This window comes from Pleomorphochaeta sp. (genome assembly GCF_050031695.1).
Taxonomy (GTDB): domain Bacteria; phylum Spirochaetota; class Spirochaetia; order Sphaerochaetales; family Sphaerochaetaceae; genus Pleomorphochaeta.
On sequence record NZ_JBNAIC010000020.1, the window covers coordinates 57,672 to 104,913 of the forward strand.

Genomic DNA, 47,242 nt, shown 5'->3' on the forward strand with positions numbered 1-47,242 from the left:
AATTTATACATCTATCAATAATAATTGGATTCTTTTTAATTGTTAAAAATACAAACTTTATTTTTGTAAGTGAGAGATGGATAATGAATAATTCTCTTGTTTACTTAAATGTTTTGGTAGCACTTCTTTTGATATTTAAACCTGCAAATATATTGATTAAGAGTCTTATTTCTTCTCCAACTTATAAAAACGTAGAAGAGAGTGGAGAGAAGAGGCCACTTAGGCTCGGAAAAATTATTGGTAATTTAGAAAGACTTTTAATTGTATTATTGTTGTGTGCCAATCAATTTGTTGTAATAGGTTATATTTTTACAGCAAAATCAATAGCTAGGTGGAAAAAATTAACCGAGGATAAAGATTTTGCTGAATATTATCTAGTAGGAACTTTATTAAGTGTTATTATTAGTATAATTGTTTATTATATTTTTTTGAAAGATATTAAAATAATTTAATATTATTTAAGCTAGTTCTTCTTTGATTTTTGCTTTTACATTTTCAAGAGTTTCATTATATTGTTCATCTAATTTTTTTAGATTATCATCAAGCAATTTCATAAATTCTTGGTCTTGATCTGCAGTATAAGTAAAATCTGGACCATATTGTTGTTTCAATTGAGCTTCTTTTTGTTTTATTACAGGTTCAAATTGTTCTTTCATTTGATTTACTAAATCACTTTGATGATTTAAATATTGATTAAAAAACTCTTTAATTTGATTAAGTGTATCAACTAATTGCTCATTATCCTCTTTTAAGATCTTTATGATATCAATCATTTTTTCAAAAGTGTTTTCAAAAGATTGGTCATTAGGTAGTGTAATATTTAATAATAAATTACTTACAATTCCTTCTTTTACTGCTGTTTTATCTTCTGCTTTATTAAATTCTTCCATGAATTTTTCACGAGTGAAATCAATGTCGTTTATGTATAATCCACATATTTTTCTACCCACTTTAACAGCTTTTTCTCTATTTATTTTATCTAAATCAATATTTAAATTTTCAGTTTTCTCTAATGCGATTTCCCATGCAGATTTGATTCTTGCCATAATCATACCTCAATTTTTATTTTTTAATTAAATTCTTTATAAAGATAAGATAATATCAAAATTACTAATTAACAAGTCCCTAAATATTATGTTAAATTCTATTTATGAGAAGTTCAGTTGAATTAATATATATGTTTGATATTTTTGGCACTATTATCTTTGCATTAACAGGAGCTTTAAAAGCCGTTGAAAAAGATTTAGATTTCTTGGGTGTTATTGTTTTTGCAACTACTGTTGGTTGTGGTGGTGGGATGCTTAGAGATTCTTTAATTGGAGCAACACCTGTTGCAGCCTTAACTAATTATATTTATTTATTGGTATGTGTAATTGTTGGAATTTTAGTGTTTTTCTTTGGAGCCTTAATACATAGCGAAAAAAAAGTTATAAAATATTTAGATGCGATAGGGCTTGGGGTATTTACTGCGCTAGGATGTGCTAAAGGTGCTTTATATGATTGTTCTTTAATCGGTCAAGTGTTATGTGGAATTGTAACTGCGACCGGTGGTGGAGTAATAAGAGATATTATGAGTAAAAATATTCCAACTATATTAACAAATGATTTTTATGCAACTGCCTCTTTGCTTGGAGGTCTTTTATATTTATATTTAGAAGGTACGACGCTTTCTATAGGATATCTATTTTTAATATGTTCTATCTTTGTATTTATTATAAGGGTGTTTGCTATACAATTTTCTATTGAACTGCCAAAAAGTAGCTCAGTGTGGAAAAGACAAGGGAAAAAATAATGAGTGAAGAATTAAAACAGTATTATATTAATCCTTATCAAAAGGAATTAATTACTAAAATAACTAAAATTAATGATAATAAGGTTTATCTTGAAAAAACTATCTTTTATCCAGAAGGTGGTGGCCAACCTGGTGACATTGGTTTTATAAATAATATAAAGGTAATTGATACTCAAAAAGATTCTTCAAATATAGCACATATTGTTGAAAATTCAGATTCATTTACTGTTGGTGATGTGGTTAGTATAAAACTAAATTGGGATCATAGATATGAGTATATGAAAATGCATACTGCTCAACATTTAATCAGTGGGATATTATATTCTAAATTCGATGTAAATACAGTTTCTGTTCATCAAGGTAATCCTAATTTAACAATTGAAATTGATAGAGCTAATTTTAGTGAAGAAGATTGTTACTTATTAGAAGATTTATCTAATGAGGCTATTGTTAATGGTAATAATATTTCTTATTTAGAAATGAATAAAGCTGAAGCAGAAAAGTTAGGTATGAGAAGAAGTATTAAAGTTGATGGCTTAATTAGAATAGTAGATGTTAAATCAATTGATAAGATAGCTTGTGGTGGTTTACATGTAAATAATACAAGAGAAATTGGTAAAATAATGTTTATTGGTTTTGAAAAAATAAGGAAACATTATAGATTAATTTTTAGGGTATCTAATAGAGTAAGCGAGACTTATAGAGAATTAGATAAAGTTGTTAAAACCTTGTGTACAATGCATAGTGCAACAATTTCTACTTTAGTAGATTGTGATAAAGCTTTGTTAGAAAAAAAACTTGATTTGGAAAAAGAAGTTAGAGCTTTAAAGAAAAAAAATACTAATTATTATATTAATTCTATTTTAAAAGATAATACTAATATTATTATCCAAGATATAAGTAAAGAAGATATTGATTTTAAGGATATTGAAATTAGTGAAGATAAAGTAGTTTTTCTTTATAAAATAGAAAATGAAATGCTTAAATGGTTTATTTATCTTGGAGATAGTTATAAAGAATATAATATTAATGATATTAGAAAAGACGTTTTAATTAAAATTAATGGAAAAGGTGGGGGAAAATTCCCAAATTTTCAAGGTAAGGGTGAAATTACAAATATTGATGAATGTATCGTAGCTTTTAAGGATTATTTTAATGAATAATGATAAAGAAAAGCATACTTTTTTAAGGGAAGATGGTTCAATTGCTTGGGGAAAATTAGTATTTAGAACTTTTATAGCTTTATTATTTATTTTTGTTATTTTTATTATTTATGATAAAGTAATAAGATCTAGCGTTCAAACAAGTACTTTAGCTCAAGATTTATATAATAAGCTTGGTCATTTTGGTGTTTCTCTTTTTGTATATCTTTGTGATACTTTTATAGTTCCTTTGACTCCAGATATTATGTTTCCATTAGTTTCTTCTAATTGGAATATTCTTGAGATAACTCTGTTTATGGGTAGTGCTTCTTTTTTAGGTGGTATTAGTGCATATTGGTTAGGTCATTTGCTATCTAAGATAAAAATAGTTGATAAATATGCTAATAAAATTATGGGAAGTCATAAAGTGTTTATACATAATAAAGGAGCCTGGGGCGTTGCACTTGCCGGCCTGACTCCAATTCCTTATTCTACTATCTGTTGGACAGCAGGAATATTAAAGGTTGAATTTAAAAAAGTAATATTTGCCTGCTTAGTAAGATTTCCACGTATGATTTTATACTATTATCTATTTATCGCAGGCGCTCAGATTACTAATTTTCTATAATATTTTAGATGCTTCATCTATAACCATTTGGGTTCTAAGTGAAGCATCACCTATATATTCATCTGCATTTAATAATTCAATAGCTTTATCTCTGCTAACATATTTTAATATTACTTTATCATTAATTAAGTCATGCATAAGAGTATTTTCTTTTCCCTCTTGAACTTCTTTCCAAGCTTTTAGGCTATGTTCTCGAATAACTTCATGCATTTCTTGTCTATTAGCACCATTTCTACCAAGTTCCATTAATAGTCTTTCACTTGCAGCAAAAATGCCATATGTTTTCATATTTCTCTCTATTGCTGTAGTGTGAATATTCATATTTTTAACAACCTTGATTGCTGTAATTAAAATTTCATCAGTAGCTAAAAAAGAATTTGGTAAAACAACTCTTCTATTTGCACTGTCATCAAGAGTTCTTTCAAGTAATGTGTGTGCACTATTTTGCCATAATGTATTAGGACTTGAACTAACAAATCTACAAAGACTATCAATTTTTTCACTGTTTATTGGATTTCTTTTAAATGGCATAGCAGATGAGCCTACTTGGTTTTTACCAAATGGTTCTGACCATTCTCCAATTGGAGGAGATTGTAATAATCTAAAATCTATAAAGAATTTATATAGAGTACAAGCTAAGGAAGATAGAGCATTTCCAACTCTTAAATCTTGTTTTCTTGTGTAAACTTGAGTTGCTGCACTAAAGGCTTTTAATTCAAGTTTTTTCATAACTATATCTTCCATTTCTTTTGCATTTAATTTTGTGCCTTTTAATAATTCAGTGTAGCTAGCTGCTGTTCCAACAGCCCCTTTCATTCCTTTTCCTCTAATATTATCTCTAACTGTTTCTAACTCTTTTATATCTTCAATTAAGTCTTGAGCAGTTTGAGCAATTCTGTATCCTACCGAGGTAGGCTCAGCAGGTTGAATATGTGTAAATGCCATACATGGTAAATCTTTATATTCTTCCATTTTATTTACATAAAGAGAAAGTAATTCTTTAGATTTATCAATAACAATATTTAGAGCTTCTTTAAGTCGAATTGCATCCATATTATCTAAAATATCCATGCTTGTAGCACCTAAGTGAATTATTGCACCAGCTTTTGGACATTGTTCAGCATAAGTTTTAATTTCTGCCATTAAATCATGATGAATAATATTTTCAATTTCAGTAGCTCTATCAACATCGATATCTGTTTTATGAGCTAATAATTCTTCTAACTGTTGTTGAGTAACAAGGCCAGCTTCCATTTGAGCTGAAGCTAATGCAATCCAAATTCTTCTGAGAAGTATTCTTTTATGCTTTTCACTGTATATTTCTCTCATCTTTGAGTTTGAGTATCTCCAAGTGAAAGGTGATATATATGTATCATGTGTAAATGATGTCATAGTATTACTCCAATAATATTTTTTTAAATAAAAAAAGGTTAAGCATTAAGCTTAACCCTTATGTTGTGAATTATAAAATTATAATTTGATCTCTTTCAGGGCCAACTGAAATAAATTTAATTCTAGCCCCTACTAACTTACCAATCTCAGTACAATAATCTTGTGCTTCTTTTGGTAAATCTTCCCATTTTCTAGCATTAGAAGTATCACATTTCCAACCTTTATATTCTTTATAAATTGGTTTTGCTACTTCTTGTAAAGCTGTTTCAGGTAAGTAGTTAATGATTTCACCATTTACTTCATAAGCTGTACAAACTTTAATAGTATCGAAATGGTCTAAGATATCAAGTTTAGTGATTGCAATATCAGTAAATCCATTTATCCAACAAGAATAATCAGCAGCAACTGCATCGAACCAACCACAACGACGAGGACGACCTGTTGTTGCACCGTATTCATGTCCGATATCTCTTAATTTTTCACCATCAGCATCGAATAATTCAGTCATAAATGGACCACCACCGACTGAAGTTGAGTAAGCTTTTACTACACCAATTATTTCATCAATTCTATTTGGAGCTATACCAGCACCACTACAAGTACCACCAGCTGTTGGGTTGCTACTTGTTGTATAAGGATAAATACCCCAGTCTAAATCTCTCATGATACCAAGTTGTCCTTCTAATAAAATATTTTTATTAGATTCATAAGCATCTCTAATTACTGGAACTGAGTCAATAATTTTATCACCATAAACTGCTTTCCATTTTCTACAAACTTCAAGCATTTCTTCTAGGGTAACTTCTGGTAAACCAAAATAAGCTAATTCTCTATTTTTTCTAGGTAATAGCATGTTTAATCTTTTAGTTAATCTTTCTTCATCTAAAATATCAACAGCTCTGATACCACTTCTAGCAGCTTTATCACTATATGTTGGTCCGATACCTTTTTTTGTAGTACCAATTTTCCAGTTTTTAGCTTTACTTGCTTCTTCTGCACCGTCTAAAGTACAGTGAAATGGCATAATTAAGTGTGCTCTTTTGTCAATGAAAAGATTGTTTCCATCAACGCCAGCTTTTCTAATAGAATCTAGCTCAATTGTCATAGTATCAAAATTTACTACTGTTCCAGCTCCAACAATATTTGTTGTTTCTGGATTAAAGATACCAGATGGAATAATATGAAGTGCAAATTTACCTTTATCATTGATAACTGTGTGACCTGCATTATCTCCACCTTGGAAACGGATACATAAATCAGCTTTTGTTGCTAAATAATCAACAACACGGCCTTTTCCTTCATCTCCCCATTGGGCTCCTACAATAGCACTTATACTCATGTTTTCTCCTTAGGCGTTTTTCTCTAACATAGCCTTTTCATTTTCTGTATGTTCTTCGATATCCACGGCATCCCACGGATATTTTATCCATAAATCGTCAATCTCTAAAGCAGGGAAATATCTCTTTATTTCCTCTGGGAAATCGGCATCTTTTTCTTTTTTCTTGTTATGAAGTACTAAAACTGCGATTTCTTCAGGATTATATTTTAATAACTCTCTAACGCAATAACCTAAAGTAGCTCTTGTATCATCAACTTCGTCTATTAATAATACTTTTTTACCTTTTAGTTGTTCTTGAACTTCGTCAATCCATTGAATTTTGGTTGGTAAGGTTCTGTGCTTATTATCTACCCCATAATAAGATATGCCAACAGCATAAATAGGGCGATTGATAAAAGTTTTGATTATTCTAGCAGGTATAAAACCTCCTGAACCGATTGCAACAATAACATCAGGATCAAAATCACTATCCTTTATTTGTGTTGCAAGTCCTTTTACAAGCTTATGTACTGTGTTGTAACTTACATAAAATTTTTCGTTTTTCATTAATGAAGTTTCCAATTTTATTAATATATTTTAATTTTTATAAATTAATTCTTATTCTTGAGGGTACATTTCTGCAATATAAGGCAGAGTTCTGTATCTTTCATTATAATCTAAACCATATCCTACTACCCAAACATCAGGAATAGTAAATCCCATATAATTAATTTCTACAGGAACTGTATGTCTATCAGGTTTATCTAATAAAACTAAAGTTTTGACACTTGCTGGTTTTCTAGCTTTGAAGTTTCTAATTAAGTAATCAAGAGTATATCCTGAATCAAGAATATCTTCGATAATTAAAACATGTTTAGCTTCCATGTTTTCTCTTGTATCCATTAACAATCTTACATTACCACTTGTTCTATCTCCTTGGTAAGAAGATAAAGCAATGAAGTCAACAACATGAGGTATTGTTAATTTTCTACATAAGTCTGCGGTCAAAATAAAAGAGCCCTTTAATACCCCAACGAGTATAAGGCGCCCTTCAATGTTTGCATATGCGTCATTGATCTGATGTGCTAATTCATCAACTCTACGTGAAATAGAGTCAGCATCTATTAAAACTCTAGCTAAGTCTTTAGTTAAAGCAGGTATTGCTAGTGAAGATCCCATAAACCCTCCAATTTAGATTATACCTATTTGTACAAGAAATAAAAATAATAGTCAATTAAAACTAAGGTGTATAAAACCTTATAATTAATTTATTTTAATAATTAATTATTCTTTATTTTTCTTAAAATAATTAACTTTTTTCAATTTTATTCACCTTATTTTGTTTTATTTTTTTTATATTTTTGGTATACTATTTATATAGTAATTCTTTATTAAATAAATAATTATTTATATAAAGGTTGCATATTATTATTTATAAAATAAATATCATTAATTTTTGTTTTTGGAGGATTTATGAAAGCATTTAAAGCCTATGATATAAGAGGGGTCTTCTCAAGTGATTTAACTCTTGATTTGGCTTACAAAGTTGGTTATTTTTTGCCTAAATTATTAGATGCAAATAATATTTTAGTTGGTAGAGATATGAGAGTCTCTTCACCGGATATGTTTGACTCTTTGACAAAAGGGATAGTAGATTCAGGTTGTGATGTTATTGATATTTCTTTATCTTCAACTCCAATGGTTTATTTTGCAACAGTATATTTTGAAGTGGATGGTTCTGTTCAAATTACAGCATCTCATAATCCAGCTAAATATAATGGATTAAAAATTAGTAGAAAAATGGCAGTTCCTGTAGGTGGTGAAACTGGGCTTAATAGACTTAAAGAAATGTGTGAAAATGAAGAAGTTGTTGTAAGTCAAGAAAAAGGGAAAATTAAATCTGTAGATGCTAAAACTCCATATATTGAATTTTTGAGAAAATATAAAGAAAATTTTTCTTCTCTAAAAATAGCTGTAGATTGTTCTAATGGAATGGCAAGTTTATTAGTAAAAGATATTTTAGGTGATGATGTTATTTATATAAATGATACATTAGATGGAACATTTCCTAATCATGAACCAAATCCATTAGATCCAAGTAATTGTAAACAATTGCAAGATGTTGTTGTTAATAATAAATGTGATTTAGGAATTATTTTTGATGGTGATGCAGATAGAGTAATGTTTATAGATGAAAAAGGTGGCTATATTCCAGCAGATCATTTAATGGGTATTTTAGGTGAAAAAATGCTTGAAATGGATGGAGAGAAAATAGCTGTTGTTGATATTAGAACTTCAAAATCAACAACTGAATATTTAGAAAGAATTGGATATCAAGTAATAATGTGGAAAGTTGGGCATGTTCATGCAAAAGCAAAACTTAGAGAAACTGGTGCTGTTTTTGGTGGTGAATTAGCAGGTCATTATTATTTTAAAGAATTTAATAATTGTGATAGTGGTTTATTTGCTATGATTATGGTTTTAAATCATGTAAAAGCTAAAAAAGAAGAAGGTCTATCTTTATCTGCACTTATTGATAATATTGTAAAATATCAATCAAGTGGAGAAATTAATTTTAAAGTTGAAAACAAAGATGAAGTAATTGATATATTGAAAAATAAATATTCAAAAGATGCAACAAAAGTATTAGATACTGATGGATATCGAATCGAATTTCCTTCTTGGTGGTTTGGTGTTAGAAAAAGTAATACAGAACCTTATTTAAGATTGGTTGCAGAAGCTAGTACTAGTGATGAGTTAGATGATAGAGTAAAAGAAATTACAAATATTATTAAAGAAAATTCAAAATAGTTAAGTTATATTTTATTCATTCTCCAGTTTTATAACTGGAGATTTTTTTACATAATAAAAGCATTCAAAATTTGGTGGGGTTTAAATTTTGAATGCTAATATATTTAGGAGTATTAATTATACCACTATTAATCCAATCTAGATTATTGCAGTTAATCAATCAATAATAATGTATTTATGCTTTTTTAATTAGACTTTTTAACCACATGATAAATAATTATTTATAACTTTATCTTTGGTTTTATAGTTTGAAAAAGCACTAAATTTATTTTTTCTAAGTAGATTAATGTAATAAATTTTAGATAAGTGGGAAAAGTTTAATTCTAAATTATCTGACCTTTTATTAGCTACTTTAAAAATAATATTTGAGATAAATCTCTTTAATAGAGTGTTTCTTACTTTATTTAATAAAATGGAAACTAAATATTTATTTATAAATTTAGAAAAAATATTTTTAGATGAAGTTTGATTTAAATTTATAGATATAGTTTTTTTCTCAGTTATATTTAATGTGCAAAAATATACTGATAAAATATTTATGATAGTAAATAATATTATAGTCTTTATTTCCATTTTTTAAATCTTCCAAATTTATTTTACGTAAAGTATTGCATGAGAATATATACTTGTCAATTAAAAGTTAACTATTTTAGTAAATACTATTATAGTTAACTTTAATTAAATAGATAGGAACAAATTTTTTAGTTAAAGAAGTAAATTAGTTATTTTATTTATATTTAAATAGTTTATAATTTGATTTATAATATATTTGTATATAAGGAGCCAATTTATGAGTGATCAAGTAGTAAGTAACAATTCAGCTAGTATAGAAATAGTAAAAAAATTGAAAAATAAAATATTTTCAGGCGAATTAAAAAATAATGACAGATTAGTTGAAACTGCTATTGCTCAAGAAAACAATGTAAATAAAATACATGTTCATAAAGCTCTTCAACAATTATCTGCAGAAGGATTATTAGAATATAAACCAAGAAGAGGCTTTTTTGTTTTAGGTGTTGATGAATCTGATTTTTTAGAGTTAGTTAAAATAAGAGAAGTTATGGAAAATGCTATTATGGAAAAGTTTATAACTGTAGCTGATAAAAAAATCATTGATAGTTGTATAAGAATTATTAAAAGAAAGTTAGCTTTTTTAAATAGTGGATTAATTGATGATGCAGATCTAGAAACGATAAAATTTTTTAAAGAAGTAAATAAGTGTGTTAATTATAAGCATATCCCCCGTCTACTTAAACAACATCAAAGCTATTTGATGAATATTGTTCACTCTGATTTTAAAGTTAGAGAAGATTTAAAAATTACTATTGAAACTACTAAGGTTTTATTAGATGCTTTAGAAAATGTAGATATAAATAAGGCTAGTTTATGGGTGAGTATGAGACATGATAATTTAGTTAAGTCCTGTCATACTAATGCGAATCATCTCCCTAAAAATATAGGTCCAAAAATTAATAATGAATACGATTTTTGAATAAAAAAAAAGAATTCTTACTCAAAATAAAGTATTTTGGTATTTTTTTATAATATTTTTGATTTGTATATTTACTTCACACTATTTTTCATTTAGTATTTAAATAACAAAAAGTTTGAGTCGTCTGAAAAACTTCTCATTAATAAACTGTGTATACGGTTTAATAGTAGGTTATGAACTTTACATTTATAATCAAATAAGGGGAACTTATGCAGTTAAATAAGAAGAAGGCTCTTAAAGCATTAGAGATAATGCTTAATTCAAGGTACTTTGAAAATTACATATCATCTTTATTTCAAAAAAAAATAATGCACGGCACTACACATTTAAATATAGGTCAAGAAGCATGTCAGGCTGGCCTTGCTTTAAATCTAGAACAAGGTGATTGGATTGTTCCAACCCATAGATGTCATGGTTACACTATTGCAAGTGGCAGTTCTATATATAAAATGTTTAGTGAGATGTTTGGTTCTTCCCATGGTTTAAGTAAAGGACTTGGTGGAAGTATGCATATGAGTGATTTAAAAAATCATAATCCAGGATCTTCTGCAATTGTAGCAAGTTCTGTAGCTCTAGCTTCAGGCATAGCTTTTTCAATTAAAAAAAATAAAAAAAATAATATGGCTGTTGCAATATTAGGAGATGGTGCAACATCTCGTGGTGTAGTTCATGAAATAATGAATTTATCCTCTATTTGGGATTTACCTCTTTTATTCTATTTGGAAAATAATGGCTATGGAATGAGTTCTAGCGTAAAAGATATGGTTGCTGGAAATGAAATCACAGATAGAGCAAAAGCTTTAAATATTAAAGCTATTAGTATTGATGGTAATGATGTTGAGGCCGTATACAAAGCTGTAGAGACTGCAAGAAAATATATAATCGAAGAAAAACGTCCATATTTTATAGAATTAAAAACTTATAGATTTAATGGTCATTCGAAGTCCGATTCATGTGTTTATAGAACTCGTGAGGAAGAGTGCCTTTGGTTAAAAAAATGTCCTATTAAAAATTTTGAAGAAAAACTTATTAATAATAAAATTGCTACAGAAGATGAAATTAAATATTTAAATAAAGCTTGTGAATCTTATGTTCAAAAAGAATTAGAAAAGGCAGAAGATGTAAAAGATGACTATTTAAATATAGAAGACTTATATGATTATGTTTATGATGATACAGAAATTGAAGAAGTTATTTCGCAAAATACTCATAGAGCAACAGGTAGAGAGGCTATAAGAGAAGCCTTATTTGAAGAATGTGTTCGTGATGAAAATGTAGTTCTTATTGGTGAAGATATTGGCATTTATGGTGGTTGTTTTAAAGTTACAGGTGATTTATATAAAGACGTTAAAGATCAAATGTTTGAAACCCCAGTTAGTGAAGAAGGTTTTGCTAATTTAGCTGTTGGTGCTGCTTTCTTAGGTACTAGAAGTGTTGTTGAAATAATGTATGGAGATTTCTCTTCATTAATCAGTGATGCTTTAATTAATCATGCAAGTAAAACTAGGTTCATGAGTGGGGGGCAATTTAATTGTCCTGTTGTCTTTAGATTACCTATGGGCTGTGGTACAGGCCATGGTGCTCAACATTCACAATCATTAGAAAGTATGTTCACTAATATTCCGGGCTTGAAAGTAGTTGCACCTTCTTCTCCTAGAAGTGCCAAAGCTTTATTAAAAGCATCAATAAGGGATAATAATCCAGTTGCTTTTATTGAACATAAATTATTGTATAACAATGAAAGTGAAGTTGGTGATGATTCTGAAATATATGCACTTGGAAAAGCTTCAATATTAAAAGAAGGAAATTCAGTTACTTTGATTTCTTATGGATATAGTACTAATATTTGTTTAAAAGCTGTAGAATTATTTGAAGAGCATACAAAGGAAAAAAATCTTGTTGAAGTGATTGATTTAAATACTTTAATTCCTTTAGATGTTACTACTATTTTAAATTCTGTTAAAAAAACACATAGAGTTATAATTGTACACGAAGCTCCTTTGGTAGGTGGTTTTTCAGGTGAAATTTCTGCAACGATTTGTGAAAATGAAGAAGTTTTTTCTCTTTTAGAAAAACCTGTTATACGTTTAGGTGCTAAATCTATACCAATTCCATTTAGTCCAACTTTAGAAAGAGATACAGTTCCAACTGAACTTGATGTATTTGCAAAATTAAATCAAATTTTGGATAAATAAAACAATAAAATAAAACTAAATTTAATTAATATTAATTTTTTATTACTGTTTGACCTTTTCATTTTCCCATTTGTTTAATATTATAAATTGAAAATTAATTGCGTAATTTATGTAATTAAATCTAGGAGAAACAATTATGGACATTGATGTAAAGAACTTGCATCCATTAGAAGTCCGCTTGCTTCGTCATGTAAAATTAGGTGAAGAAATCACATCTGATAGATTAATTAGCGAGTTGGATTATAAAGTGGGTCAATGTAACCAATCATTTAGTTGGTTATGTAATAAGGGCTTTTTAGAGGAAAAGAGTCGTACAACAAGAACTCTTTTTGAACTAACAGAGTTGGGTAAGAAACACCATGAAATTGGAATACCAGCCTTTAGAATCTTTACATTTTTAAAAGAAAATGGGGCAACTTCCTTACCAGAAATAGCAAGTGCACTTTCACTTGAAAAAAGTGATGTAGGTTCTGCTTTCGGTGCTTTATCTAAAGCCAAAGTTACAAAAATGAATGAAGAAAAGAAAGCAATTGTTATTGCAGATGGTCTTCCTGAAAATGAATTATTAGTAATTAGCTTAATTGAAAGGGGTGTTAAAGGTGATATCGCTGAAGATGCTCTTAGTGCTAATGAAAAGAAAGCTATGCAAAAAATTGCTAAAAAAAGAGGTGCTTCTTCTTCAGCCTTTAAAATGATTGAAAGAGAAGATGTTATCTTTAGTTTAACTGAACTTGGTAATCAAGCAAGAGAAGCAATCTTTAGTGCTAATATTACAGGTGAAGAATTAGGTAATGTTACTGCAAAAATGCTTGAAACAGGTAGTTGGAAAACTGGAACATTTAGACCTTATGGTATTGATGGTCCAACATCAAAATTAATTCCTGGTAGACATAATCCTTATGGTAATTATCTACAATGGGTAAAAGATAAATTAAGTGCTTTAGGTTTTGAAGAATTTGATGGTTCATTAGTTGAAAATGAATTCTGGAATGGTGATGCTTTATTTATGCCACAATTCCATAGTGCTAGAGATATTCACGATGTATATTATTTAAAGAATCCATCTCATTGTAAGAAAATTGAAGAACCTTGGTTGTCAAATGTAGCAAAAACTCACTCAGACGGTTGGGAAACTGGATCTAGAGGTTGGGGTTATGGTTTTGACCATGATTTTACTAGACGTCAAATTATGAGATCTCAAGGAACTGTTTTATCTGCAAGACAATTACCTAATGCAAAAATTCCAGGTAAATATTTTGGTGTTGCTAGATGTTTTAGATATGATCAAGTTGATGCAACACACGGTGCTGACTTCTATCAAACTGAGGGTATTATATTAGGTGATGATGTTAATTTAAAAACTCTTTTAGGTTTATTAAAATTATTTGCTGAAGAAATTGCTGGTGCTGAAGAAGTAAAATATGTTCCAGGTTATTTCCCATTTACTGAACCTTCAATTGAAGTACATATTAAACACCCAGTATTAGGATGGTTTGAATTAGGTGGAAGTGGTATTTTCCGTCCAGAAGTAACTAAACCTTTAGGTATTGATGTTCCTGTACTTGCTTGGGGATTAGGAATTGATAGAATGGCTCTAATGCATTTAGGATTAAATGATTTAAGAGAATTATTCACACCAGATATTGATAGTGTTAGAACAAGGAGGGGAAAATAATGCCTAAAATTGAAACAACAGAAAAAGCTTTATTTTCTTTACTTAACAGAAAACTAAGTGATGATGAATTAGAAGATATATTCCCAGTTGCTAAAGCTGAATTAGATGCTCACGATGGTGATGTAATTAAAATAGAATTAAATGATACTAATAGACCTGACTTATGGTCAGCAGCAGGTATTGCTCGTTTACTAAATTCTTATCAAATGGGTGAAGCTCCTTTATATGATTTCTTCTCAACTAAAGACGAAACTTTTGATAATGCTGATAGAACTATGAAAGTAGAAAATTCTCCATCCTATAGAAAATATTCAATTGGTTTTGCTGCAAAAGGACATACTGTAAATAATGAAGATCTACTTTCATTAATTCAAAGTCAAGAAAAACTTTGTTTTAACTTTGGTAGAAAAAGAAAAACAATTGCTATGGGGATTTATAGAAGTGATTTAATTAAATACCCAGTTCATTATACTAGCGCAGATCCTGATAGTACTTCATTTACTCCATTAGGTTTAGATGAGGAATTAACTCTTAGAGAAATTTTGAAAAAACACCCTAAAGGTATTGAATATGGTCCAATCATTGAAAATGAAGATGTTTATCCATATTTAGTTGATGATGATAATAAAACATTATCAATGCCTCCTGTAATTAACAGTAATACAGTTGGAGCTGTAGAAGTAGGTGATAGTGATTTATTTGTTGAAATGAGTGGTCCTATTTTAAAGAACCTATTATTAGCTGCTTCTATTATGGCTTGTGATATGGCAGATATGGGATTTGAAATTCTTCCTGTAAAAGTTTATTTTGATGAAGAAACTGAATTCGGTAGTGAAATTACAGTTCCTTACTATTATCAAGAACCTGCTAAATGTTCAATTGCTGAAGTTAAGAAATTAACTGGAATGGATTTAACACCAGAGCAAATAATTGAATCACTTAAAAAAATGGGTGTTTATTCAGTTATTGATGAAAATGATGTTTATATTACAGTTCCTGAGTATAGAGATGACTTCTTACATGCAGCTGATGTTGTAGAAGATGTTATAATTGGATATGGTTTAAATAATTTCGAACCAGAAATGCCAAGTGATTTTACTATGGGTAGATTATCTCCTGCTGAAGAATTAGGTAGAAAGACAAAAGATATCTTAGTAGGCTTAGGTTTCCAAGAAATGATGTATAATTATTTAGGATCTAGAAAAGAATATATTGATAACATGAATGTTGATGGAAATGACTATATTCAAATTGCAAATCCAATGAGTGAAAACTATGAATATGTTAGACCTTCAGTAATACCAAGTTTATTAGAAAGTGAAAGTATTAGTGCAAGAGCAGCTTATCCTCATAAGATTTTTGAAGTTGGTAAAATTGCTTATTTAGATGATTCAACTAATAGTGGAACAGTTACTAAAAACTCTTTAGGTTTAATGTTAGCAGATTCAACTATGGGCTTTAATGAAATTTCATCAATTGTAAGCACATTAATGTATTTCATGAATTTAGATTATAAGAATGCAGTTCTAGAAAATGATAATAGATTTATCACAGGTAGAGGTGCTAAAATTATGGTTGATGGAAAACAAATAGGTTTATTTGGTGAAGTTCATCCAGGTGTATTAGAAAATTGGGGTTGTTCAATGCCTACAGTTGTATGTGAAATTGATTTAGATAATGTATTAGCTTTATAAAATATAAAATTAATTAATATATAAACGGATTGGATTTAATTGTTCAATCCGTTTTTTATTTTATCTCTGTAATTAGTCGGAGTTAAAAAAGTATATTTTTTGAAAAAACTAATAAAATTATTAGGAGATTTTATCCCAATTTGATTAGATATTTCACTTATATTCTTTTCTGAATAAGCTAATAAGTTCTTCGCTTTATCGATTCTTTGGGTATTTACATATTCTTTAAATGTGGAGTTAGTAACTTCAAAAAAAAGTGAAGATAAATATTTAGCACTGATACTCATTTCTTTTGCAACTTTTTCTAAAGTAAGCTTTTTTTCTAAATTGTTGTTTATATAGTATTTTGCTTCTTTTATTTTTTGATTACTTTTAAGACGTGTAAAATCAAAGCTATCGCTAATTTTATCTAAAAGTTGATTAGTTTTAAAAAGTAACTGTGAACTGTTTTCACAAAATTCAAATTCACTAGTTATTATACTTGTTAAAAAAATATTAAAATCTGGATCAATATTATTGTTTTCAATAGAACTGAATATATAACAAAAAATATAAACAACTAAGTTTTTTTGCATTCTTAATTTTTCAATTCCATATTTTTCTTCGATAAGAGAATTCAATAATATTTTTATATATATTTTTGTAGCTTCTATGTTCCCTGTTTTGACACTATCTTCTAAAAAATTAATAATATTTACATTTACTCTCTGCTTGTTTTTTTTATTCTCTTTTAATAGTGCGTTGTTAAAACTTGTATTTACATCAAGAGAAAATATACTTTTTTTGGTAAATGATGTATTGAAAAATAGATAGTAGAATAATTTAGCATTGTCAAAAATAATAATATTGTCCTTTTCAAAAGGTCCAATAATTATTATATTTTCTTTTTTTATAATAATGTAAGAATCTTCAGCTGTGTTTAAAGTAAATATTTTTTTTCTTGAATTTATTGTTGAAATAATAGGTGCAAAATTATCATTTAAATATTTATCATTTAATTCAAACTCTTTTAGATAGATTTTATTTATTAAACATAAATCATTAATTAATTGAATATTTTGCATATATTTTATAAATTCCTTTTTTATCTATTCTTTATTATATTATAATAAATTTATGAGAAGTCAAAAAGATATAGATTTACTTTGTAAAATTACAAATGCATATTATTTAAAATTTCTAGTTAATGGGGAATGTATATCAAAATATAATCCAACTAATGTATATAATTTAGATAATCATTTGTATTATTCAAAAAAGCTCTTATTTGAAAATTTATCGACAGATATTGTATTAGCACTAAAAGAAGATTTATTCTACATTTTAGTAAAAGAGACTACCTTAATACATGTTTTAGGACCTTTAGAGATAGATTTTAAGGATTTTGATGATTCTACTTTTGTTTCTTATGAAGAATTACTTGCAGTTTCTAAATTATTTTATTATTTAATTACAGGCTATAATCTTTATTCTCACATTCCTCGTTTTGTAGATGAAAGCTATAAATATTATAAAGGAGAGAAGTATTTTTTCAGTGAAGAGAAAATATTCGATTTAGAGGAACAACCAAATTACACTTTTAATAACCAATATCAACTCTATAATATATTTTCTATTAGTTTGAAGGAAAAAAATAAGACATTATTAAGAAATTATATTAATAGTTTACTTCAAGAGGATTTATTTGATGAGTTATTAAAAGATTATATGAGTTTAGGAGTTGAAAACTTAGATAAGTTACGATTACAAAAAAATATTTTAATTCATTCTCTATCTCAAATGATGTATTATTTACATGAATATATTGTAAATAATCCTATATCTAATGATGAATCTATTAAAATGATAAGTAAAATAGAAAAAGCTAATGATATTAACTCTTTAATATCTATAGCTTATAAATTAATAGATGAAATAATGGAATTAATTGATGATAATAATATAAGCAATAATCAATATATAAGATTTGCAACGAACTATATTATTTTAAATTTAGATCAAAAATTAACTTTAGATATAATAAGTTCAAAAATGTCTATTAGTTCTAAATATCTATCAAAGTTATTTAAAAAAGAGTTAAATATATCATTTAAAGATTATTTAATTGATAAAAGAATTGAGAAAGCAAAAAAGCTACTTCAATATACTGATAAATCTCTTAGTGATATTTCTTTAGAAATAGGAATCAATAATTCTAATAATTTTATTGCATTTTTTAAAAATTATACTAATTTTACACCTATGAATTATAGAGATATTAATAAGCAATAATTTATTTATTAAAAAAAGAAATGATTCCTGGTAAATCTAAAGGTTTAGAGTAATAATATCCTTGAATTTTATCTACTCCAATTTCTCTAGCTATTTGATCTTGTCTTTTTGTTTCAACTCCTTCTAATACTACTTCGAAATTTAAAGATTTTATCATTTTTACAACTTTTTTTAGTATATCAATTTTAATTGTTTCTTTTTCACAAGCTAAAAGTAAATTTCTATCTAACTTAATAATATCATAAGGTAAAGTTAATAATGATTCTAAAGTTGAGTAACCGGTTCCAAAATCATCTAAACTTAATTTAAAACCTGCTTCTTTAAGTTTAATCATGTTTTCATTTAACAGTCGAGTGTTAATAGGTTGAATAGATTCGGTAACTTCAAGAATTATTTTTGAGGTTGGAATATTATTCTTATTTATTATATGCATAAAATCTTCAACTATTGAGTTTTCCATGAAATGGGCCATAGAAACGTTAATTGAAATATTATCAATAGGAAGTTGAATAGTATTTATTACATTACATATTTCTTCTAAGATGGATTTCCCAAGTGCTATAATTGTTCCATTGCTTTCACTCATATCTATAAATTCTGAACAAGGGACAAAGCCAATGCTTGGTATTTTTATTCTAGCTAAAGCTTCTGCTGTATCAAAAGATTCACTTTCTAAGTTATAAATTGGTTGAAGATTGAATTCGATAGGTTTGTGATTTACTATTTTATGTATTTCTGTATCAATAATTCTATTTCTAGTATATTTAATTGCATAATCAGGTGTAATATATTCATCTAATTTTGTGCTTGAATCTTGCAACTTCATAATTCCCCATTGGATAGCATTTTTTAATGAGGTTCTATCTGAGAATTCTTTCATAGGTGCAGTGTTTGCAAAAAGTAATCTAATAGGTAGGGCTGCCATCGAAGAATCTTTTAAGTTATCAAATTCTTTTATCCAAATATTCGATGTTATAATTTTATCTTTTTCTTTTTTTAATACTAGAGCAAAAGTATTTTTATCAAGTCTAAAAATTATAGTTCTTTTTATTTGCTTTTTGATTTTATTTATTATAGTTGAATAGACTGAAGGGATAAAAGAGAAAGATGCTGCTTCGTTGCTTAAGGAGGCATTCTTTATATGAACAAATAATAGTATTGTTTCATTTGTAGTTTGATTTAAAATAAAATTATTAAAGGTGTCAGCATTCAAAACTCCTGTTTCCATATCTTCTAATAAAAGAGGACTTTGTCTTTCAATAAACATAATTAAAATTAAGATAGAATTAGCAAATTGTAGTAGTTGTGTTTCAGGTATAAAATAGTGAATTATTGTAGTAGCTACAAAGAATATACCACAAAAGACTAATAGATGAAGCTTTCTTTTTTGTAGAGTTTTATTCTCTTTAAATAAGAAATAAAAAGAATCGATTAAATATAAACAAGCACTTATCCATAATATGAAATATAGAGGGCCATATGTGAATTCTTTCGTCTCTGATATTGAAAATAATACATTAGTTGATCTATTCGATAATAATAAAAGAAGTGATGTTATAGCTGGAATGCTTAAATAGAAAGCACGATAATTTCTTTTCATATCAAATCTTTTATTAAAATATAAATAAACTGATAGTACTTGTAATAAAAAAGTGAGATAAAATAAATCACAGATAAAATAGGCTATATTTACAGTATAAGAGTCTGAATTTAAAGAATAAATTGAAAATATGTTTAAACTAGATGCAAGGATACTAAGACCAACATACCATAAAAAAGGTCTTTGAGTCGGATTGCTAATCTGTCTTTGCGTAACTAATAGTAACTTAATGGTTATTAATAGAACAATTGCAGTAATATCAAAATTATAATGAAAATACATATGATTCATTGTGTTTATCTATCTCTCTTTATTTATTGAAAATATAATTAGAAGTTTAAAAGTTTTCCAAAATCTTCGATTTCACCTTCCTCATATTTTTCATGATTTAGTTTAGGGTTGTTTCCATCTGTAAAATACCTAGGGATTATATGAATGTGTAAATGAGGTATTTCTTGGTTTGCGGCCTTAGAATTATTAATAATTAAATTAGTTCCCTCGCATTTTAATTTTTCTCTTTGTAATTTATCAACTTTTTTAGCAATTTCCATCATATGTGATAATTCATCTTTTGGGCATTCTACAAAAGTTGGGTAAGGTTTCTTATTTATTACTAACGCATGTCCTTTGTTAACTGGGTTAATATCTAGTATAACTAAACAGATTTCATCTTCATGAATCTTTGTTGAAGGAATTTGACCTTCGATTATCATTTCAAATATAGTACTCATATTTAATTATAATATCATAATAAGTTATATTTTGAAATGAAAATACAATGTAATTATAATTCAAATATTTAAGCTTTAAAATATATTTTGAATTTATTTATAACATTTTACATATTTAACTTAATTTTTGTTTATCTTCAAAAGAAAAGGGTTAGCTTTAAAAGCTAACCCTAGATTTTAGAATTAATAAAATTTAATTTTTTTCTTCTTCAATCATTTCTAAAGTAGGTCTCTCTGGAGGTAATAATTTACTAAATCCAACAAAACTAATTAAACTAATTGGAAGTGCCCATAAAATTGGTTCAAGTCCAAGAGGTTTTATTCCACTTCTTTCTAAGAATATTAATACAACACTACCTAATATTAATGAGGCAATAGTACCAGCAGAAGATGCTTTTTCCCAATATAACCCAATTATATAAGGGAAGAATGCTCCAGCCGCTCTTAGAGAGAATGCAAACATTAATACTTTAATAATTGATCCTGTATTAAATAGAGCAAAAAGATAAGCAAATAAACCAATTATTGCCATAACAATTTTTGTAACTTTCATTACTTGTTGATTATCTGCATCTTTATTTATATATACTTTATAAACTTCATTACCAAAGATAGCTCCAGCCCCTAATAAATCTGAGTCAGCGCTACTCATAGTAGCTGAAATAATACCAGCAAATAAAATACCAATAACAATAGCTGGCATTGTGTTCATTGCTAAGTGTGGTAATGCATATCTAGCTCCACCTTGCATTAATATTGAACTATCAATTTTACCCATGTTAACAAGAGCTAAAGTGATTATTCCTAAAATCGTAGGAATGAAAGCAAAAACTAAGTTGATAATAGCTGAAATAAAGGAACCTTGAACAGCCGTTTTTTCATCTTTAGCAGCGTAGAATCTAGAAACAGCTTCTTGACCTACTGCGAAAGAGGCAATATACATAACAACTAACGCAAAGATTGTTGAAGGACTGATACCTTTAAACATATTAAAAGTTCCTTCAGGTACATTTGCTACAACATTAGGCATTCCACCTGCTAGACGTAGTGAGAAAGGAATAGCTAATGCCATACCAATAACAATTAGAAATACTTGTATAAAGTCAGTTAATGTTACACTCCAAAGACCACCCATGATTGCATATATTGTAATAACAATTGCAACTACTGTAACCGCTACAGGATAGCTTATTCCTAGCATAATAGATAAAATTGTAGCTGAAGCTATAAATTGAATAGCTGTAAGCCCAATTAAGGGAATCATCATAATTAATGTTGTAATTAAACCTGATGCTTTACCATATCTTCTTCTAAAATATTCAGGAACTGTTTTAACTTCAGCTCTTCTTAATTTAGGGGCAAACAGTGATAAAATAATAAATGCAATACCCATTGCAATAACATACCATGAAGCAGATAAACCCCAAGCTCCATATGATTTTTCAACAACTCCAAGGGAGCTACCACCACCAATTTCTGTAGCAGCTAAAGTCCCTGCTAATAAAATAGGGCCTAATCTTCTTCCCGCAACAACAAAGTCTTCATTACTCTTAATCTTTGTTGAAGAGTAATAGCCTATTGCTAGCATAATTAATAAATAAATTACAACTATAGAAACAACTAAAATATTCATCTATATATGTTCTCCTTAATATATGATTTTCCAATTCTAGGGCAGATATTTCATTTCGTCAACTTTTTTTAAGATATTTTTTTATTGATTAAATGGTGTTGTGTTTTACATAAAATTCTAATAAATTTTTATTATGTTTTACTAAAATAAACATATTTTTTATAATTTGTAGATTAATTTATTGAAAATTTTAATTTAATATATAAAATAGTATATATTTTATATATTTTACAAATAATTAAAAAATTATAAAAACTTGTGAATAGGAAATAGTTTTATATAACAAGTATTACAATATTATTATATTTTATAAATTTATTAACTAGTTGTACCTAAGTATTAATTACTATATATTAGCTGTAATTATTAATATTATTTGATAAGGGATTAGAATTTAAAAAATGGTGAAATAATGAAAACATTAAATCTAGTAGATGAAAAACAATCAACAACCAAGACTATATTAATGTTAGCCTGGCCAACAATTTTAGAACAAATTCTATTAACTTTTGTGAATTATGTTGATACGGCAATGGTTGGATCCTTAGGTGCAGTTGCAACAGCAGCAGTCTCTATTAATTCTTCTACAATTTGGCTAGTAAATGGTATATTAAGTTCTGTCTCAATTGGATTTTGTGTACTTGTATCTAAGAATATAGGAGCTAAAAATAGAGATAGGGCAAGTGTTGTTGCTAATCAAGGGATTTTCTTTGCTATATCTATTTCTTTATTAATCTATATATTAATGCAATTTGTAGGTCCTAAATTACCTGAGTTATTAAAAGCAGATAAATCTATTTATAAAGGTGCAAGAGATTATATAAAATGGATATCTTTGGCTTTATTATTTCAAGGTTTATTTATCATAATTAGTGGAATCTTTAGAGCTGTGGGTAATACTAAATTACCTTTCTTTGTAAATGTAATTAATAATTTAATGAATGTATTTTTAAATTATTTATTAATTTTCCCAAGTAAGACTATTAAGGTATTCTCATTAACGTTTGCTGTAAAAAGGGCAAATTTAGGTGTAGAAGGAGCTGCAATAGCTACTTTTATCTCTATAGCGTTATCTACTATTTTTATTATTTTTATATTAATTAAAGATAAATCTTTAGGCCTAAATATAAAAGTTGTTAATCCTTTTAACCTGAATTGGGATATTAATAAAAAAGCTGTTATTTTAGCATTACCTAATGCTCTAGAGAGAATATCTTTAACAGTCGGTCAAATCTTTTTAACCGCAATTGTTGCAAGTATATCTACAACTGCTTTAGCAGCCCATTATTTAGCAATTCAAGCAGAATCTATTACTTATATGCCAACTTTTGGTTTTGCAAGTGCTGCTACAACCTTAGTTGCACAAGCTCTTGGTGCAAGAAAAGTGAATTTAGCTAAGAAATTTGCTAAATCTTCTATCTTTTTAGGAACTCTTACAATGAGTATTGCTGGTATTTTTTTATATATCTTTTCAACTCAATTAGTAGGCTTTTTTACAAATGATGAACAAGTAGTTTTATTAGGTTCAACACTTTTAAGAATCGTAGCAGTATGCGAGCCTTTTTTTGGAATGACAATGATGGTTTTTGGAGTTCTAAGAGGGGCAGGAGATACAAAGAGGCCATTCTTTATTTCAATTATTGGAATGTGGGTTATTAGGCTTCCTTTAGCTTATTTTTTAGTAAATTACAGTGAATATGGATTAAATGGTGCTTGGATTGCAATGACTATAGATTTGATTATTCGAGGTATAATTAGCTTTGCTATCTTTAAAAGAGGTAATTTCTATAAACAAATAGATATTATTTAATTGTTTCTCTTTTTTCTTTAATGAAGATATATACTGCAGCTGATGTAATTATTATGTATCCTATAACTGAGCTAAAAATAAAAGGTTCTTTAAATAAGAAATAAGCATAGATAGCAGCCCATATTAATTGTGAATAATCATATATAGAGACATCTTTTGCACTAGCAAAATAATAAGCATATGTTAATCCAAATTGTCCAGCTGTTGCACTAAGTCCTGCTCCTAAAAGCATTAAAAGTTGAAAAGTAGACATTGGATGATAATTTATTATTAATAAAGGTAAGCATACTATTGAAGAAAATAGAGAGAATATAAATACTATTATACTTTTGCTTTCTCCTTTATTTAGGCAGCTTCTTAAAAATGTATATGCTAAACCCATACCAATCGCACCACATATAGCAATTAAATAATTAATAAAAGTACCATTATTAAAAGAAGGGTTTGCAACAAAATAAACACCGCTAAAGGCTACAAGTATTCCACCGATTTGATAAGCTTTTGGTATCTCTTTGAGAAAGAGATAGCAAAATATTATAGTAAAGAATGGACCAAGTTTAGCTATTATAGTAACGTCACTTAATAATAGGTGGTCAACTGCATAAAAGTTACAGAGCATAGCAATCACTCCAAATATACATCTTGCAAGTAAAGAGGGTATGCTACTTCTTTTTACGCTAATTTTTTCTTTATTGTGATAAAGGATAAAAGCTGCTACAACTGCTGCTATAATATTTCTAAAGAAAACTTTTTGGGTTGTAGGTAAATCTCCGCTGTATCTTATAAAAACATTCATTGTGCAAAAACTAAATGAGCTAATTAACACACAAATAATGCCTTTTATTTTATTGTTCATCTTTTTTATCCTTTAAGGTTTTCAAAATATTAACAAATAAGGTAGGTTTTGTCTTTGATGAAATATACTTTTTGAGAAAATTTATAATTTAATCAAAAATTAATAATTTTAAGTAATAATTATTAATATGTTATTTATGAATTAAAATGATGTATTTTTATACAAAATAGATGCAAATATATCATTTTTAAGCAATAAATTACATGATTTTAACACATAATCAAAAGGTTATAAAAAAAACTAGCCTAAAGGATTGAAAAAAGTTGTTGTTTGTTTTATTATCCTCACGGTGTATTACTTTATACTTTGTATAAATTTATGGGTAATATGGAAATGTAAATAATGTTTCAGGAATGGCCTGGGACTAAGACATATACTATAACAAGAGGTTTTAATTATGAGTAACCTGAATAACATGAGAAACATCGGTATTAGTGCCCACATTGACTCCGGTAAAACAACTCTTACTGAACGTATTCTTTTCTATTGTAAGAAAATTCATGCAATCCATGAAGTACGTGGTAAAGACGGTGTTGGTGCAACAATGGACAGTATGGAACTTGAAAAAGAGCGTGGAATTACAATTGCATCAGCTGCAACTAACGTAACTTGGAAGGATCACGATATTAATATTATTGATACTCCTGGTCACGTTGACTTCACAATCGAAGTAGAAAGATCACTACGTGTTTTAGATGGTGCTATCCTTGTTCTCTGTTCAGTTGGTGGTGTACAATCACAATCTATTACTGTTGATAGACAAATGAAACGTTATAACGTACCTCGTATTGCATTTGTAAACAAATGTGATAGAACTGGTGCTAACCCATATCGTGTAAAAGATCAATTAATTGAAAAATTAGGTCTTAATGCAGTTATGATGCAAGTACCAATTGGTCTAGAAGATAGATTAGAAGGTGTTATTGACTTAGTTGAAATGAAAGCTATTTATTTCGATGCTGGTGATGACGGTTTACAACCTAGAGATGCTGAAATTCCTGCAGAATTACTAGATGAAGCAAACGAAAAAAGAGAAGAAATGTTAGATGCTATCTCTTTAGTAGATGACGAATTAATGGAAGCAATGTTAGAAGAAAACGTAACTGTTGATTTAATCAATGAATGTGTACGTAGAGCTACTATTGCTCTTAAGCTTTGTCCAGTTTACTTAGGTTCTGCTTATAAGAATAAAGGTATTCCACCACTAATGGATGCTGTTAACGCTTTCTTACCTGATCCTACTGAAGTTGAAAATAAAGCTTTAGACTTAGATAACGATGAAAAAGAAGTTGTATTACCTTCAGATGAAACTCTAAAACCTGTTGTTTTAGCATTTAAATTAGAAGATGGACAATATGGACAGTTAACATATATTCGTGTATACCAAGGTAAAATCAAAAAAGGTGATGAATTATATAACACTCGTTCTAAGAAGAAATTCAAAATTGGTCGTCTAATTAGAATGCACGCTAGTGAAATGGAAGATTTACAAGAATGTGGTTGTGGTGAAATTGCAGCATTATTCGGTATTGATTGTGCTTCAGGTGATACTTTCTGTCACCCAGATTTAAACTACTCAATGACTTCAATGTTCGTTCCTACACCAGTTATTTCTCTTTCAATTGAACCTGTGGATAAAAAAGCTGCTGACAACATGGCTAAGGCTTTAAACAGATTTACTAAAGAAGACCCAACATTTAGAACTTTCGTAGATCCTGAGTCAAACCAAACTATTATTCAAGGTATGGGAGAATTACACTTAGAAGTTTATGTTGAAAGAATGAAGAGAGAATATAAAGCTGAAGTTGTAATTGGTAAACCTGAAGTAGCTTACAGAGAAACAATTTCTCAAAGAGCTGAATTCAACTATACTCACAAGAAGCAAACAGGTGGTTCTGGTCAATTTGCGAAAGTTGCTGGTTATATTGAACCAATCGCAGTTGCTGCTGAAGGCGAAGATCAAAAAGACTATGAATTCATTGACCAAATTAAGGGTGGTGCAATTCCTACAGAATACATTCCTTCATGTGATAAGGGTTTCCAAACTGCTATGAAGAAAGGTACTCAAGTTGGTTTCCCAATTGTTAATATCAGTGCATGTGTTAATGACGGTGGTTGGCACCCAGTTGACTCTTCTGATATGGCTTTCCAAACTGCTTCCCTTGCTGCATTTAGAGAAGCTTATGAAAAAGCAAAACCAATTATCCTTGAACCTATCATGAAAGTTGAAGTTACAGGCCCAACTGAATTCCAAGGAAACATTTTTGGATCAATCAACCAAAGACGTGGTATGATCGTTTCTTCTAACGAAGAAGGTGTAAGTACTATCGTTGAAGCTGAAGTTCCACTATCAGAAATGTTTGGATATTCAACAATTCTTAGATCTTTAACACAAGGTAAAGCAGAATTTACTATGGAGCTATTCAAATATGGTAAAGTACCATCAAGCGTATCTACAGAGTTAAAAGAAAAATATGCTAAAAAACGTGCTGAAGAACACAAATAAGATTAAATAAATCTAAATATTATCGGATTCTATAAAAATATAGAGTCCGATATTTTTTTTTGTGGACTCAATTTATCTATTCTTTATAACAACCAAAATGCTTGTTTTTAATAAAAAATGAAACATTTTTTCCCGTTTCTAATAAATCATGTTATAATTACTTATCAAGATATTTTGGAGGTAGAGCACATGGAAATTCAAGAATTAACCAAAATCAGCCCTTTAAGGGTCTTTGAAGAGTCTATTGGTGGAAGCTTAGGTAGAGGCAATTTAGGAGTTTTAGTATCTCGTCATGGAGTTGGTAAAACGGCTTGTTTAGTACACTTAGCTACAGATAAACTATTTAGGGACCAACATGTTATTCACGTTTCATTTAGTGGCAATGTAGAACATGTAATCAATTGGTATAAGGAGGTGTTCCAAGAAGTATCAGATAAACGTCATTTAGATCGACCTAATAATGTTTATGATGAAATATTGTCAAATCGTGTTGTAATGAATTTTAGTCAAGAAACAGTATCTATAGATAAGGTGTTATCAAGTTTAGAAACTTTGATTAATGCTGGTTCTTTCAAAGCGGATGCTATTTTATTTGATGGTTATAAATTAACTACAGCTAATATTGAAGATGTACAAAAGATTAAAGATTTTGCTACAAGATTAAACGTTGAAGTATGGTTCAGTGTTTCTCCTGTCAGAGAAGATGTAAAATATGACGAATTTGGTGTACCTGAAACAGTTAATCCTTATTTAGAACATGTTGATGTTTTAATTGGACTAAAAATGAATGATACAGGGGATAAAGTAAAAATGACTCTTGTTAAAGAACATGATAAGGTAATAGATAAACCACTCGAAGTAAGTCTAGATCCAAAAACCATGTTAATTTCCAGATAATATATTGATAAAACCTCCATTTTGTATGGAGGTTTTTTGTAAATGTATTTAATGATTAAACTGTTTTTTTGTTGATATTTCAATTAAACAGTTTTTTTTATACCCATAAATCTTTAGGCTCTTCTAAAAGAATTACGCATTGTGCAATTATTGCATCGCCAGTTCCAACTTCACCTAGTATTTTTTCTGAAGTTTTAGCTTTGACGGCTATTCTTGAAGAGTCAATTGATAAAATTTTAGCAAGATTGTCTTTAATTTGAGGAATATAATCTTTAAGTTTAGGAGTTTGCAAAATTATAGTACTGTCTAAGTTAATAATTTCAACTGGGTATTTATTCAATGTTTCTAATAATAGCTTTTCACTATTAATATTTTTGTATTTAGGATCATTATCAGGGAAAAGAGTTCCAATATCAGGAGCACCATTAGCTCCTAAAATTGCATCAATAATTGCATGAATTAAAACATCACCATCACTGTGTGCAATTTCACCTTTATTATTAGGGACTTTCACTCCTCCAATAATTAAATCTCTGTTTTCTCCTAATCTATGAAGGTCAAAACCTTGTCCTATTCTCACTAATTATCCTTGTCTATCTTATTTAAATAAGTTCGAAATTCTTTATCTTTAGAATATTTGCTCTCACCTTCTTTCTTAGCTTGAATATATTCTTCGATTTGGTTTTTTGCATCAGGTATATCATCTAAATAAGTTATCTTTATATTATTAATATCTCCCTTACAAGCACCAACAGTCAAATTATAATCACTAAATATTTCAGTGTCATCATTGTATGTTTTAAATTCATCAGCATTTTCGTGTGCTTCTAGAATTTCTGGGAATTTAAAAATTTGTGGAGTTTGAATTCCAAAAATGGTTCTTCTATCTAAATGTTTTTTAATAATACCATCAGGCCCAATTTCTTTTATTGAATCAGTAATAGGTATTACTGGAGCACATCCACCAAATACATTAGCACTTGCTAATGTTCTTATTATTAACTCAGGAGTAACAAAACATCTAGCTCCATCATGAATAGCTGCAAAAGAAATAGGCAAGTTTAAGGTTTTTAACATTTTAAGAGCATTATAAACACTTTCTTGACGAGTATTTCCACCATCACAGAAAATTAAAGGAACAGGACATCTGTCCCCTAATTCTTCTAATGCTACAAGTGTATCACTTTTAGTATCTTTAGGTGTTGTAATAATAATTGCTTGTAAATTCGGAATAGAGAGAAAAGGAACAACTGAATTATATAAAACAGTGTGTTCGTTAATTTTTAAGTATTCTTTTTTAATTGGTGTTTCAATACCATTATTAAATCTAGAGCTACTACCTGCAGCTGTAATTATTGCACAAAAATTAGGGAATGACATATTATTCTAATTTACTGAAAATTAACATTTGAATTTCATCTTTTTCTTTATCTAAAGAATAAGCTGCTTCATCAATTAAAATTCTAAGAGCGCTATCATATAAACGTCTTTCTTGAACAGGAAGTTCTTTTACTTTTGATCTATGATAAAGAGTTTGAACAACTTTAGCAATTGAAGTAATAGAACCTTCTTTAAGAAGATCTACATTCATTTGATATCTTGCTTTCCAGTCTACTGGAGGTTGTTTATATTCTTTTGAAATAGAATTAATTGCTTCCATTGCTTCTTTCTTTTGAACAATGCCTCTAATTCCCATTTCATCGGATTTAGCAACAGGTATCATAACCGTCATATCAGAAATGTCTAGGTAAATTACATAGTAAAGGGTAGGGGTTCCTCTAAAATTTCTTTCTTCGATTCTTTTAATAATTCCTACACCCTGAAGAGGGTATACTACGTGTTCACCAATAACAAATTGTGTATCTATTTTATTTGCACTCATAACTTAAGTATTATACTCTATTTTTTACTATAATACAACATGGTATTAATAGCCAAAAAATACTTTTTTTATTAGAATAACATTTATGAAAACAGAAGAAAGAAATTGTGGAATTTTATTACATCCAACATCTTTGCCTTCAAGGCATGGTATTGGAAGTTTAGGTGATGAGGCTATAAAATTTATAGATTTATTAAGTGAAATGAAAGTTTCATTATGGCAAATCTTACCTTTAGGGCCTACTGGATTTGGAGATTCTCCTTATGCATCAAGGAGTGCTTTTGCTGGTAATGAATTAATGATTGATTTAACTTTACTAGCCTTTGATGGTTATTTAGAGTTAAGTGATATAATTGTTGATCCATTTATGTTAACAGATAGAATTGATTATAATGCTGTAAGAGAATATAAAGAGCCCTTATTAGAAAAAGCAGCTTTATCTTTATTAGATAGTGAAGATAAAAAAGACTTTAATAAATTTTGTAAAGAAAATAAGTATTGGTTAGATGATTATGCTCTTTATACAATTTTAGTTAAAAAATTTAATGATTCAAGATGGTTTTTATCTTGGGATGAAGATTTAAAAAAGAGAAAGAAATCAGCAATCACAAAAGTAAAGAGTGAAAATAAAGAAAAGATTGAAATAGTAAAAGCAATTCAATATTTCTTCTTTAAGCAATGGCATAAAGTAAAAGAATATGCTAATTCTAAAAATATTCAAATCATTGGGGATATTCCAATATTCGTTGCAGGTGATAGTGTAGATGCATGGACAAATGTTGAATTATTTAAAATGGATGAAGATTATAGACAAATATACTCAGCAGGTGTACCACCTGATGCTTTTAGTGATTTAGGTCAACTATGGGGAAATCCTGTTTATGATTGGGATAAACATGTAAAAACTGATTTTGCATGGTGGACAAAAAGAATAGAAGCTACTATGAAGATGTGTGATATTGTTAGAATTGATCATTTTAGAGGTTTAGAATCATATTGGGAAGTTTTAAGTTCTGAAACAACTGCTTTAAATGGAAAATGGGTTAAAGCTCCTGGTCAATTATTATTAGATCATTTAAAAAAATCTGTAAATAATTTAAACTTAATTGCTGAAGATTTAGGTGTAATAACAGAAGAAGTTGAAGAATTAAGGGATTTTAATAATCTTCCTGGTATGAAGATATTACAATTTGCTTTTGGGTATAAAGATGGCAAATTAGATTCTAAAAATGCTTATTTACCTCATCATTGTAATTATAATAGTGTTGTTTATACAGGAACACATGATAATGATACAACAAGAGGTTGGTTTGACAAATTAGATGATGGAACTAAAGATTTAATTAGAAGATATTATGAAAGTAGTAATGAGGATATCGTCTTTAAAATGATTAGAAATATGTTTTTTACTAATAGTAAATGGGCAATTCTTCCAATGCAAGACTTCTTAGAATTAGATTCTAAGAGTCGGATGAATACACCTTCTACTTGTGGATCTTCAAATTGGAGTTGGAGATTAACTAGTTTAAGTTTTGAAGATTGGAGAATCAATCGCTTTAAAGATATTGTTGAAATGAGCGATAGAGCTTAAATTATATACATTTTTACTAAACAAATATACACCTATTTAAATATGGGTGTATATTTTTCGATATATTATACAAAAATTCAGTATAATAAAACTAAATAAGCCTTGCGTGTTTGATATTGTTTGATATAATGAACTTGTGTTTAATATATAAAACAGTGAGGATTTTTATATGAAAAATGTATTAATTACAGGAGCTTTAGGGCAATTAGGCTCAGAACTTGCTTTAGTATTAAGGAATGATAATTCTATCAATAAAGTAGTATTAGTAGATATAAGAAATGATGTTAATTTAAAATTAATAAATTCAGGACCTTTTTATATTTCTGATTGTAGGGATAAAGAAAAACTTTCTAAAATAGTAAAAGAGAATGATATTGATACTATATTTCATTTAGCTGCAATTCTTTCAGCTAGAGGGGAAAATAATCCCCAATTTGCATGGGATATTAATATTAATGGATTAACTACAGTTTTAGAAATTGCAAAAGAAAACAGATGTAGTGTATTCACACCTTCTTCAATTGGAGCTTTTGGTGATTCAACACCTAAAGATAATACTCCTCAAGTTACAATCCAACGTCCATGTACAATATATGGGATTTCAAAAGTTGCAGGAGAGTTATTATGTGATTATTATCATTGCAAATATGGTGTTGATACAAGGGGTGTAAGATTTCCAGGATTAATTAGCTATTTAACACCTCCAGGTGGTGGTACAACAGATTATGCAATTGAAATTTTTTATGAAGCAATTAAAAATAAAAGATATGTATGTCCAATAAAAAAAGATACATATATGGATATGTTATATATGGATGATGCTATTAAAGCTATAATAGATTTAATGAGAGCTGATGAATCGAAATTGAAACATAGAAATGCTTATAACATTACAGCAATGAGTTTTACTCCAGAGCAAATAGCTAAAGAGATTCAAAAACATATTCCATCCTTTAAAATGGAATATAATATAGATCCTATAAAACAAGCAATTGCAGATTCATGGCCAAATAAATTAGATGATAAAACAGCTAGAGAAGATTGGAATTATAATCCAAAATTTAATCTAGAAATGATGGTAAGTGAAATGTTAAATCAAATTTCAAGGAGGATTAATCATGATCAAGCATCTTGAAGGGGAAATTAATGATTATTTAGATGATTTAAAAACAAAAGGTTTAAGTAAAGACGAGAGAATTTTACAATCTCCTCAAAGAGGTGAAATAACTGTAAATGATGGTAAAAAAGTTTTAAACTTTTGTGCTAATAATTACTTAGGTTTAAGTGATAATAAAGAAGTAATTGAAGCTAGTAAAAAAGCATTAGATTCTTGGGGATATGGCCTATCTTCAGTTCGCTTTATTTGTGGTACTCAAAAAATACATAAAGATTTAGAAAAAAAGATGAGTTCTTTTTTAAATACTGATGATACAATTCTTTTTTCTTCATGTTTTGATGCAAATGGGGCATTATTTGAGCCTTTATTGAAAAAAGAAGATGCTATTATTAGTGATGAATTAAATCATGCATCTATAATTGATGGCGTTAGATTATGTAAGGCACAAAGATATAGATACAAACATAGTAATATAAAAGATTTAGAGAGATGCTTAATTGAAAGTAAAGATAGTAAAAGAAAATTGATTGCAACAGATGGCGTTTTTTCTATGGATGGAGATATAGCTAAATTGAAAGAAATTGTTAATTTAGCTAATAAATACCAAGCAATAGTAATGGTAGATGATTCTCATGCAACTGGTTATATCGGTAAAACGGGTAGAGGAACACCTGAATATTGTGGTGTTGAAGTTGATTTGATTTCTACAACTTTTGGTAAAGCTTTAGGCGGAGCTAGTGGAGGTTGTATTTCAGGAAAACAATGTTTAATAGATTTATTTAGACAACATGCAAGACCATATTTATTTTCTAATACTCTAGCACCTGCAATAGCAGGAGGAACAATTAAAGTTTTAGAGTTAATAGAAAATGATAATCCATATAGAGAAAAAACTATGGAAAATGCTATATATTTTAGAGAAAAAATGGAAACTGCTGGTTTTGATTTAGTAAAAGGTGATACAGCTATTGTTCCTGTTATGTTATATGATGAAGTAACTGCTATAAAAATGAGTGAAAGACTATTAGAGGAAGGTGTTTATGTAATTGGTTTTACATATCCAGTTGTTCCTTTAAACAAAGCTAGGATAAGAGTTCAATTATCAGCAGTTCACACAAAAGATCAATTAGATAAGGCTATCAGAGCTTTTATAAAAATAGGAAAAGAAATTAAGGTTATTTAATATATTTTTTATTATATTAGCTACTAAGCATATTAAAACTTGGTAGCTTTTTTTTTGTTAATTAGTAATTTATAATTGCGGCATAAGGCAAAATTATGTATCATTTATAAAGTTATGAACATTATTTTATTTGAAAAATTAGAAGCTGAGAATCTTTTAGATATGAAAGATGAAAGAGCTAGACATATAAAAAAAATATTAAAATTAAAAGAAGGTGATTCTTTTTCAGCTGGTGTTATTAATTCTAAAAAAGGTATAGCAACTATTATTGAAATAAATAAAGAATATATTAGGTTTTCTTTTAAAGAAAATGATGAAGAGATAAAAAAATTATATCCTTTAACTTTATTAATTTCTTATGTAAGACCAATTTGCATGAAAAGAATATTTAGAGAAGCAATATCTCTTGGAGTTGAAACTATAGTCCTATTTAACTCTGATACAGGTGAAAAATCTTATGCAAGATCTAATTTTTATGTAAAAGAAGAATATAGAAAAGTATTAATAGATGGAGCAATGCAAGCGGCTGAAACCCCTATAAGTGAAGTTAAGTGTGTTAAAAATCTTAATGAAGCATTAAAGTTGTTTGACACATCTTATGATAAAGTGTTATTAGATAATGTAATTAAAGGTGATAGTTTAAAAACCTATACAGTAAAAAACAACAAAACTGTTATTGCTATTGGTCCTGAAAGAGGATTTTCTAATAGAGAAAGAGACTTATTTATCGATAATAACTTTACATCTTTTACATTAGGAAATAGAGTGTTGAGAAGTGAAACTGCTGCATGTGCAGCTATTACACTGACTCTTTCAAGAATGAATTTGATTTAAAAAATAGGAGAGATATATGGCCCATTGTGTAGTTGAAGAAGCAGAAAAAATACTAGATAAAGAATATAAAGTACTAGATAAAGGCTTTATTAGACTAGTTGATTATTGTGGTAGTGATAGCAGAATAGTTCAATCTGCAAGAATTTCTTATGGAGATGGAACAAAGAGTTATAGAGAAGATAAAGGTTTGATTAATTATTTATTAAGAAATGATCACTCTTCTCCATTTGAACAAGTTAATTTTACTTTTCATGTAAAGATGCCAATTTTTGTTGCAAGACAATGGATCAGACACAGAACTGGTCGTGTGAATGAAATTTCTGGCAGATATTCAGTTATGAGTGATGAATGTTATAGACCTGATACACAGCATATTAATCTTCAATCTCTTGATAATAAACAAGGTAGAAAAACTGAATGTGTAGATATAGAAACTGCAGAAAAAGTTTTAGCTAAATTTGAAGAAGATCAAAAGATTATTTTTGAAAATTATCATGAACTTTTAGATATGGGAATAGCTAGAGAATTAGCTAGAATAGATTTACCTCTTTCTTTATACACTCAGTGGTATTGGCAAATGGATTTAAGAAATCTATTTCATTTCTTAGAATTGAGATTAGATAGCCATGCTCAATATGAAATTAGAGCTTATGCAGAAGTAATTTTAGATATGATAGAAAAAGTTTGTCCTATAGCAGTTGAAGCATTTAAAAATCATAAATTAGGTTCAGTTAATTTATCGATGAAAGAAAGAGAAGCTTTAAAAGACATGCTTGAAGGAAAAGACTGTCCTTTAAAAGGAAGAAGCAAACAAATTTTCGAAGGAAAATTATTATAGAAAAATGAAAGATGAGATTAATTCTGAAGTAACTTCTTTAGGAGAAAAAGTAAGTGAAGAATTCTTAGATCCAAAAGATCAAGCTAAAGAATTGCCCCACAATAGTGGGGTATATCTCATGCGTGATAAAACCAATAAGATTATATATATTGGAAAAGCTAAAGACTTAAGAAAAAGAGTTACAAGCTATTTTTTAACTAATAGAGATGCTAAGACTACAGCATTAGTAAAAAAGATAAAGAAAATTGAGCATATTATTACTGGAAATGAATATGAAGCTTTAGTTTTAGAAAATACTTTAATAAAAAAATACAATCCACATTATAATTTAGATTTAAAAGATGGGAAAAGTTATCCAGTTATAAGAGTAACAAAAGAGGATTTTCCCAAAGTCTTTAAGACAAGACGTATTATTCAAGATGGCTCTTCTTATTATGGGCCGTTTCCCGGTGTTTCAAGTTTACAAACTTATTTAGATTTGATTGATAAATTATATCCAATAAGAAAATGTGCGTCTCCACTTAAAAAAAGGTCTAATCCTTGTTTGTATTATCACATTGGAAGATGTAAAGCTCCTTGTTGTGGGAAAATATCAAAAGAAGATTATGCTAAATATATAAATGAAGTTAAAAAGCTTTTATCTGGAGATAATGAGAAGCTAATTAAACAAACTGAAAAAGAAATGCTTAATTTTTCCAAAGAATTAGATTTTGAAAATGCTGCAAAGAAACGAGATTTACTTCAAGCTCTTTTAACTATCAATGTTAATCAACAAGCTATTGATTTTAATGAAGAAAAAAGAGATTATGCTGCTATTGAAATGAGAGGGCCATTATATACTGTAAGTATTATGCAGATGAGAGATGGTGCTTTAATGGGTAGAGCTCTTTATAGAGGAACAACTTTAGGGAATGAGACAGATTCTTTATTAGCTTTTTTAATTCGATATTATTCAGATGGATTAAAATTACCGAACCAATTATATATATCTCATGATATTAATAATGAGCATATTGAAAAATTCTTTAGAGAAGAGTTAAAAGTTAATTTAAAAGTAGATATTCCTTATGAAGGAAAACACTATAGAATTTTAAGAATGGCAAGTGAAAATGCTTCTAGAGATGTAGAAAAGAGATTAAAGAATAAAGATAACTCAAGTGCATTAGAAGAATTAAAACAAGTCTTAGATTTAGAAGATCTTCCATCTCTTATTGAAGGATTTGATATTGCACAACTTTCAGGAAAATATACTGTAGCCTCATTAATTTCATTTAGAAATGGGAATCCTGATAAATCAAATTATCGCAGATTTAATATAAAAAGCTTAGAAGGTAAAATCGATGATTTTGAAGCTATGAGAGAAGCTGCTGCAAGAAGATATTCTAGAGTTTTAAATGATAATTTAGAGCGACCATCATTAATATTAATTGATGGAGGGAAAGGTCAAGTAAATGCTGTTAGTGAAATTCTAGATGATTTGGGACTAAGTGAAATTCCAGTTGTTGGTTTGGCAAAACGCTTTGAAGAAATAGTTTTTAGTGATGAGAGAGCTCCATTAAGATTGAGGGAAGATTCATTAGCTCTTCAAACATTAATTGCTGTTAGAGATGAATGTCATAGATTTGCAACCTCAGCTAATCAAAATCTTAGAAGTAAAGAAGTAGCATTTAGATTATTAGAAGATGTAAAAGGTATTGGCAAAGATAGATCAAAAAGATTAATGCAAATATATGGAAGTGTTGATGAAATTTTAAATCATAGTGAAATTGAAATATCTAAAAAAGCCAATATACCACTTCCAGTTGCTAAAAGGTTGAAGGAAAAACTCTCTTTATAATTTATTCATTAGTGAGATATTTTCTAATTTAATAGAACTCTTTCCTTTCTTTATTATTATTTTGTATAATAATTGTTCTATTTCTAGTGCTAACAAATCACCAGTATTAGTTCTAATGTTAACATCACTATCAATTAGTAATGATATAATTTTTCTGCAATCATCAACTTTATAATTTCTAATTGCATTATTGTATAAAGCTAATTCATCTTTTCTATAAACAGCTTTTTTCATTCCCATAACTGTTGCATTTTGCATTGCTTGATATGATGAATTTCCAGTTTCTATGCTTTCTAGAATGCTGAGTAATCTTCTAAATCCCCATAATAATCCACCAGTTAAAGTGTATGCAAAAGTTGCATCTCTTTCTAATAATACATGTGAGATTTCAATAGCTTCTTTTAATTTTAGATTAAATATCATTTCTAAAAGTGTAAATGAATTCTCATTTTTACTGTGATGAACATATTTTTGAATATCCATTTCATCAATAGTATTATTATCCTTTCTATTTACATTAAAGAAAAAAGCTAATTGATTACATATTATTTTTAATTCAAGAGTATTATTATCTACTAATTCTAATAGTAAATTAATTGCTTCATTAGTAATTTGTAATTTATTTTGTTTAAAGAAATTTTTTACAAAATATACTAAATCATTTTCCGTCAATGGATAAAAAGTACTAGTATCTGATTTACTTATTAATTTAGAAGCCTTTGTTAATGGGCTTTTTAAAGAAAATAATTCACTTTCTAAAATTAATGTAGCACTATCACTTGGATTTTTTATATATGAGATTAGGTTTTCTGCTTGTTGGGAATTTAATTGATCAATTGCATATAAAACAATTAATGTATGAGGATTAAATAAGCTTGGATTATTTAATTCAACATACATTTCATCTTCATTTAATTCAAAACTATAGTATTTTTTTATTTCAACTTCAGGAGAATATTTTCTCCTCAAATTATTTAGTTCTTGTTTAATTTTATCGTCTTTAGTTCCAATTTCAGGACCTAAAAATAATTTAATATTACTCACCACGTTTCCTATATTGTCTTGATATTAAGGCTAGGGTACCAGCTAATTGCAATTGAGTTGTATAAATTGGATGATAAGAACTATTAGCCGGAAGAAGAGTTACTCTATCTTCTCCACTATGGTAATATTTAAGTGTTAATCCAATCTCTGGGATATCTGCTAATACAATATCTCCATCTACTGCATTTTTACATTTCTTAATTACAGCTAAGTCTCCAAAATATATTCCTGCGTTATCCATTGAATCATCTGGAACTAATATTGCAAAAAATTCATCATTGGGTGTACAAGGAATCATTGATACAGAACATGAAATATTATAATCAGGGACTTTAGATAAACTTCCAGATTCAGTTGTGCTATAAACAGGAATCTCTAGCATGTCTTGAAATGGAGTAAATCTTGCATCAATTATCTCAATCGATCTTGAGATACCTTGGGTAGTTTTAATTATATTTTTACTTTCTAAAGCGCGTACGTGATCATGTGCAGCTTTAACAGAGAAATTAAAGTAATTACTTATATCTCTAACAGATGGGCTGTATCGATATTCTCTCATATAGTCTCTGATATATTGTGCAACTTGAATTTGTCTATCTGTAAGTTTTTTCATAATTAGTAATCGTTTTAATAAGTGATATTAAAACTCCCCTCCTTAGTATCAATCAAGTAGTTAAACTTGTTCTCCCATATAATAAATAGCAGTTATTGTTCAAATCTATTTTCAAAAAGTTGTTCTAATGCATCTGCCATTTCTATTTCATCTTCACCTTCACAAGATATTTTTATTTCACTTTTGAAGCCTGCTCCTAATGTGATAACGCCCATAATGGATTTTCCATTAATTTTTATATCTTCTTTTTCCATATAAAGTTCGCTTTTATATTTATTAGCAACTTTCACAATCATAGCAGCAGGGCGTGCATGAATACCTGCTCTATTCCTTACAGTTAAAATTTTACTTACCATCTATAAGGTGCTCTCCTCATTTATATAATACATTTTTTTTGCTGATTCTGATTCAAACCATTTTAATACACTTTGGTCAAATTCTTTTGCAGAATGATAACCTAGTTGTTTTAATCTTTCATTTCTAGCAGCGGTTTCAATAATGATAGGTATATTCCTACCAGGTTTTACAGGAATTTCTAGTTTTGGTATTTCAATTCCTAAGAATGAAGCTTTCATAGAATCTTCACCGACTCTATCATAGTTTTTGTTCGAGTCCCATTCTTCAAGATGAACTATTAATTGAACTTGTTTTTTGTCTCTTATAGCTCCAACACCAAATATATTAGCAAGATTTATTATTCCAATTCCTCTTATTTCCATATGGTGTGCTAGCATAGGGTTCTCCCCACTACCAACTAAAAATGAACTACTTATATTTCTAAGTTTAACAGTATCATCACTAATAAGTCTGTGACCTCTTTCAATTAATTCTAATGCAGTTTCACTTTTTCCAACGCCACTATCACCTGTAATTAAAACACCGATACCATAAACTTCTACAAATACTCCGTGTATTGTTTGTGTAGGTGCGAATAAATCATCAAGCATTTGATAAATATGTCTTGAAAAATCAGAAGAAATAAGAGGGGTTTTAAGTAGAGGGGTTCCTGTTTCTTCAGCTAATTCAATAAATTTATCGTTTGGAGTATAATTATGTGTAAAAATACAACATGGTACATTGTAAGAAAATAATCTTTCAATATTACTATAATCATTATTTTCTTCTAGCATATCTAAATAGCTTTGTTCACCATGACCAAATATTTGGACAGCATTTCCAGCAAAAGCTTCAAAAAATCCCGAAAGAGGTAGACCTGGTCTACTTATCTTACTGCTAGATATTTTATTAGCTAGACCACTTCTTCCTGCAATACATGAAAGTTGCAATTTGTTGTGTTCTTTTAAATCAATATCTAATAATTCGAGTATTGTGCAGCTCGTCATATTTATACCTCCACTTGATATTTAGAATATCATAAAATTTTATAATTTTAAAGAAGAACATTAACAAATGTACACATTTATGAATATAAAGAGTTTCATTTTATTAGGAATTATTTGATTGTTTTTGATTTTTAAATATTTGTAATTTAATTAATTATTAATCTTTTAGAATGATTGTTTTATATATTTACTTATTATAGAAGAAAATATAAAAACTTTTTTTATTATGATATTAAGTGTATTAGTATTGATTGCTACTGTAAAATAGTTTAGTTTTTTTATACAAATAAGTTTAATTTAGGATAAATAATTATTTCTATATTAAATTTTGCGAAAACAAAACTATATTAGGGGTAGGTTTTGAAGAAATTATTTATTTTATTAATTTTAATTATGCTTGCATTGCCAATTGTTGCTGCAGAGACTGGTGGTAAAAATTCAACAGTAAATTTAAACTCTTCAATAGAAGAAACTTCGGTTGAATATGAATTATATTACAATGATAAACTAATTGAAGATGAAACTACAAAATATTCTATAAATATTGATACCCCATTAACTGAAAGTGGAAAAACTAAAAACTTTAGAATAAATGCAAATAGTAATTTGAATAAAGATTTAAGCATTTATGTTTATGTAAGACCTTATAATTTTAAAACTACTATAAATGATGATGAAGTTTATGATTCCAAAATATACCCTGAAGTTAAATATAATGAATCATTAAGTATTTTAAATGCTGGTTTAAATAAAGATTTAACTATAAGAGATTTTTATCTATATTGGGAAGGGAAAGAAGAATTACCTGCAGGTGATTATGAATGTAATGTTAAAATAATATATTTCATTCAATAGCAACCTTAACTTTTATTGTTTAAAAAAAGATTAATTTGGGAATAATTAATATTTTATAAATAAAATTATTTTTTTCTAAATGAAAATAAATTAAATTTAGTTCTCCTAATAATTTATATAGATTTTTACTATTCTCATTTGCTCTTGAAAAGAAAAACTTCATTTATTTGATTTGACTTTTATAGATTTCAGGGGTAATTTATATATATACAATGATAGTTTTTAATGAAAATTCATTAAATAAATCGATAAAAATGTGACAAAGAGAGGGTGTTAACGCTAAGTAATTTTTTTTATAAATAATTATATTTTTATAATTATTAAGCAGCAGAGTCCGTTGGACTTTTTTTAAATTTTAAAGATAGGAGGATGCTTTTTATGTAAAGTAAAAGGCAAGTAATACATGAATATAAAATACAAAGGTGTACATTACAGTCCAAGTGAAAAAACAGTAGAGTTTTTAGATAAGAAATTAGAAAAGATTCAATTTGCTGATAATTCAATTCAAGATTTAGAAATTGTGATGACAAAAGAAAAAGTAGGTCAAGGCTTCCATGTTGATGCTCACTTACATTTCAATTGGGGTACACGAAAAACTATTAGTTTAGATTGTTATGAACTATATGAAGGTATTGAAATAATTGTGGATAAGATATCAACTGCTGCAAAAAGAGAAAAAGGAAAGGTGAAAAACCATAAAAAAACAAGACCTGAATTCCCTGATGGATTTAGTGATTAGATTTGATATTTTAAAGATAAAGAACTGGGATTTTTCCAGTTCTTTTTTCATCTCTATCAATTAGATATATTTAATAAGAGAATTATCCTCTTAAGAATGTTGAATCAATATTTAGTTCTTTTCTATATTTAGAAACTGTTCTTCTTGCTATTTTTATTCCTTCTTCATTCAATTTATCAGCAATTTTTTGATCACTCAGTTTTTTTGTACCATCATAATCATTAATAATTTGCTTAATTCTTTCCTTTATAGAAGTTTTTGAATTAGCATCATTTACTGCATTCGAGAATAAGTTTTTAATTGGGATAATTCCCCAATCGCTATCAAGCCATTTTGAAGAAGCTAATCTTGAAACGGTTGTTTCATGAACTTCCATTTCTACTGCTACTTCTTTTTGAGTTAATGGTTTTAAATATAATGGACCTTTAAAGAAAAATTCACTCTGTCTTTCTATTAAAATTGTTCCAAGTTTAAATAGATTTTTGTTACGCATCTCTATTTGATTGATTAACTCTTTAGCATTAATTGCTTGCTCTTTTATATATTTTTTAGTGGCTGGATCATCTATTTCTTTTGCAAGATTAATAAAGTCTCTGCTTATTGTAAGATTCGGTAGATTATTTGAACTAGTTTCTAATTCAATTTTACCCTCTATTACATGTATAGCTAAATCTGGAATTACATATTCTCTTATTCCATTATCAAATTGAGATCCAGGAAAAGGATTTAATGTTTGTAAAAACGAATATAAATATTCATATGTTTCTTCATCTATTTTTAAATTAGTTAATACTTTCTTTATTTTTTTGCTACGAATGTTTTGTAATTCATTGTAGATTAATTTTTCAAAGGTAGGTAATAAGTATTTTTTTAATCCCTTTAGTTTAGCTTGAATACAAAGAGATTCTCTAAAATCTTCACAACAACAACCTTCTGGTTCATATCCTTGTATTTTCTCTTGCATTTTAACAAGCAAATCTTCTTTTTCACTTTGACTAAGATTATTTAATAAACTATTTTTTATTTCACCTTCGATTAATAAATGTGGATCTATATTGTTAAAACCTGTGGTATCAAGGTTTGAAATTAAGATCTCGCCCATTTCTTTTTCTTCATCAGTTAGATTATCTAAATGAAGTGCATCAATGAAGTGGTCTATTAAAGTTTCACTAGTGCTTAGTGTGTTTTCAATAAACTTTTGTTTTCTATCGCTTGCTTCTCTATCATAAACACCTTGATTATCAGAACCATATTCAGAGGAGTCTGATAAATCATCCCCTTTTGTTTTTTGTGGTATATCATTTCTTATTATATCTAATGATTGATCTGTTGAGCTTGGTATTTCTAAAGCGGGGTTGCTTTCTATTGCTTCTTGTACTTTAGCTTGTAATTCAGTTAAAGGAAGAGCTAATGTTTCAAGCCTTTGCATCATTAAAGGAGATAGTGATAATGTTTGTTTTGTACCTAGTTCTAAAGAGAGTCCCATTAGTAATCCTCCTCAAAAGTAGATCCAAAATAGATTTCTTTTGCTTCTTCATTTTCTAATAATGTTTTTTTATCTCCACTTGTTAATAGTGTTCCATTATTTATTATATGAGAGCTATGTGTAATTGATAAAGTATCACGAACATTATGGTCGGTTAATAATATACCAATACCTTTTTTGCTTAAGTCTCTTATTATTATTTTAATATCGCTTACTGCCTTTGGATCTATTCCAGCAAAAGGTTCATCAAGTAAAAGAAAATATGGGTTTGTTGCAAGCGATCTTGCAATCTCTGTTCTTCTTCTCTCTCCCCCTGATAAAGTGTATCCTGGCTGTTTTTTTATTTCATTTAACCCAAAATCTGAAATTAATTTTTCTAATAAGTCGCTTTTTTCTTGATCATTTAAATCATCTCTATTTTGGATAACTAATTTAATGTTATTTTCTACTGTTAATTTTCTAAATATAGAAGCCTCTTGTGGTAAGTAGGATAGGCCAGCTTTTGCTCTTTTATGCATAGCTAAAGATGTGATTTCTCTTTCGTCTAGAAAAATCTTACCTGAATTTGCTTTAATAAATCCAACTATCATATAAAAAGTTGTTGTTTTTCCAGCACCATTAGGTCCAAGTAATCCTATAACTTGTCCACTTTCCATAGAAAAAGATATTTTTTTTACAACATGTTTTTTGCCATAATATTTTTCAAGATTTTCAATGGTTAAAATATGTTTCATCTTTTTATACCTATTTAAGGCTTCCTCCTAATAAAATTTACTTTATTATAACATGCAATAAAAAAAACTACTATGTAAATAAACGAAGTTTATAGGGGGAGTTTTGTTAGTTAGTATAGATATTAGCTTCAATATTTCCATCCATGGAGATATCATTATTGTTCAGATTAATTGTCATAGCATTCGCTTGATAAGTATTTGAATCCCAATCTACTTTTGAACTACCTAATAAGGATAAAATGTTATTGTCTAAATCAAATCGCAAAGTATCGCTATTACATTTCATAATTTTATCATCACTATCATGTAATAGTTTTACTTCTATCATTAAATCTAATGTCATAGCATCTAAATTATATTCTAAATATGAAGAAGTAGCATAAATACTATTTTTAGTATCATTTATTTCATTCCAACCATTTATAACTAATACTTGAGTTTCTTGGTTATATTTTAAGCTAGAGCATTTAAGTGTTATTTCATTTTCCCTATCATAAAAAGTTATATTTTCAACGCATTCAACATATTTATAATCTTCGCCAGATAAAGTGATTTGTTCTGCTGTTATTTCTAAATCATCAATTTGAACATATGCTGAATTAGAAAGAGAAACTTTTTTATTTCCTTCTTGCATTGATAGAGTAGTATATCCTGAATTAAAATTAATATTACTTGCATATGCTGCAATATTTATGAAAAGAAGAATGATGATTATATTAATTTGTTTCTTCATATAATTCTCCTTTTTGGATTTCTTTAAATTCAAAATATTTTGTATTTAAATTAGCTGAAAGTCCTGTTCCAAGAAATAGACCATATTCACTAACTACATTTACATCAGCATCTGTATTTAAAAGATTATCCTTATTATTCCAATCTATTTTATCACATTTTATTATAAGGGATGGATTTTTAATATCAATAACTACATCATCTATTAACTCTAAATTATTATTATCATTATCAACATTGATAGTTTTGCATGAACCTTCAGCTATTAAAACTTTATCATTATCTGTAACTTTGAAAGAAACATCTTCAATTAATGTTTTTTCTTTTTTATTATAGAATTCTATGTTTCTAGATGTGAATTCAATCTCCATATCTTGTGACAATCTAACTTTATATATAGCATTATTTAGAATTAAATCCGCATGTTCAATAGGGGAAGTTTTTTCTTCATTTTCATTTATGAAAGAACAAGAGCTAAATAAAACTATAATAATTATTGAGATAATAATATTCTTATGTTTCACAAAACTCTCCTCTTTTCTTATATTAATTATTCACTGATTTTTTCTATAACTTTAGGATAATACTTATTTTTATTTACTTTAAAATAAATACCAACCCCTATAAAGCCTAGTATAATACCTAAAATACCAAAAAGAAATTGGTAACCTTCACTTTTAAAAGGTGATAATAAAAAGAATAATGGAAACATTAGTAGTGGAACCATTAATGTTATAAACGAAGTTGATATTGTTCTAGCTGGAGGTAAATATATTTTTATTCGATCTCCAATTTCTATTTTTTCAAAGTTCTTTGGAACTTTAGCGGTGAAAGTTTTTCCTTTTACATTGCAAAACATTGATCCACTACAGTGTGTACAAGTATCACTTGGACATGCTACTTCTATAAATTTATTTTCATTATTTTTAATAACTTCTACAATTTCGTACATTTTATTTTTCTTCTTCTAATTCTAAATCAAGTATTATTGTTTCGATATCACTTGCCATATTGCTTTCTTCATCAATATCTACAATAACACCTTGCATTTGTAATCTATCCCAACTTTCTTTAGATCTTGTCGGTATTGCATTTAAGAATTTCTTGATTTCTACACTGCTTTCAAACCCACCAACACTATTAGTAGATCCAACCATACCATTATCAGTAATATATGCTGTGCCTTTATCTAGAACTCTACAATCACTTGTTATTGCTTTACAATGCGTTCCAATTACAGCGGTAGCTCTTCCGTTTAATAAATAACCCATAGTATTTTTCTCTGCAGTTGTAGATGCATGAAATTGTACTAATACTATGTCTTGGTCTTTCTTTAATTTATCAACCAAACTATTTACCACTAAAAATGCGTTTGATAAATGCGTTCTTGGGAAATCACTATTTCCAAGAACATTGATTATTGCAATTTTCTTTTCATTAATTGTTATATATTTAATCCCTTTGCCAGGATTGTTAACAGGATAATTGATAGGACGTATAATAAAATTATTTTTATCTAAGAAATCTACCATATCAATCTTGTAATATATTTTTTCACCACCAGTAATTACATCAACACCAGCTTTGTGAATCATGATAGAATGATTTTTACCAATTCCAAAGCCATTGGTTACACCTTCACCATTAGCTATTACTAAATCAATATTTCTTGATTGGACTTCTTTTTTAAGTAATTTTTTTATTACTGTTGTGCCTGGACGACCTACTATTTCCCCTAAAAATAATACTCTAATACTCATAAACATAACACTATATTGCATTCGATTTTCAATCAAGTGAATTTATAGAAAAGTTTAAATATATTTATTAATTTATTCTTTCTAATTGTTGTTTATTTTTAATTATAGTAATATTTTTAAATATATGCCTAGGTGGCGAAATTGGTATACGCGCTTGGTTCAGATCCAAGTAGTTATTACAACTGTGCAAGTTCAAATCTTGTCCTAGGCA

44 protein-coding genes and 1 tRNA gene (1 of these 45 running past the window's edge) are annotated in these 47,242 nt (G+C 28.0%); 22 read left to right on the plus strand and 23 right to left on the minus strand.

Features of this window, described 5'->3' with window-relative positions:
* On the plus strand, nt 1-452 hold the 3' portion of the coding sequence (locus tag ACPKM0_RS04285) for a DUF3307 domain-containing protein (RefSeq protein WP_472473632.1). Its footprint begins 289 nt before the window's first position; only the last 452 of its 741 coding nucleotides appear in the window; its start codon lies off the left edge, out of view; it ends in the stop codon at nt 450-452.
* A 6-nt stretch (nt 453-458) separates the two neighbouring features.
* On the opposite strand, the gene ACPKM0_RS04290 is transcribed toward ACPKM0_RS04285, so the two are convergent.
* The gene (locus tag ACPKM0_RS04290) at nt 459-1,046 is read right to left on the minus strand and encodes a DUF6657 family protein (RefSeq protein ID WP_472473634.1); all 588 of its coding nucleotides are present in this window, start codon (nt 1,044-1,046) and stop codon (nt 459-461) included.
* A 104-nt stretch (nt 1,047-1,150) separates the two neighbouring features.
* Between ACPKM0_RS04290 and ACPKM0_RS04295 the strand changes: the two genes are divergently transcribed.
* Genes ACPKM0_RS04295 through ACPKM0_RS04305 form a run of 3 tightly spaced genes read left to right on the plus strand, consistent with a single transcriptional unit; the run spans nt 1,151 to nt 3,562 of the window.
* Nucleotides 1,151-1,792 carry a trimeric intracellular cation channel family protein gene (locus ACPKM0_RS04295; protein WP_472473636.1) on the plus strand — a complete coding sequence of 214 codons (642 nt, stop codon included), beginning with the start codon at nt 1,151-1,153 and terminating at the stop codon, nt 1,790-1,792.
* Nucleotides 1,792-2,955, plus strand: coding sequence for an alanyl-tRNA editing protein (locus ACPKM0_RS04300; protein WP_472473638.1), 1,164 nt, complete (start codon nt 1,792-1,794; stop codon nt 2,953-2,955). Before ACPKM0_RS04295 ends, ACPKM0_RS04300 begins: the two co-directional genes overlap by 1 nt.
* Nucleotides 2,948-3,562: a YqaA family protein gene (locus ACPKM0_RS04305; RefSeq protein WP_472473640.1), complete on the plus strand. Its 615-nt coding sequence runs from the start codon at nt 2,948-2,950 to the stop codon at nt 3,560-3,562. Before ACPKM0_RS04300 ends, ACPKM0_RS04305 begins: the two co-directional genes overlap by 8 nt.
* On the opposite strand, the gene purB is transcribed toward ACPKM0_RS04305, so the two are convergent.
* From purB to hpt, 4 genes are all read right to left on the minus strand, one after another.
* Complete coding sequence (gene purB / locus ACPKM0_RS04310; protein ID WP_472473642.1) at nt 3,557-4,954, minus strand: adenylosuccinate lyase; 1,398 nt, start codon at nt 4,952-4,954, stop codon at nt 3,557-3,559. The two genes, ACPKM0_RS04305 and purB, sit on opposite strands and share 6 nt — an antisense overlap.
* 70 nt (nt 4,955-5,024) lie before the next feature.
* Entirely contained in the window at nt 5,025-6,293 is a 1,269-nt protein-coding gene (locus ACPKM0_RS04315; RefSeq protein ID WP_472473644.1) for an adenylosuccinate synthase, read from the minus strand.
* Nucleotides 6,294-6,302: 9 nt separating this feature from the next.
* Complete coding sequence (locus ACPKM0_RS04320) at nt 6,303-6,839, minus strand: phosphoribosyltransferase (protein ID WP_472473646.1); 537 nt, start codon at nt 6,837-6,839, stop codon at nt 6,303-6,305.
* Between the two features lie 51 nt (nt 6,840-6,890).
* A complete protein-coding gene (gene hpt, locus ACPKM0_RS04325) occupies nt 6,891-7,451 on the minus strand; it encodes a hypoxanthine phosphoribosyltransferase (RefSeq protein ID WP_472473648.1) in 561 nt (186 codons plus the stop codon).
* A 294-nt stretch (nt 7,452-7,745) separates the two neighbouring features.
* Between hpt and ACPKM0_RS04330 the strand changes: the two genes are divergently transcribed.
* The 5 genes from ACPKM0_RS04330 to pheT all read left to right on the plus strand — a co-directional run bounded on the left by ACPKM0_RS04330 (nt 7,746) and on the right by pheT (nt 16,139).
* Nucleotides 7,746-9,083 carry a phosphomannomutase/phosphoglucomutase gene (locus tag ACPKM0_RS04330; RefSeq protein ID WP_472473649.1) on the plus strand — a complete coding sequence of 446 codons (1,338 nt, stop codon included), beginning with the start codon at nt 7,746-7,748 and terminating at the stop codon, nt 9,081-9,083.
* Between the two features lie 790 nt (nt 9,084-9,873).
* Nucleotides 9,874-10,575 carry a GntR family transcriptional regulator gene (locus ACPKM0_RS04335; protein WP_472473651.1) on the plus strand — a complete coding sequence of 234 codons (702 nt, stop codon included), beginning with the start codon at nt 9,874-9,876 and terminating at the stop codon, nt 10,573-10,575.
* A gap of 209 nt (nt 10,576-10,784) precedes the next feature.
* Nucleotides 10,785-12,770, plus strand: a complete 1,986-nt coding sequence (locus ACPKM0_RS04340) for an alpha-ketoacid dehydrogenase subunit alpha/beta (protein ID WP_472473653.1) — start codon at nt 10,785-10,787, stop codon at nt 12,768-12,770.
* Nucleotides 12,771-12,906: 136 nt separating this feature from the next.
* The gene (gene pheS, locus ACPKM0_RS04345; protein WP_472473655.1) at nt 12,907-14,445 is read left to right on the plus strand and encodes a phenylalanine--tRNA ligase subunit alpha; all 1,539 of its coding nucleotides are present in this window, start codon (nt 12,907-12,909) and stop codon (nt 14,443-14,445) included.
* Entirely contained in the window at nt 14,445-16,139 is a 1,695-nt protein-coding gene (pheT, locus tag ACPKM0_RS04350; RefSeq protein ID WP_472473657.1) for a phenylalanine--tRNA ligase subunit beta, read from the plus strand. The genes pheS and pheT overlap by 1 nt, the downstream gene beginning before the upstream one ends.
* A 35-nt stretch (nt 16,140-16,174) precedes the next feature.
* Here the strand turns inward: pheT and ACPKM0_RS04355 are convergent, their stop codons facing one another.
* Entirely contained in the window at nt 16,175-17,203 is a 1,029-nt protein-coding gene (locus tag ACPKM0_RS04355; RefSeq protein WP_472473659.1) for a helix-turn-helix transcriptional regulator, read from the minus strand.
* Between the two features lie 52 nt (nt 17,204-17,255).
* On the opposite strand from ACPKM0_RS04355, the gene ACPKM0_RS04360 reads away from it, so the two are divergent.
* Nucleotides 17,256-18,410, plus strand: coding sequence for a helix-turn-helix transcriptional regulator (locus ACPKM0_RS04360; protein WP_472473662.1), 1,155 nt, complete (start codon nt 17,256-17,258; stop codon nt 18,408-18,410).
* A 1-nt stretch (nt 18,411) separates the two neighbouring features.
* On the opposite strand, the gene ACPKM0_RS04365 is transcribed toward ACPKM0_RS04360, so the two are convergent.
* From ACPKM0_RS04365 to ACPKM0_RS04375, 3 genes are all read right to left on the minus strand, one after another.
* Nucleotides 18,412-20,301 carry an EAL domain-containing protein gene (locus ACPKM0_RS04365; protein WP_472473663.1) on the minus strand — a complete coding sequence of 630 codons (1,890 nt, stop codon included), beginning with the start codon at nt 20,299-20,301 and terminating at the stop codon, nt 18,412-18,414.
* Between the two features lie 38 nt (nt 20,302-20,339).
* A complete protein-coding gene (locus tag ACPKM0_RS04370) occupies nt 20,340-20,741 on the minus strand; it encodes an HIT family protein (protein WP_472473665.1) in 402 nt (133 codons plus the stop codon).
* Between the two features lie 193 nt (nt 20,742-20,934).
* The gene (locus ACPKM0_RS04375) at nt 20,935-22,374 is read right to left on the minus strand and encodes a sodium:solute symporter family protein (RefSeq protein WP_472473667.1); all 1,440 of its coding nucleotides are present in this window, start codon (nt 22,372-22,374) and stop codon (nt 20,935-20,937) included.
* A 412-nt stretch (nt 22,375-22,786) separates the two neighbouring features.
* Here ACPKM0_RS04375 and ACPKM0_RS04380 point away from each other — a divergent pair, with 412 nt between their 5' ends.
* A complete protein-coding gene (locus ACPKM0_RS04380; protein ID WP_472473668.1) occupies nt 22,787-24,184 on the plus strand; it encodes an MATE family efflux transporter in 1,398 nt (465 codons plus the stop codon).
* Here ACPKM0_RS04380 and ACPKM0_RS04385 read toward each other — a convergent pair.
* Nucleotides 24,177-25,040, minus strand: a complete 864-nt coding sequence (locus ACPKM0_RS04385; protein WP_472473670.1) for a DMT family transporter — start codon at nt 25,038-25,040, stop codon at nt 24,177-24,179. The two genes, ACPKM0_RS04380 and ACPKM0_RS04385, sit on opposite strands and share 8 nt — an antisense overlap.
* Before the next feature lie 397 nt (nt 25,041-25,437).
* On the opposite strand from ACPKM0_RS04385, the gene fusA reads away from it, so the two are divergent.
* The gene (gene fusA / locus ACPKM0_RS04390; protein ID WP_472473672.1) at nt 25,438-27,546 is read left to right on the plus strand and encodes an elongation factor G; all 2,109 of its coding nucleotides are present in this window, start codon (nt 25,438-25,440) and stop codon (nt 27,544-27,546) included.
* 189 nt (nt 27,547-27,735) lie between these two features.
* Entirely contained in the window at nt 27,736-28,443 is a 708-nt protein-coding gene (locus ACPKM0_RS04395) for a hypothetical protein (protein ID WP_472473674.1), read from the plus strand.
* A gap of 97 nt (nt 28,444-28,540) precedes the next feature.
* Here ACPKM0_RS04395 and ispF read toward each other — a convergent pair whose 3' ends face one another.
* The 3 genes from ispF to ACPKM0_RS04410 are packed head-to-tail and all read right to left on the minus strand — an operon-like array spanning nt 28,541 to nt 30,325.
* Nucleotides 28,541-29,023 carry a 2-C-methyl-D-erythritol 2,4-cyclodiphosphate synthase gene (gene ispF / locus ACPKM0_RS04400; RefSeq protein ID WP_472473675.1) on the minus strand — a complete coding sequence of 161 codons (483 nt, stop codon included), beginning with the start codon at nt 29,021-29,023 and terminating at the stop codon, nt 28,541-28,543.
* On the minus strand, nt 29,023-29,823 hold the full coding sequence (locus ACPKM0_RS04405) for an IspD/TarI family cytidylyltransferase (RefSeq protein WP_472473677.1): 801 nt from the start codon (nt 29,821-29,823) through the stop codon (nt 29,023-29,025). The genes ispF and ACPKM0_RS04405 overlap by 1 nt, the downstream gene beginning before the upstream one ends.
* A 1-nt stretch (nt 29,824) precedes the next feature.
* Complete coding sequence (locus ACPKM0_RS04410; protein ID WP_472473678.1) at nt 29,825-30,325, minus strand: CarD family transcriptional regulator; 501 nt, start codon at nt 30,323-30,325, stop codon at nt 29,825-29,827.
* A gap of 85 nt (nt 30,326-30,410) precedes the next feature.
* Between ACPKM0_RS04410 and malQ the strand changes: the two genes are divergently transcribed.
* The 6 genes from malQ to uvrC all read left to right on the plus strand — a co-directional run bounded on the left by malQ (nt 30,411) and on the right by uvrC (nt 37,725).
* On the plus strand, nt 30,411-31,916 hold the full coding sequence (gene malQ / locus ACPKM0_RS04415; RefSeq protein ID WP_472473680.1) for a 4-alpha-glucanotransferase: 1,506 nt from the start codon (nt 30,411-30,413) through the stop codon (nt 31,914-31,916).
* Between the two features lie 169 nt (nt 31,917-32,085).
* Nucleotides 32,086-33,051 carry an L-threonine 3-dehydrogenase gene (locus tag ACPKM0_RS04420; protein WP_472473682.1) on the plus strand — a complete coding sequence of 322 codons (966 nt, stop codon included), beginning with the start codon at nt 32,086-32,088 and terminating at the stop codon, nt 33,049-33,051.
* A complete protein-coding gene (locus ACPKM0_RS04425) occupies nt 33,035-34,216 on the plus strand; it encodes a glycine C-acetyltransferase (protein ID WP_472473684.1) in 1,182 nt (393 codons plus the stop codon). Before ACPKM0_RS04420 ends, ACPKM0_RS04425 begins: the two co-directional genes overlap by 17 nt.
* Nucleotides 34,217-34,330: 114 nt before the next feature.
* Nucleotides 34,331-35,050, plus strand: a complete 720-nt coding sequence (locus tag ACPKM0_RS04430) for a 16S rRNA (uracil(1498)-N(3))-methyltransferase (RefSeq protein ID WP_472473686.1) — start codon at nt 34,331-34,333, stop codon at nt 35,048-35,050.
* A 16-nt stretch (nt 35,051-35,066) separates the two neighbouring features.
* Complete coding sequence (gene thyX, locus ACPKM0_RS04435) at nt 35,067-35,888, plus strand: FAD-dependent thymidylate synthase (protein WP_472473688.1); 822 nt, start codon at nt 35,067-35,069, stop codon at nt 35,886-35,888.
* Nucleotides 35,889-35,892: 4 nt separating this feature from the next.
* On the plus strand, nt 35,893-37,725 hold the full coding sequence (gene uvrC, locus ACPKM0_RS04440; protein WP_472473690.1) for an excinuclease ABC subunit UvrC: 1,833 nt from the start codon (nt 35,893-35,895) through the stop codon (nt 37,723-37,725).
* On the opposite strand, the gene holA is transcribed toward uvrC, so the two are convergent.
* The 4 genes from holA to hprK form a co-directional block, all read right to left on the minus strand.
* A complete protein-coding gene (holA, locus tag ACPKM0_RS04445; RefSeq protein ID WP_472473692.1) occupies nt 37,720-38,769 on the minus strand; it encodes a DNA polymerase III subunit delta in 1,050 nt (349 codons plus the stop codon). The genes uvrC and holA overlap by 6 nt on opposite strands.
* Complete coding sequence (locus ACPKM0_RS04450) at nt 38,762-39,382, minus strand: LexA family protein (RefSeq protein ID WP_472473694.1); 621 nt, start codon at nt 39,380-39,382, stop codon at nt 38,762-38,764. Before ACPKM0_RS04450 ends, holA begins: the two co-directional genes overlap by 8 nt.
* Before the next feature lie 92 nt (nt 39,383-39,474).
* Nucleotides 39,475-39,738: an HPr family phosphocarrier protein gene (locus ACPKM0_RS04455; RefSeq protein ID WP_472473696.1), complete on the minus strand. Its 264-nt coding sequence runs from the start codon at nt 39,736-39,738 to the stop codon at nt 39,475-39,477.
* Nucleotides 39,739-40,725: an HPr(Ser) kinase/phosphatase gene (gene hprK, locus ACPKM0_RS04460; protein WP_472473698.1), complete on the minus strand. Its 987-nt coding sequence runs from the start codon at nt 40,723-40,725 to the stop codon at nt 39,739-39,741.
* A 360-nt stretch (nt 40,726-41,085) separates the two neighbouring features.
* Here hprK and ACPKM0_RS04465 point away from each other — a divergent pair, with 360 nt between their 5' ends.
* A complete protein-coding gene (locus tag ACPKM0_RS04465) occupies nt 41,086-41,580 on the plus strand; it encodes a hypothetical protein (protein WP_472473700.1) in 495 nt (164 codons plus the stop codon).
* A 403-nt stretch (nt 41,581-41,983) separates the two neighbouring features.
* The gene (locus tag ACPKM0_RS04470; RefSeq protein ID WP_472473702.1) at nt 41,984-42,319 is read left to right on the plus strand and encodes an HPF/RaiA family ribosome-associated protein; all 336 of its coding nucleotides are present in this window, start codon (nt 41,984-41,986) and stop codon (nt 42,317-42,319) included.
* Nucleotides 42,320-42,401: 82 nt separating this feature from the next.
* On the opposite strand, the gene rpoN is transcribed toward ACPKM0_RS04470, so the two are convergent.
* The 6 genes from rpoN to ACPKM0_RS04500 form a co-directional block, all read right to left on the minus strand.
* Nucleotides 42,402-43,805, minus strand: a complete 1,404-nt coding sequence (rpoN, locus tag ACPKM0_RS04475; protein ID WP_472473704.1) for an RNA polymerase factor sigma-54 — start codon at nt 43,803-43,805, stop codon at nt 42,402-42,404.
* The gene (gene lptB / locus ACPKM0_RS04480) at nt 43,805-44,539 is read right to left on the minus strand and encodes an LPS export ABC transporter ATP-binding protein (RefSeq protein ID WP_472473706.1); all 735 of its coding nucleotides are present in this window, start codon (nt 44,537-44,539) and stop codon (nt 43,805-43,807) included. The genes rpoN and lptB overlap by 1 nt, the downstream gene beginning before the upstream one ends.
* A 106-nt stretch (nt 44,540-44,645) precedes the next feature.
* Nucleotides 44,646-45,272, minus strand: a complete 627-nt coding sequence (locus ACPKM0_RS04485) for a hypothetical protein (protein ID WP_472473708.1) — start codon at nt 45,270-45,272, stop codon at nt 44,646-44,648.
* On the minus strand, nt 45,256-45,795 hold the full coding sequence (lptC, locus tag ACPKM0_RS04490; RefSeq protein ID WP_472473710.1) for an LPS export ABC transporter periplasmic protein LptC: 540 nt from the start codon (nt 45,793-45,795) through the stop codon (nt 45,256-45,258). The genes ACPKM0_RS04485 and lptC overlap by 17 nt, the downstream gene beginning before the upstream one ends.
* 26 nt (nt 45,796-45,821) lie before the next feature.
* Complete coding sequence (locus ACPKM0_RS04495; protein ID WP_472473712.1) at nt 45,822-46,223, minus strand: SoxR reducing system RseC family protein; 402 nt, start codon at nt 46,221-46,223, stop codon at nt 45,822-45,824.
* A gap of 1 nt (nt 46,224) precedes the next feature.
* Nucleotides 46,225-47,031 carry a TIGR00282 family metallophosphoesterase gene (locus ACPKM0_RS04500; RefSeq protein ID WP_472473714.1) on the minus strand — a complete coding sequence of 269 codons (807 nt, stop codon included), beginning with the start codon at nt 47,029-47,031 and terminating at the stop codon, nt 46,225-46,227.
* A gap of 126 nt (nt 47,032-47,157) precedes the next feature.
* On the opposite strand from ACPKM0_RS04500, the gene ACPKM0_RS04505 reads away from it, so the two are divergent.
* A tRNA-Leu gene (locus ACPKM0_RS04505) sits at nt 47,158-47,242 on the plus strand.

Excerpts from the sequence above, each read along its gene's own strand:
- ACPKM0_RS04370 (WP_472473665.1), bottom strand. The coding sequence starts at position 20,741 with ATGAGTACTATATTTGAAATGATAATCGAAGGTCAAATTCCTTCAACA.
- ACPKM0_RS04355 (WP_472473659.1), bottom strand. The coding sequence starts at position 17,203 with ATGCAAAATATTCAATTAATTAATGATTTATGTTTAATAAATAAAATC.
- ACPKM0_RS04365 (WP_472473663.1), bottom strand. The coding sequence starts at position 20,301 with ATGAATCATATGTATTTTCATTATAATTTTGATATTACTGCAATTGTT.
- ACPKM0_RS04300 (WP_472473638.1), top strand. The coding sequence starts at position 1,792 with ATGAGTGAAGAATTAAAACAGTATTATATTAATCCTTATCAAAAGGAA.
- ACPKM0_RS04295 (WP_472473636.1), top strand. The coding sequence starts at position 1,151 with ATGAGAAGTTCAGTTGAATTAATATATATGTTTGATATTTTTGGCACT.
- ACPKM0_RS04405 (WP_472473677.1), bottom strand. The coding sequence starts at position 29,823 with ATGTCATTCCCTAATTTTTGTGCAATAATTACAGCTGCAGGTAGTAGC.
- ACPKM0_RS04485 (WP_472473708.1), bottom strand. The coding sequence starts at position 45,272 with ATGAAGAAACAAATTAATATAATCATCATTCTTCTTTTCATAAATATT.
- ACPKM0_RS04290 (WP_472473634.1), bottom strand. The coding sequence starts at position 1,046 with ATGGCAAGAATCAAATCTGCATGGGAAATCGCATTAGAGAAAACTGAA.
- ACPKM0_RS04425 (WP_472473684.1), top strand. The coding sequence starts at position 33,035 with ATGATCAAGCATCTTGAAGGGGAAATTAATGATTATTTAGATGATTTA.
- pheS (WP_472473655.1), top strand. The coding sequence starts at position 12,907 with ATGGACATTGATGTAAAGAACTTGCATCCATTAGAAGTCCGCTTGCTT.
- ACPKM0_RS04495 (WP_472473712.1), bottom strand. The coding sequence starts at position 46,223 with ATGTACGAAATTGTAGAAGTTATTAAAAATAATGAAAATAAATTTATA.
- ACPKM0_RS04305 (WP_472473640.1), top strand. The coding sequence starts at position 2,948 with ATGAATAATGATAAAGAAAAGCATACTTTTTTAAGGGAAGATGGTTCA.
- ACPKM0_RS04375 (WP_472473667.1), bottom strand. The coding sequence starts at position 22,374 with ATGAATATTTTAGTTGTTTCTATAGTTGTAATTTATTTATTAATTATG.
- malQ (WP_472473680.1), top strand. The coding sequence starts at position 30,411 with ATGAAAACAGAAGAAAGAAATTGTGGAATTTTATTACATCCAACATCT.
- hpt (WP_472473648.1), bottom strand. The coding sequence starts at position 7,451 with ATGGGATCTTCACTAGCAATACCTGCTTTAACTAAAGACTTAGCTAGA.
- uvrC (WP_472473690.1), top strand. The coding sequence starts at position 35,893 with ATGAAAGATGAGATTAATTCTGAAGTAACTTCTTTAGGAGAAAAAGTA.
- ACPKM0_RS04470 (WP_472473702.1), top strand. The coding sequence starts at position 41,984 with ATGAATATAAAATACAAAGGTGTACATTACAGTCCAAGTGAAAAAACA.
- ACPKM0_RS04420 (WP_472473682.1), top strand. The coding sequence starts at position 32,086 with ATGAAAAATGTATTAATTACAGGAGCTTTAGGGCAATTAGGCTCAGAA.
- ACPKM0_RS04330 (WP_472473649.1), top strand. The coding sequence starts at position 7,746 with ATGAAAGCATTTAAAGCCTATGATATAAGAGGGGTCTTCTCAAGTGAT.
- ACPKM0_RS04430 (WP_472473686.1), top strand. The coding sequence starts at position 34,331 with ATGAACATTATTTTATTTGAAAAATTAGAAGCTGAGAATCTTTTAGAT.
- fusA (WP_472473672.1), top strand. The coding sequence starts at position 25,438 with ATGAGTAACCTGAATAACATGAGAAACATCGGTATTAGTGCCCACATT.
- ACPKM0_RS04385 (WP_472473670.1), bottom strand. The coding sequence starts at position 25,040 with ATGAACAATAAAATAAAAGGCATTATTTGTGTGTTAATTAGCTCATTT.
- ACPKM0_RS04500 (WP_472473714.1), bottom strand. The coding sequence starts at position 47,031 with ATGAGTATTAGAGTATTATTTTTAGGGGAAATAGTAGGTCGTCCAGGC.
- ACPKM0_RS04340 (WP_472473653.1), top strand. The coding sequence starts at position 10,785 with ATGCAGTTAAATAAGAAGAAGGCTCTTAAAGCATTAGAGATAATGCTT.
- ACPKM0_RS04380 (WP_472473668.1), top strand. The coding sequence starts at position 22,787 with ATGAAAACATTAAATCTAGTAGATGAAAAACAATCAACAACCAAGACT.
- ACPKM0_RS04320 (WP_472473646.1), bottom strand. The coding sequence starts at position 6,839 with ATGAAAAACGAAAAATTTTATGTAAGTTACAACACAGTACATAAGCTT.
- purB (WP_472473642.1), bottom strand. The coding sequence starts at position 4,954 with ATGACATCATTTACACATGATACATATATATCACCTTTCACTTGGAGA.
- ACPKM0_RS04395 (WP_472473674.1), top strand. The coding sequence starts at position 27,736 with ATGGAAATTCAAGAATTAACCAAAATCAGCCCTTTAAGGGTCTTTGAA.
- ACPKM0_RS04410 (WP_472473678.1), bottom strand. The coding sequence starts at position 30,325 with ATGAGTGCAAATAAAATAGATACACAATTTGTTATTGGTGAACACGTA.
- ACPKM0_RS04335 (WP_472473651.1), top strand. The coding sequence starts at position 9,874 with ATGAGTGATCAAGTAGTAAGTAACAATTCAGCTAGTATAGAAATAGTA.
- ACPKM0_RS04360 (WP_472473662.1), top strand. The coding sequence starts at position 17,256 with ATGAGAAGTCAAAAAGATATAGATTTACTTTGTAAAATTACAAATGCA.
- ACPKM0_RS04450 (WP_472473694.1), bottom strand. The coding sequence starts at position 39,382 with ATGAAAAAACTTACAGATAGACAAATTCAAGTTGCACAATATATCAGA.
- lptB (WP_472473706.1), bottom strand. The coding sequence starts at position 44,539 with ATGAAACATATTTTAACCATTGAAAATCTTGAAAAATATTATGGCAAA.
- pheT (WP_472473657.1), top strand. The coding sequence starts at position 14,445 with ATGCCTAAAATTGAAACAACAGAAAAAGCTTTATTTTCTTTACTTAAC.
- hprK (WP_472473698.1), bottom strand. The coding sequence starts at position 40,725 with ATGACGAGCTGCACAATACTCGAATTATTAGATATTGATTTAAAAGAA.
- ACPKM0_RS04455 (WP_472473696.1), bottom strand. The coding sequence starts at position 39,738 with ATGGTAAGTAAAATTTTAACTGTAAGGAATAGAGCAGGTATTCATGCA.
- thyX (WP_472473688.1), top strand. The coding sequence starts at position 35,067 with ATGGCCCATTGTGTAGTTGAAGAAGCAGAAAAAATACTAGATAAAGAA.
- ACPKM0_RS04315 (WP_472473644.1), bottom strand. The coding sequence starts at position 6,293 with ATGAGTATAAGTGCTATTGTAGGAGCCCAATGGGGAGATGAAGGAAAA.
- rpoN (WP_472473704.1), bottom strand. The coding sequence starts at position 43,805 with ATGGGACTCTCTTTAGAACTAGGTACAAAACAAACATTATCACTATCT.